Raw genomic sequence first — 43418 nt, 5'->3', positions numbered from 1 at the left:
CTTAAGGTTGGTGGATGTTCCGGGGCGTAGCGGTATCCTCATCCACACGGCAAATGACGCTGCAACGGAGTTGCGGGGCTGCATCGCCCCGGTAACTAGGCATACGGGCGAAGGGAAGGGGAGTTATAGCCGAGTGGCTATGGAGCGGGTGGAGGATGTGGTGTATCCGGTGTTGGCGGAGGGAGAGGAGGTGTGGTTGGAGGTTTTGTCGGCTGACCACGCCGCGTCTGCATACTGCGTACGCTAGGCCGCTTGCGTGGCAGCCTTTCGTGTGGTAGGGGTTTTGGCCGATCGCAATGCGTCTGGGAACTCCGTCCCCTAGGCCGCTTTTGCGATCGACCGAAACGAGTAGGTAAGTGCTTGGTTGGTAGGTGGTAGGACAACGAATGGTATTATTTACTGGAATAGGAAAATTTAAACATAAGAATCATGAAATCAAAAGATAAGGAACAATCAGTTTATGAAAAGATTAAGGAGGCGTTGGGGGTGGTTAGCCAGTTCATCGTGACGGCACCGGTGAAGCTGCCGCCGAAGGTGGTGGCGGTGGCCAGATACGTGGCGCTGGCACTGGGCCTGCTGGAGGCGGTGGAAAATGGTATGGGCAAACAGGAGGATGAAGGCAATGAAAACGAGTAATCTTCAACTCGGCATTGGCACGGGCAGCGGTACGCTGCTCAGTGCCTTTGCATTCGTTAATACGGATGATGTGCTGAAAACGGTGGTGCTGGCCGCTATCGGTGCGGTGGTCAGTTTCGCCGTAAGCTGGGTGCTGCAACGATGGAGGCGGAAGGCGAAATAGGGTTCGCGGTTGTGGGTGATTATATGGGGGGAAATAGTTACCTTAGCTTATTGATAAACGGAACAACATGAAATTCAAGCGATGGGCAGGCACATTATTCGGTATCATCTTGATATCGGTCAATATCAGTTGCGACCAGCTGACGAAGGCCATCGTTCGAAAACAGATATCGCCCAGTGAACAGATTACGGTGATATCGGACTATTTGACCCTCACCAATATCGAAAATTCCGGGGCGTTCTTGAGTATGGGGCAAACCTGGTGGCAACCGCTGAAATCACTCTTGTTTATTGTGCTGCCGACCGTTATGCTCCTGTTGGGGGCATATTACATGATGCGGCTGGGTGGTAAACGGCCCTGGCTCACGCTGGCACTGGGATTTGCCATTGGGGGCGGTGTCGGCAATATGATCGACAGGTGGCTATACGGCTCCGTTACCGATTTCGTACACATCCGGGTGGGCCCGCTCCAAACCGGCATCTTCAACATGGCAGATGTATCCATCATGATCGGTGTGGGGGTTATGTTGCTCTTCACCCTACGGGGCAAGCGGAAAACCCTTATTTCTTAAGGCGCGCGGTCAGCGCGGTTAACATCTCCTGTACCATGTCTTCAAGCGGGTACCGGGGTTGCCATCCCCAGTCGTTGCGTGCACAGCGGTCATCGATTTCCGCCGGCCAGCTGTCGGCTATGCGTTGTCGGAAATCGGGCCGGCTCTGCCAGGTGAATGCCGGCAAATGTTGCTGTATGGCGGTTGCGAGCTGTTCGGGGTGGAAACTGAACGCCGCGAAATTATAGGAAGTACGCACCTTGATGGCCTCGGCAGGTGCCTCCATCAGTTGGATGGTCCCCGCCACCGCATCGGGCATGTACATCATGGGTAATGTGGTGTCGGCAGCCAGGAAACAGGTGTAATCGTCGCCCCGCACAGCATGGTGGAAAATATCCACCGCATAGTCGGTGGTGCCCCCACCGGGGAGCGCCGTGTGGCTGATGAGGCCCGGATATCGGATGCTGCGCACATCAACGCCATAGATATCGTGGTAGTAGTTGCACCAGTTTTCACCCGCTACCTTGCTGATGCCATATACCGTGCCGGGCTGCGTTACCGCATGTTGCGGACACGCGGTTTGGGGTGCATGGACTCCGAAAACGGCGATACTGCTGGGCCAGAACACACGGCATCCGGTCTCTCGGGCAACCTCGAGCACATTTAGCAATCCGCCCATGTTGAGGTCCCACGCCTGCTGCGGATGTTGTTCGCCGCTGGCAGAAAGAAAGGCCGCCAAATGATAGAGGGTCGTAGCCCCGGTATCGGCCACGAGCGAGCGCAACGCGTCGCGGTCCATCACATCGAGTATCCGGAAGTTGGGATCGGTCGTGGCGGGCTGCCGGATATCGGTGGCCACGACGCGTTCGGCGCCATGTCGCAAGCGAAGCGCTGCGGTGAGTTCGGTGCCCAATTGGCCATTTGCGCCGGTAATGATGATCTGTTGTTCCTGCATACGAAATCTGTCAAAAAAATCATGGTGGCCGCACCTGGCCACCATGATTTAACCGAAGTTTAAGTCTTGATCGGGCGACAGCCGGTCATCCATGTGTTGTGCCATTTGCATCACCGGTGTCTCTCGATATCACGCTGCAAAATTCTATTCATTAAAACAAAAACACAAGGGTTCTGTTTTAATTCCGTTAAATTAACGGCAGATGGAATGAAATGCCATGTTTTTTATATCTTTGGATCATCAAGTACAGTGTTCGCCGTTAAAGTAATTGGAAAATTGGTTTGATTCCACTCGATCCCATAGATATCGAATTGTTGCGCATCCTCCAGCGCGACGCGACGCTCTCCAACAAGCAACTTTCATCGCAATTGAACAGGTCTGTCGCGGCCATCCAGGAGCGTCGGCGGAAGCTGCGCGAACAGGGCTACATCAAACGGGTGGTGGCTATTGTGGACCGGAGGAAGATCGACCGCAGTTTGGTCGCCTTTTCGCACGTGCTATTAACCTCCCACAGCCGTGAGGTGCTCCTGGGCTTTGAACAGGAGGTGCTGGCATTTGATGAGGTGATGGAATGTATGCAACTGACCGGTGCATACGACTTTATCCTCCGGGTGGCGGTACGCGACATGGATGCCTACAACCATTTCCTGCGCGAGAAACTGGCCACCCTGTCCAACATCAGTACGGTACAAAGTTTTTTTGTCTTGGAAGAGGCAAAAAACGATACCGCATTCCCCTTGCCATAACGTTGTCACCGCCTAGCCTTTACTTTGTTCCCGGGTTGTTTTTGTAAACCTTTTGTCATAAGATATGTGTTCAGTAGTAGTGGTACGTTTTTTCGCTTGCTATTTGCACTTTTAGTTGTACTTTTGACCAAAATTTAAGAATAGTCAAATGGTAAAAAGATAAAATGAGTGCAGTAGACGATAAACGGAACTTGATCATCGAAGCGGCTTTGAAGCGTTTTTCGCACTTTGGAATCGCCAAAACGTCGATGAGCGAGGTGGCGGATGATCTGAAGCTATCGAAGGCAAATTTGTATTATTATTTTCCCGACAAGTTTTCACTGATTGAAGCCATTGCGTACCGGATTATTGACGAGAGCGACGCGGTCATTGAAAAAGCATTCGATGAAGCCAACGGCACGCTGGAGTTACTGATCCGGATGTTGGAGATGAAGCGGGCATATGTGGAAAAATATTACATGCTCATCCTTAATCTCCACGAGATGAACATCCATGAAGAAAAGTGGAAGGAATTGGCAAAACGGTTGTTCCGCCGCGAAGTGGGAACCATTTCGCGCATTTTCCAACAGGGAATAGACCGTAACGAACTTGTAACATTTGACGTTGCAGATACGTCTGAACTCTATGTTGCGATGATACGCGGGTTAGCGATGTTTTGCGACCATGCCGCGCCGCATGCGCTGGTAGATCGGGATGAACTCGTCCGCGTATTTGAAAAACAGAAACAAGCCGCCGCTATCGTTATTAACGGCCTCCAGAAAAAATAGTGATCAGAAATAACATGAATAAATTAACAATGAGTATGCGATTATTTATAGCCACGCTATTCGCCGGTATCATGGGAATGCAAGTCGTGACGGCCCAAGAGGTGTTGACGCTTAAGGATGCGCTCAATTATGCGCTTGCACATAATGAATCGGTAAAGAAGGCACAATTGGATATTGAGGGTGGTAAACACCAGGTAGCCGAGGTGCGGGCATCGGCATTGCCCCAGATCGAGGCGACCGGCGCACTGAACTATAACCCCGTGATCGGGAAACTGGTTTTCAACGGTAACTCGGTCACCATTGGCCAACCGTGGGATTCTTATGTGGGTGCGCAGTTGAATCAGCAGGTGTTTAACCAGCAGGTGTTCACCGGATTAAAAGCGGCGAAAACGACGGCCGAATTTTACGAATTAAGTGCGGAGCTCACCGAAGAACAGGTCATTGAACTGGTCGCGAAAAATTACTACCAGGTTTTGGTAAACCGCGAGCAATTGAGTGTAATCGATACCAACCTCAAAAACGTGAAGGTTATCCACGGTATCGTGTCTAACCAATACGACAACGGGTTGGCCAAGAAGATCGATGTCGATCGGATCAAGGTGAACATCACCAACCTGGAGAACCAACGCGAGGAATTGGTCAACGGCATCGTGATGCTGGAAAACCAGTTGAAATACACCATGGGTATGCCCATCGAAACAGCGATCGTATTGCCCGAAACCGAATTGAAAGAGGTCCCGTCGGTAGTTGATTTCCCCGACCAGCCCAATCGGATGGATCGCTTGGTGGAACTGAACCTGATGAACAAGCAGTTGGAATTGCTAGACCTGCAGTACAAAGCGTATAAGGCCGAGTATTATCCGTCGCTGGCATTGGTAAGCAATTATACCTACACGGCCATGTCCGATAAGTTCAATTACCTCTATCGGAGCTCCGTGGACCCCATGGCTGCCCGGTTCGGCTCCATGGCCATCGGCCTCACGTTGCGCATCCCGATTTTTAACGGATTCGCTACCCGTGCCCGCATGGGAAAAGCCAAGGCAGACTACCTGAAGGCCGAGCAGGATTTGTGGAACACCAAACAGTCGCTGAACCTGGCGAACGAGAATGCACAGATTCAACTGCGCAATGCGTTGAATACCATCCAGTCGCAACAGGTAAATGTGGCCTTGGCACAGGAGGTATATGCCAGTACCCAGAACAACTACAACAACGGGCTGGCGCCGTTAACCGACCTGCTGGATACCGAGAATGCGTTGACGCAGGCGCAAAACAGTTACACACAGGCGCTGCTGAATTACAAGATCGCAGAAATTCAGCTGAAGAAAGCAAACGGAGAAATCAAATCATTAATAAACGAATAAACATCATCATCACACGTATATGAAACGGATCATCATTACCATCGTCGTCGTTATCGGCTTATTGGCCCTCATCGGATGGGTCTTAACGAATAACAAAAAGGAAAACGAGGCGAAAACGGCCGTCGTTGCCGAAACCGGTGGAGCCATCGTCGTCAAGGCGGCCACGGTAACCCGGCAACCTGTCGTGCTCGACTTCTCGGCCAACGGCAACTTCGCCGCCAACCAGGATTTAACGCTGCTTTCTGAAGTGAGTGGCCGTGTTACCCGCATCTTGGTGGATGAAGGCTCGCACGTACGCAAAGGACAGGTGTTGGCGTCGGTAGACCCCGAAATCCTCACCTTGGACAAGCAGGCCGCCCAGGATGCCCTCCAGAAGTTAAAAACGGATTACGAGCGGTACAAAAGCTCTTTCGAAACGGGCGGCGTTACGCGGGCCCAGTTGGATGAAATCGAGTTGCAACTCAGCAATGCGGAGGTGCGCTTGCAGCAAGCCAACCGGCGGGTAGCAGACGCCACCATCAAGTCGCCCATCAACGGGGTGGTCAACCGCCGCGATATTGAAGTAGGGGCGTACCTCTCACCGGGTACCGAGCTTTTTGAAATCGTGGATTTATCGCAGCTCAAATTGCAGGTAACCGCCAACGAAACCCAGGTGGTTAACCTGAAAGTGGGCAGCAAGGTTACGGTGACCAGTACGGTATTCCCTGCCGAGGAGTTCAGCGGTACGGTACGCTTTATCGCTGCCAAAGCCGATAATACACTCAACTACCCGGTAGAGATCGTTATCGATAACAATTCGTCGGCCGAACTCCGCGCCGGTATGTATGGCACGGCCCACTTCAAATTCCCCCAATCGGATCCAGCCATCCTGGTGCCACGTGGTGCTTTTGTTGGCGGGGTAAACAGCAACCAGGTTTACGTATTGGGCCCAGACAGCACGGCGCTGATACGGAAGGTGATTGCCGGAAGGATCTTTGGCGAACAGGTTGAAATTGTACAAGGTCTGGAAGAAGGTGAAGCCGTGATTACGAGCGGTCAGATTAACCTGGTAGACGGTGCAAAGGTAGCCGCTATGGTCGACTCGACCCAAGGATAACGATGCTCAAGTCTCATATCTCAAGTCTCAAATCTCATCTCTCATATCTTAACTCATGAAGATAGCAGAAATATCGATAAAACGCCCATCCATTGTCATCGTGGTGTTCACCGCCCTGACCCTGTTGGGTATCATGAGCTATTTCTCGTTGAACTACGAGTTGCTCCCCAAATTTACCCCCAGCGTGGTGTCGATCACCACCATCTACCCGGGGGCATCACCCAGTGAGGTGGAAAACACCGTAACCAAGAAAATAGAAGACGCGGTAGCCTCGCTGGAGAATATCAAGAAACTCGATGCGACCTCGTTCGAGAGCCTTTCGTTGGTGATTATCGAGCTGAATAGCGGCACTGACGTCGATTATGCGCTCAACGATGCCCAGCGAAAGGTGAACGCCATCCTGTCCGAACTGCCGGATGACGCCGAAGCGCCCTCGTTGGCCAAGTTTTCGATGGACGATTTGCCCATCCTCTCGCTGGCGGCCACGGGCGACATGGACCCGGCGGCATTTTACGACCTCGTCGATAAGCGGATACAGCCGGTATTGTCGCGCGTGCCGGGCGTTGCCCAGGTGAACCTCATCGGTGGCCAGGAGCGCGAGATCCAGGTCAGCATCGACGCGTCAAAACTGGAAGGCTATGGATTGTCCATCCTCCAGGTGCAACAGGCGATCCTGACCTCAAACCTCGATTTCCCAACGGGAAGCGTGAAAACCGAAAACCAGGATATCCTGGTCCGGTTAGCCGGTAAATACAAATCGGTCGATGAACTGCGTAACCTCGTGGTGGCTACCACACCCACGGGTGGTCAGGTGCGCATCCGCGATGTTGCCGATGTGCAGGACACCCAGAAAGATGTCGAAAAAATCGCCCGGGTAAACCGGGAGAGCGCGTTGCTCTTACAGGTATTAAAGCAATCTGACGCCAATGCGGTGGAAGTGAGCCGCGGTACCCAGGAGTCGATTACCACGTTGATGGAAACGTACAAGGCCGAAGGCCTGAATATAGACATCGCCAACGATAGCTCCACGTACACGCTCGAATCGGCCAATGCGGTTATATTCGACTTGTTTCTGGCGATTATCCTGGTTGCCGTGGTGATGCTCTTCTTCCTGCACAGCATCCGTAATGCGGTGATTGTGATGGTTGCCATCCCGGCGTCATTGATCGCTACGTTTATCGGCATCAACCTGTTTGGCTACACGCTCAACCTGATGTCGCTCCTTGGTCTATCGCTGGTGGTGGGTATCCTTGTCGACGACGCCATCGTGGTGATCGAAAACATATACCGCCACATGGAAATGGGCAAGAACAAGGTAAGGGCTTCTTTTGACGGAGCAAAGGAGATCGGGTTTACCGTTATATCCATTACGATGGTTATCGTGGTGGTGTTCCTTCCCATCGCCATCAGTACCGGCATGGTGTCGGATATTTTACGTGAGTTTTGTGTGGTGGTGGTCATCGCCACGTTGCTTAGTTTGGTGGCATCCTTTACCATCGTGCCGCTACTCACCTCACGGTTCGGTAGATTGGATCGGGTGTCTGATAAGAATATTTTTGGTCGGTTCATCCTCTGGTTCGAAAACCAGCTGCACCGCTTTACCCGCTGGGTAACGGGCGTGCTCAAATGGGCGCTCAACCATAAATTCATTACCCTGGCCACGGTTTCTGTGATGTTATTCGCTTCCTTTGGCTTAGTGGCCGGCGGCTATATCGGCGGTGAGTTTTTCGCGCAGGGCGACCGCGGCGAGTTCCTGGTGCAGATTGAAATGCCCAAAGATGCGTCTATTGAGCAGACCAACCAGATGACGCAGAAAGCGGAAGAGTTTCTGGCGGCCAAGCCGGAGGTGGTTTCCGTAATCGCCACCGTGGGGCAGTCGAACGATGGTTTCGTCGGTACGCAGGCGACGGCCTATAAGTCGGAGCTCACCGTGAAGCTGGTTAGTGGCGAAGAACGTGAAGACCCCAGTAACATCTATGCTGCGAAGTTGAAGCGCGAAATGCAAAAAGTGCTTGTAGGAGCCAAGGTAAAGACCGTGCCCATCAGTATTGTTGGTTTTGCCGAGCAGGCACCGTTCGAAATGGTGGTCATCGGCTCTGACCTGGATAGCGTGCTTACCTACGCAGAAGGGATATTGGATCGGTTGCGTAAAATTCCGGGCACATCCGAGGCCAAGCTCTCGGTAGAGAGCGGTACACCGGAGATTACGGTTGAGGTGAACCGCGACAAGATGGCGGCCCTTGGATTGAACTTACAGACCGTAGGTGCCACCATGCAAACCGCATTCAGCGGGAATACCGACGGTAAATTCCGCGCTGGTGAATACGAGTACGACATCAACATCCGTTTTGACGACTACGACCGTAAAAACGTGGAAGACGTGAGCAACCTGCCGTTTACGAACGACCAGGGGCAGCTGGTTCGGCTGTCGCAATTTGCCAGCATCCATGAAGGGTCCGGCCCGAGCCAGTTGGAGCGGCGCGACAAAAGTACGTCGGTAAAAGTACAATCGCAGGTGGTGGGCCGCCCCGTCAGTACGATCGCCGCCGATCTGGAAGCCCAGCTCGACGAGCTGCGGACACCCAGCGGCGTAAGTTACGTGTGGAGTGGTGAAATGGAACAACAATCCGAAGGCTTCGGTACGCTGGGTATTGCGCTCCTCAGCTCCATCCTGCTGGTTTACTTTATTATGGTAGCATTGTACGATAGCTTCGTGTATCCGTTTGTGGTGATGTTCTCCATTCCGCTATCCATCATTGGTGCGTTGCTGGCGTTGGCACTGACCAACAATACCCTGAACATATTCACCATCCTGGGTTTGATCATGCTGATTGGACTGGTGGCCAAGAACGCCATCATTCTTGTCGACTTTACCAACCACCTCAAGGCGGAGGGTAAATCGACACGCGACGCCCTGATTTTGGCCAACCAGGCGCGGCTGCGGCCGATCCTGATGACCACCATTGCCATGGTATTCGGGATGCTGCCCATCGCGTTGGCCACCGGCCCGAGTGCGGAGTGGAAAAACGGATTGGCCTGGGTCATCATCGGTGGCCTTGTCAGCTCCCTGTTCCTTACGCTCATCGTGGTGCCGGTGATCTACCAGATCATGGACAATATCCTGCACCGCTTCGGGCTGGATAAGAAAGGCCAGCCTATCGAGGAGCTGATGGTGGAGGACTATGTGCATAAAGAGGTAAAAGAATACGAAGAAGAAGGCGTATAGCGGTATCCACCGCAACGTATTGATATCAATGAACGTCCCGGGTGTTTGCATCCGGGACGTTTTTCTGCTACGAATTCTGTATCTTTACCCCCTTGAAAGGAACGAATTACCATGAAGCAATACCTCGATTTAATGCGCCATGTGTACGAAAACGGCGTGGAGAAGCACGATCGCACAGGCACCGGTACCCGTAGCGTTTTTGGCCATCAGATGCGTTTCGACCTGAAGGCCGGGTTTCCGCTGGTAACCACCAAAAAGGTGCACCTGCGCTCCATTATCCACGAGTTGATCTGGTTTTTACGGGGTGAAACCAACATCACATACCTCAAGGAAAATGGCGTGAGCATTTGGGATGAATGGGCAGATGAAGCCGGTAACCTCGGTCCGGTATACGGGTCGCAGTGGCGCTCGTGGCCCACGCCCGGTGGCGGGCACATCGACCAGATCGAAAAGGTGGTGCAGCAGCTCAAAACCAACCCCGATTCGCGCCGCATCATCGTATCGGCATGGAACGTGGCCGAGATCGAAAACATGGCGCTACCGCCTTGCCATGCGTTTTTTCAATTCTATGTAGCGCCGGCCGACCCCGAAAGGGGCTTGCTGAAGCCGCAGCTTTCGTGCCAGCTCTACCAGCGCAGCGCGGATATTTTCCTCGGTGTGCCGTTCAATATTGCGTCTTATGCGCTACTCACCATGATGGTGGCCCAGGTGTGTGATATGGAAGTGGCCGATTTTGTGCATACGTTTGGCGATGCGCACCTCTATAGCAACCATTTTGAGCAGGTGGAACTCCAGCTGAGCCGCACACCGCGGCCCCTGCCTACGATGGTGTTGAACCCGGCAGTGACCGACCTGTTCGCTTTCCGGTATGAAGATTTCGAATTGATCGACTACGATCCCTATCCGCGCATCAAAGCACCGGTAGCGGTGTAACCCCCTGTACTATGGAGCGACCCCTCGTATCGGCCATTGTGGCTGCCGCCGAAAACAACGCCATCGGTAAAGACAACCAACTGCTGTGGCACCTGCCCAACGACCTGCGCTTTTTTAAGCGTACCACCACGGGTCATACCATTATTATGGGCCGCAAAACGTACGAATCGGTCGGCAAACCACTTCCCAACCGGCGCAACATCATCATCACCCGGCAGGCCGGGTATACCGCCGAAGGTGCCGAGGTGGTCCACTCGCTTGCGGCCGCCCTCGAAAGCTGCGCCGGCGAAGACGAAGTATTTATCGTGGGCGGAGCGGAGATCTATCAACAGGCACTGCCTGTGGTGAACCGCATTTACCTTACCCGCGTGCATGTAACACTGCCCGGCGACAGTTTCTTCCCCGAGCTGGATAAGCAACGCTGGCGGCTGGTTTCGGAAGACCACCACGCGGCGGACGACCGGCACGCCTATGGTTATACGTTTGAGATATATGAGGTTAACGCATGACACACGCTCCTGATACCGGAAAAGAACGCCCGCTGGGCGGCTGGTTTTTCTTTGCATTCAAGCTGGTGCTGTGGACGGCCATCGCCTATTCGTTTGCGGCGAATGCGGAAATCTATCTTGAACATCCGCGCTTATCGGGCATCGCGTATGGCGTCAATACATTCCTTACGGGAAGCATCCTCATCGCCATCGGCCGGTTTACACTCATTGCCATTTATCGGCGGCGCAATAAGAAAAACAACCGGGTTCGTGGTAATTATATACTGGGCATTAATCAAATCGCTACCTTGTTGAATATCGTATTTGCCATCCTCGGGCTCATGATTGCTTTCGGCATCAACCCCAAGGAGTTCTTAACGAGCATTACGATTGTTGCCATGGCCATTGCCCTGCTGTTCCGCGATTACATCACCAACATGATCAGTGGGCTGCTCATTATGTTTTCCGACCAGTTTACCATTGGCGATACCGTGCGCATAGACGATCACCACGGGAAAATCACGGACATCACGCTGGCGAATATCGTGGTAACGAACGACGATGACGATGTGGTACTCATTCCCAATAATACGGCGTTTACGACCAACATCATTAACCAGTCGCTGCAGAATTCGCGCAAGCTAACGATTGCGTTCGAACTGCCACTGGCAAGCTCCCGCCAGCACAGCATCCTGGAAGAAGAGATGCGTAACGCACTGAAGTCGTATGGTACGGCCATCGTGCCCGATAGTTTCCAACTCCGGGTAGTAGGGATAGGCAAGGATGCCGTTCAATATAAACTGCAGTTTTCGACCACCAAGAAAGACACCGCGTTGCGTAGGAAGCTGCGTAATGACCTTTACCAGCACATCATCGCGTTTGAAGCCGCCGCGCGTTAAACCTTCCTTACTTTTACGCTTTTCACAAAGTGATGGCTGCCTTTCTCGAGGATCAGGTCGGCACGGAACCGCGTAGGGAGGATGTTTTTCAGCAGGTTGGGCTTGTTGATTTCATTCCATATCCCCGCGGCGGTTTCGGCACTTTGTTTCTCGTCGAGGTCGGCATAGCGGTGGAAGTATGAATCGCTATCCTGGAAAGCGGTTTTCCGGAGCCATTCGAATCGCTGGGTATACCATTCCTGCAGGTTTTCCGGGGAGGCGTCTACATAAATCGAATAGTCGAAGAAGTCCGATACGAATACCCGCGGACCACGGTGCTTGCCCTTTACGTTGACCTGGAGCACATTGATGCCTTCCACGATGAGGATATCGGGTTGCGACACCCATTGCAATTGATCCGGTACAATATCATACACCAAGTGGGAGTATACCGGCGCCGACACCCGTTCTTTGCCCGATTTGATATCCGAGAGGAACCCCAGCAGCAGCCGGGCGTCATAGCTCTCGGGAAAGCCCTTGCGGTTCAATATCCCTTTATGCTCCAGGTAGCGGTTCGGGTACAGGAAACCATCGGTGGTAATGAGTTCTACCTTGGGGTTGCCCGGGGCGAGCGACAATACCTTTTGCAACACCCGTGCGGTGGTGCTTTTGCCGGCGGCCACGCTTCCGGCAATACCGATAACGAAAGGCAGGTGCTTGGTGTGGTTATCGAAAAACGAATTGGTGTGGCCATGCAGCTGCCGGAAGCTATCGATATGGAGCCGCAGCAGGTGGCTCAGCGGGAAATAGACCTCTTCGATTTCCTGCATCGTGAGGGGCTCATTCAGTGCGTTGAGCTTGCGGATGTCTTCGTCGGCCAACACGTAGTTGGGGTGCCCGTTGAGCGTCTTCCACGTCTCGCGGGTTACATGGCGAAAGGGAGAGTACGCGATACCGTTATCCATCTTGGTCATTCCGGTGGGGTTGGTGAAGCCGCAAAATTAATCAAAAAGTGTATTAGTCGGATACATCATCGCTAATTATGGTGTTGGCGACCGCCTTAACCGAGGCCTTTCAGTATCAATTCGCCGGTGGCGGGATTGGTGGCCAATGGCACGTCATACACATCGCAAACGCGCATCAGCATCTGGATATCGGGTTCGTGGGGGTGTTTACCCAGTGGGTCGCGGAAGAAGATAATGGCATCGATTTTCCCTTCGGCTGCCATGGCCGCGATTTGGGCATCGCCCCCTTTCGGGCCGCTCAACTTCAACTCCACCTCCAGGCCTGTCTGCCGGATATACCCTCCCGTGGTGCCCGTGGCGACGAGTTTCGCCTCCTTCAATACGGCGAAGTGATCCTTTACAAATGCCACCATCTCCGGTTTTTTGCCATCGTGCGCGATAAGCGCAATTGTTTGTTGTTGCATCAGTTGATTTTTTTTTATGTTTCTTATAACGAAGGTGTTGCCGTTTAAGCCCTCATTTAGTGGATAAAAACCGCCATGGGCTCTTGGGCTGCGAATCGTCTTTTTCGTTCACTAACTGGGTGACGATCTGGTTGATCAATTCATCATTTTCGCTTACCATGCGGTCGCCCAGAGCAATGAGCTTCTGGATATTGCTGGGGCTGGCCGCGTCGAGCTCTTCCTGGATACTGTGCAGGTTTTTCGGTTCGATGCGGATGTACTGTTTTTCTTTGCCTACCGAACGGTACAGTTGCTCGAGGAAAAAATCGCTGCTCTCGGCGGCGCCGCTCATCATGATGTCTATCAATGCCGGGCCGATGGATATGGCGCGGCTTTTCTTGAAGTGTTCATAGTCGTACGCCTTGCGCGAGCGCCCGGTTCCCAGCGAGAGAATCCATATGTCGTTGATTTTGGTCTGGTTAAACGCTCTTGTTACCTCCACCAGTGCGCTCATGGACGGGTTGGGGGCGAAAACGCCGCCGTCTAACAAGGGATAGCGCGTGCCGCTCATGGACCGTATTTCGGCCACGCTGAAATAGGTGGGGGCCGCAGAAGTGGCCCGGCATACATCGCGCAGGTAGAAGTCGCGGGGGTCGCCCCGGGTTATGGCCGTCTGTTGCCTGAAGAAATGGGTTTTCCGCAGTTCAATGTTGTATGCGGTTACGATACAGGGTTTCAATAGCTCGCTCAATTTGCGTTCGCCGAAGTACGATTCGAGCACATGCTCCAACGTGGTGCTGGGATAGCGTTCGCTCAACAGGCCGAATTTGGCGACCAATCGGCGGAAAAAGCCCGCTTTGAAGATGGCACTGCCGTGCTTTACATAGATATCCAAGGCTTCTTGTGCCGAATATTTCGGGCGTAGTGGGTTTTCGTCGTCGGGGCATAACAGCAGGCAGGTCAATATGCCTCCGGTACTCGTTCCGGCGAAGAAATCAAAATGGTCTACGATGGCAGCGGTAGGGTCGTTGCTTACGCGCTGCAACCGCCGTTCCAACGCCACCAATAGCATACCGGGTATGATACCACGGATACCGCCGCCGTCAATCGAAAGGATTTTCTTCATCGTTTATGCTTTGCCGGTAAACTTAGATAAAGTTGTTTCGAAATACAACATATAATTTAATCGTTTGGGATCACCTTGTTTGTTTTCATGTTAGGGAATAGTTTGATGAATTTGGGTGTATAACTCAAAAATAATTGGCAAAAAGATTAATGTTTAGGTATTAATCTCATTTTAGCCTGAAATTTATCACATAATATCATGTTTTTGGCAGATATATTCGATTTGTATTGGTTTATTTATCAATAAATGAGTTTAACATGAAAATATTTTAATATTTATGTTGTTTTTATGAAATATTTGTACACTTTTGCATTAAATATTGATATAGTTATATATTTCTAACGAATTTTACGACAAAAAAACAAAAGTATGGAAACAAAAAAATCTATTTTACCCTTTCTGGTGTTGGTGGTTGTGACGCTGCTGGCATTTTTCTTTCCGGCGTTGCCGGCCGATAACGCGGGCGAGTACGACGGTGCCGACGTCGCCTGGATGCTCACCTCCACCGCCCTGGTACTGATCATGACGCCGGGTCTCGCCTTTTTCTATGGCGGCATGGTCAAGAAGAAGAACGTGATCTCTACCATGTTTCAAAGCTTTATCTGTATGGCTGTGGTTGCGGTGATATGGGTGGTATTCGGTTTCAGCCTGGTATTCGGTGAGTCGATTGGCGGCATTATCGGCAATCCGGCTACCTATTTCATGTTTGAAGGCGTGGTTGGCGGTCCCAATTGGCCCGGCGCACCCACCATCCCCTTTGCGCTGTTCGCCATGTACCAGTTGAAATTTGCCATCATCACCCCGGCGTTGATTACCGGCGCTTTTGCCGAGCGCATCCGGTTTAAATCGTACGTGTTGTTCCTCGTGTTGTTTTTCGTATTCATTTATGCCCCGTTGGCACACGCCACATGGCATCCCGATGGCTTACTGGCCGGTATGGGGGTACTCGACTTCGCGGGAGGCACGGTGGTGCACATGTCGGCAGGCGTAACGGCCCTGGCATCTGCCCTATACCTTAAACAAGGCAATGGCTCAAGCGGCTCGAACCCTGCACGGGTCACCTATGTGATGCTCGGCACCGGATTGCTTTGGTTCGGTTGGTTTGGGTTCAATGCCGGGTCTGCATTCGGAGCAAATGGATTGGCTGCATCGGCTTTGGCCACTACAAGCACAGCGTCCGCCGCGGCGGCACTCGCATGGATCTTCTTCGACGCCGCACGGGGTAAGAAACCAACCGCGATAGGTGTCTGCATCGGCGTGGTCGTGGGCTTGGTAGCCATCACACCAGCAGCAGGATTTGTTACGGTAAGCCATTCACTGATTATCGGCGTTGTGGCTTCGGTTATCAGTCGGCTCGTGGTCGAGTGGCGCACACATTCGCGGGTAGACGACACCCTCGATGTTTTTCCGAGCCACGGCGTGGGCGGTATGGTAGGCATGATCCTTACCGGTGTTTTTGCTACCCATACCATCAATGAGGTGGTCACAACCGATGGGCTATTCTTTGGCCAAACAGGACTATTCGTAGCCCACTTAATCGGGTTGATCGGTGCAGTAGCCTTTACCTTCATCATGGCGTTCGTGCTATTGAAGGTGACCGATTCGGTCAGCAAGCTGCGCGTCTCCGTAGAAGAAGAGGAGCAGGGGCTCGACATCACGCAACACGGCGAAAGCCTTTAAGTACTCAACAAAAACGGTTGAATGGGATAGCGGGGCATGAGCCATGCGCTATCCCGGATCCAACCGATGGTTTAACTGCTTTACTTAAGATGGCCTGGAAACTATGCTTAAGACAAAGCGAGCTATGTATACAAATATGAAAAAAATTTTTATTGCAGGAAGCCTTTTACTCGCTGGATTCGCAGCATCGGCTCAAGACGAATCATTAACCATCTCCGGTTCGGTTGATGCCTATTATAAATACGACTTTTCGGGTTACAAAGATGGCGATGGCCTGGGCAACATCCCGACGTCATTTGCCAATGAGCAGAATTCCGTTTCGCTGGGCATGGTCAACCTCATCGTCGGTAAAACCGTGGGCAAGGCATCGTTCGTCGGCGATGTGTCTTTCGGGCCCCGCGGCGGGTACCAGTCGCTGCTCAACGGTGGCGATGGCAATTCCTTCCACATCCAGAACCTGTATATGAGCTATGCCTTTACGGATAAGTTCTCCATGACCGCGGGCTTTATGGGCACCTTTGTGGGCTACGAAGTCATTTCACCCACCGGAAACTTCAACTATTCCACATCCTACCTGTTTTCTGCGGGCCCGTTCCAGAATGCGGGTATCAAAGCGGAGTATGCATTTTCGGACCGGGTAGGGTTGATGGTGGGGTTGTTCAACGATTGGAACGCCTACCAGGATTTCGACGGGGTGTCTGATTTCGGCGCACAGCTGTCGCTCACCCCGGTGGATGGGTGGGATGCCTATATTAACTTCCTGACCGGCAGTACCGGCACCATCGTTGACCTCACCACGGCATACCAGGTGACGGATGCATTCAAAGTAGGGCTCAATGCGGCCGACTTTTCCGATGCCGGCGATACCGACGGCGGATATTCCGGTGGTGCATTGTACCTCCAGTACGGGTTCTCGGAGGCGTTTGCCCTCGGTGCAAGGGGCGAATATTATACGGAAAAAGAAGACGGTTGGGCATTTGTTCCCGGCGGTGAGTCGGTCGTGGGCTTAACCCTATCGGCCAATGTGAAAGCCGGTCCGCTGACGATGATTCCCGAATTCCGGCTAGACAATGGATCGACCGAACTCTTCTATAAAAACGCGGACATGGATCCGACGAAAAGCGCGTCGCAATTTTCATTGGCGTTGGTTTACGCATTCTAGTAGCTCCGGCTACCAGGTTGCTGACACATGAATGGACGACCCAACGGGCCTAAAAACCTGTTGGGTTTTTTTGCGCCAGAATGTCCTGCCATCCTGACGTTCGGGCGCTGTTGGAACGTATATTGTATGGTGCCGTATAGCTAATAATTTACAGTTTATTCTATAGTTAGTGATATATGAAAAAGGAAAAAGGCAACATATCCATCCACACCGAGAACATCTTTCCGGTCATCAAAAAATTCCTGTATTCCGATAATGAGATTTTCCTGCGCGAGCTGGTGTCTAATGCCGTTGACGCTACGCAGAAAATCAAAAGGCTGGCTTCATTGGGCCAGTACAAAGGGGAGCTGGGCGACGTGACCATCGATGTGGCGTATGACGAAAAGGCCAAAACCATCACCATTTCAGACCGTGGTATCGGGATGACGGGCGAGGAAGTGAAGAAGTACATCAACCAGATTGCGTTTTCGGGCGCAACGGAGTTTGTTGAGAAGTTCAAGGAGGCGAAAGACGCCAATGAGATCATCGGCCGCTTTGGCCTTGGTTTCTATTCGGCATTCATGGTGGCCGACGAGGTGGAAATCCAAACGCTTTCCCATCAGGAAGGCGCCGAGCCGGTCCGTTGGGTGTGCGATGGCAGCACATCGTACGAGCTGTCTAAGGGAACCCGCACGGAGCGGGGCACCGACATCATCCTGCACATCAACGAAGACTCCGGCGAGTTCCTCGAAAAGAGCAAGCTACAGGATATCCTCGAAAAGTATGGCAAATTCCTGCCTGTGTCCATCCGTTTCGGAACCCGCACCACCAGCGAGCCCGATGGCGAAGATGAGGAAGGCAAGCCCAAGTATAAATCGGTAGAGGTAGACAACATCATCAACAACACCAATCCCGCCTGGACGAAATCGCCTTCGGAACTGAAAGATGAAGATTACCTGGCCTTCTACCGCGAGCTGTATCCGTATTCGATGGATGAACCCCTGTTTTGGATACACCTCAATGTAGACTACCCCTTCAACCTTACAGGCATCCTGTATTTTCCCAAACTGAAGGAAAACTTCGAGGTACAAAAAAATAAAATCAAGCTTTATTCGCGCCAGGTGTTCATCACCGACGAGGTGAAAGACATCGTGCCCGAGTTTCTGATGCTGTTGCACGGGGTGATCGACTCGCCGGATATTCCGCTCAACGTATCGCGCAGCTTCTTGCAGGCCGACAGCAACGTGAAGAAGATCAATGCCCACATTACGAAGAAGGTGGCCGACAAATTGGCTGAACTGTATAAAGGCGACCGCAAAGGGTTTGAGGAAAAATGGAAAGACATCAGCCTGTTCGTGAAGTACGGGATGCTGAGCGATGACAAGTTCGCCGAGAAAGCGAACGATTTCTGCCTGGTGAAAAATACCGACGACGAGGTGTATACCCTTAAGGAGTACGCCGAGAAGGTAAAGGATATCCAACAAGACAAAGACGGCAATGTGATTTACCTCTATACCAACGATGCGGCCCAGCAGGATAGCTATATTGCATCGGCCAAAGATAGGGGGTATGACGTGCTGGTGATGGATTCGCCCATCGATAGCCATTTCGTGGCCTATTTGGAACAAAAGGCCGAAAAGACACAGCTTAAGCGGGTCGACGCCGATGTCATCGATAAACTGATCCAGAAAGACGAAGCCAAGGAATTGCAGCTGAGCGAAGAGGAAAGCAAAACCGTGGTGTCGCTCTTTGAAAAGGCGATTAGCCGCGATAACATGAAGGTGGAGGTAGAAGCGCTCGGTGAGCAGGAGCTACCCGTTACCGTGACCATCGACGAGTTTATGCGGCGCATGAAAGACATGGCCCAGACCGGCGGCGGCATGAATTTCTACGGTGCCATGCCCGATAATTATAAGGTGACCGTGAATGGGAACCACCCCTTGATCAAACGCGTCCTTTCTTCCGAAAATGAGGAAGAGCAGCACCAGCTGGCGAAGCAAGCCTTTGATTTAGCGCTACTTTCGCGCGGGCTGCTGACCGGAAATGAGCTGACGAATTTCGTGAAGCGGAGCGTGGGTTTAATCGGTTAATTGTTTTTTATAAAACTGTTGTTGGATTGTGGTTTAATTCCTATTTTTGCAATCCAATAACACGGTAGGTATAGCTCAGTTGGTTAGAGCGCCTGATTGTGGTTCAGGAGGCCGTGGGTTCGAGTCCCATTACTTACCCGGTTAATAGTTAAAGCACTTACAAATGTAAGTGCTTTTTTTGTGCCAATCGGTTACCTCCGATAAGTGAGTACCATGCCGCCATTGACCAGTTGCTGGGTGCGGATAAGGGTTAAGTTTTCATGGGCGGTCCGTTGCTTGAAAAGCGGCTGGCCGCTCCCCAATATCACTGGAGCGATTCCAATCCTGTATTCATCGAACAAGTGGTTGTTGATGAACGTCTCAGAAAGGTCCGCACTGCCGAACACATACAGGTCTCCGCTGCCTTCCGTTTTCCGCTTAGCGATTTCCGCGGCGGCGTCCGTCGTGATCAGGGTCGTATTGTTCCAGTCTGCCGACGTCAATGTGCGAGAGAAAACAAGCTTGGGTATTTCGTTCATCAGATCCGCGATTTCGCCCGTTGCATTTTTCCAATGCGCTGCCATGCCTTCGTAGGTTACCCGGCCGAAAACCAGGCAGTCGGCGGCGTGTAGTTGTTCGATGCTCAATTTCTCGAGCTCTTCGCCCCATACTTCATGGAATGGCAAGTCCCAATGGCTTTCGCCCTCGAAGTACCCGTCGAGGGTAATGATGTTCCACATGATTAATTTTCTCATATCATTCATTTAATAATTTCAACCCAGCTAAGCTCGGTAGTAATCCTCAGAAAGCGCGTGGCAAAAACAGACAAATACGGGGTGAAAATAGACAAGATTTGCTAGGTTTGCCAGTAAACAGCATTTATTATCGATGAAATCAAATTTGCCCCGTCCCATATCAGCCACCACGAGTCCTTTCGCGGCATTCACGTTCAACGAACGCTTTCCGTTTATCATCAACCAACTCAGGGCTAACAATCCGCTTTCGCCAAGCCAGCAAACCGATCTCGGCAATCTGCTGGACGAAATAGCGACCGGGGTGGTGCCGCCTGCCGACGATGTATTTTACCCCGAAGACCGGATATATTGGAAAACTTTCCTCGCCGACCATGCGGGAAAAGGGGTTGCGGAGGTCCCCTTTTTTGAAGCGGAGGCCTATATCTATTACCGCATCATCCGCCTGGTAGACCACAAGCATACCGGCCTGGACCCGTTCCATGATTTGAAAGCGGATAGCCTGAAGCATCACCGCGACTTTGCCGAAGCCATGGCCAGTAAGCACATGCAGCAACCGCCTGTTTTCAATGCGGAATATTTCACCGCACTGGTGCATGCTGCGTTATGGGGAAACAGTGCCGATTTGAGTCAGCTGGAAACCAATGATGCACTGATCGATCCAGCCCTTCGGAACAACCTGGTGATTGACGACTCCGCGTTGCTATGCGACTTGATAGCCGCTCCGGCTTCCCGCGAAGTGGATGTCATCGCCGACAACGCCGGGCTCGAACTGCTTTCGGATCTTTTTCTGATCGACTATCTGTTAACGACGGGGCAGGTGTCGCGAGTTAACCTACACCTGAAAGCATACCCCACATTTGTGTCCGATGCCACCATCCGCGACTTCGTCGGCCATTTGGATATTTTACGAGGTTTCCATTCCGAGCCGGTAACACAGTTCGTCGACCGACTGGAAGGCCATCGCGCCGGCGGAAGGCTCCAGCTGCTCGACCATCCATTTTGGAACAGTCCGTGCCACTTTACGAAGCTGCCCCCGGCGATTACACAAGGCTTTAGTGACAATACGGTGCTGGTTTTTAAAGGCGACGCGAATTACCGGAGGCTGTTTGAAGACCGCGAATGGCCTTATACGACGCCGCTTGAGGGTATGTTGGACTACCTGGACCGTCCTTGCTTTTCGATCCGGACGCTCAAGTCGGAAATTGTGCTGGGGCTAACCGAGTACGAGGTACAGCGACTTTTCGAAGCCGATAAAAACTGGATCACCAACGGTAAGTATGGACTTATTATGGGCACTCAGGCATGAACGGTTTTATGCTACGCAATTATCGTTTGTATTTCGAAGTAACTTTAGCTAAGTTTGGTTGTATAATGGCTCGGGAGTGTAATGGCAAATTAAAGTACCGTATATGAACATAAAAGTGATGATCGGCGTTGTTGTTCTATTGGTTTTGTCTTTAGCATTTATGGCAAGCAGAATGATAAAACGGCCGCAAAACAACGACCAGTCAACGAAAGAAAGTGAATTAAATAAACAGGTAGACAATAAGGATATGGCAAACGGCAAAAAAGTATATATCGCAGGCGGGTGTTTCTGGGGGATGGAAGATCTGTTCAGAAAACAAAAAGGAATTTTAGACACCGAAGTAGGTTACATCGGTGGAGAAAATGAACATCCTACTTATGATAACCATCCCGGTCACGCCGAAGGCATCGAGATTACGTACGATACCACCGAAACCAATTTCAAGCAGATTTTGGATTATTTTTTCCGCATCCACAATCCGACCACCGTTAATCAACAAGGTAACGACATAGGATCGAGCTACCGATCAGCGATTTTTTACCAGAATGAAGAAGAAAGGCAAACCGCTGAAGAAGTGATAGCCATCGTAAACCAATCGAATCGATGGGACGGGAAAGTCGTTACTACACTAGAACCTTACACCAAATTTTGGCCCGCAGAGGATTACCATCAGGATTACCTGGTTAAAAAACCCAACGGTTATACCTGTCACTTTGAGCGGTTCGGAACATTTTTGGATGAAAAATAGAAAGACGCTCATCGTTTCTTTTTTCCAAAGATAAAGCAACAGAAGAGTAGTATGGAGTTGACAAGCGCAGAAAAAGCGTTTGAAATGATAATCGGGATCTCCTTTTGGAGAAATCCGTAATAGACCCATAGACTAACACCGGTGATCAGCACACAGATCGTGGCGACAGACAGATCAGCAGTTTCTCTTGTTTTTAAAACCTTAACTAGCTGCGGCAACATGGCAACGGAAGTGAAAGTTCCCGCGGCGATTCCGATTATATTTTCGTAAGTCATTTATCGCCCGCATTAATTTTTCATGTCGACAATTCGAATGTTTGCATAACAGGAGGGGAGTCAAATTGTTTTAAGGCCGTTGTTGACCAATCAGACATTCAGGTTATTCGTATACGAAACCGCTAAAATTGATATTTTTCGGTGCTCTTCCAGGGAATCGGTTTTTTTTGATACTTTTGGTTGCATGAAAAGAAACCTTTCGTTGCTCGTAACCGCCTTTTTATGGTTTATCCAATCTGCCTCGGGGCAGTCGCCCGATTCGATAGCCGTCGCGACCAAAACGTGGAATGCGACCGTCATCGATAAAGGTGTCGTGTGGAAACACGGGCATTTTGAGGAGCTATTCGGCAGCCGTCAGGACATCAATTTTATCGAAATAGACCTTCGGAAACACCGTCGGAAAATCCGTATTGCGGCCGATTCGGTGCGGCTGGACAGTACGTCGCGAATCGCTGGGGCACACGATGCCATCGTGGCCATCAATGGCGGCTTTTTCGATGTGAAAAATGGTGGTTCCGTCGATTTCGTGAAGGTAGGCGGCGAGGTTGTCAACCCCACACGGAAGCCAACCGACCGGGCCAGCGCCGTGTTGCTGATCACGAAAAGGAAAACCGAAATCCGGCCGGCGTCGGCTATCGACTATGCGCATAGTCAAATACCCAATGTGCTGCTCTCTGGTCCGCTGTTGCTCCAGGATGGTGCTGCCGCCGCGCTAAGTTCAAATCCGTTCAATAATAACCGGCACCCACGTAGCGCCATTGCCATAACGGCCAACCGTAAACTGATCTTTCTTGTGGTTGATGGCCGAAACCGGCAATCGGCTGGCATGAACCTTATCGAACTGACAAACGTGCTGCGGTGGTTGGGGGCAGACGATGCGATGAACCTTGATGGCGGCGGAAGCAGTACCCTCTATGCCAAGGGAGCTACGGAAAACGGCGTGGTGAATCATCCGTCGGACAACAAGCAGTTCGACCATTTCGGCCAACGTAAGGTGGCGAATATCATTTACGTGGCCGATTGAACTAATTAACGTCGGGACACCTGCTATCCTATTGTTTTCCGTCCAATGAATGGCCCTTTGCCTAAGAGGAAATCGATGGCTTTCGCCACATTGCGTTCGATGGTGGCTTCGGTTTTGAGGGATGAGATGTATCGGACGATTTCTTTTTGCATATAGGGGGCGAGTGCATCAAACCGCTCCTTCGCCTGCTTGTTTTGCGCCAGCGCTTCAGCCAACTTCGGATGGGGATGGAAGGAGCGGTCGGCAGGGTCAAATGCAATCTCCATCGTTACGGTTTCACCGATACGTTTTGGTGAGTTTTTGAGCATTTCGGTATTGACATACAGCCGCCAGGATCCGCTGTATTTCACCAGCGTTTGCCGGAAGGGCTTGCCGTTTATAGTGCCTTTAATCGGTATTGGGCTTTTATCTTTTCCGGCTTGGGCTTGGAGGGCGCTCAATATCTTTTCGGGAACGAATACGTAGGGATTGATGCCTATGATTTTCAGATTTGCAGTGAATTTCCACATGGTTGGCCCAATTTCGTCAAGTTAACGGGAAAAAGCAAAAATAGCATAAATTCATACCTTTGATCGGCATTCCGGATAACCGGCTTTGCTCTTTTGATAAAAAAAATAATAAACCGGGTGATCTCTTCCCTAAAAAAGACACATGATAAGAAAGAACACGATCATCATGGCCGAGACACGTAAAGCGGTTTTTACCGCGCTGTATGAAGCAAGTTTTCCGGCGGTTGCGCGGTACATCGCCCAACGGGGCGGTACGCTGGAGGAGGCGGAAGATGTTTTCCAGGATACACTGCTGGTGTACTATGAAAAAGCGCGCGGCGGATTATTGCACCTGGAACGGGGCGAAAAGGAATATATCTTTGGCGTTTCCCGCTACCTATGGGCTAAACGGTATCGCGAAAATATGCGGTATACATCGCTGGATGAAATGGTAGCCGCTTACGATCGACGGGACAGCGAACCCGGGTGGGCGGAACTGCCGGAACCGCAGATTGCCCACAGCCGTATGATCCGTGTATTGCAAACCGCGGGACAGAAATGCATGCAGCTGCTCTCCGCTTTTTATTATGAAAAACTCGATATGGACGACTTGGCTACGCGATTCGGGTTTTCGGGCAAACGCTCGGCAACGGTGCAGAAATTTAAATGCCTGCAAAAGGTAAAACAGTTGGTGAAAGAAAAATCCCTGCAGTATGAAGACTTCGTGGAGTGAATGGCAATGGCGGGAAGATTGCCTGCTGGGTGGTGCTTCCGGTGAACAACGGGCCCTTTTTAATGCGAAGCTGCTCCTCGATACGGAATTCCGCGATGCGGTATACTGGCAGCGGGCAACGTATCACGTTATTCGCGATTACAATCGCGTACAGCTACGTGAGGAGCTGAGGCAGGTGCATCAACGGTTGTTTGCCGACCCTGCGCACCGCACATTTGCGCAGAAGATAAAAGCGCTGTTTACATAATCCCTGATTTTCTAGAAAGTGAAGACATACCCCGGGCGGTGTGAAGCGCAAGCTATGTCCTTTAATTAACATAAATAGTTATATCATGAATCATTACAATGACTTCCGTAAGTATGCGGTGCACCATCGTGGCATCAATGGTTTGGTCGTCGATCAGTATATGTCGGCGATGCACCAGGCACCGATGCCCGTCGCCATGACGCCCTATATCACCGAAGAGCGACAGCTTAACGTGGCGCAAATGGATGTGTTTTCGCGGTTGATGGTAGACCGCGTTATTTTCCTCGGCGAACCGGTAGACGACCGTGTGGCCAACATCATTCAGGCACAGCTGCTTTTCTTGCAGTCGGCAGACGCAAAAAAGGACATCCAGTTGTACATCAATTCGCCTGGGGGATCGGTATATGCGGGACTTGGCATCTATGATACCATGCATTATATTGGTCCGGATGTGGCCACCATCTGCACGGGCGTTGCGCTGTCGATGAGCGCCGTATTGCTCTGCGCCGGCACGAAGGGCAAGCGCGCGGCCTTGAAACATGCACGGGTGATGATCCATCAGACGTCGGGCGGGATGCAGGGTACGGCTGCTGATATGGACATCAGTACCCGGCAGATTCTCAAAGTACAACAGGAGCTGTATGGCATCATTGCCGAACACAGCGGACAACCGTATGAGCGGGTGGACGAGGCTTCCAACCGCGACTATTGGATGACGGCTGCTGAAGCCCGGGATTTCGGGATGGTAGATGAGGTGCTGGGGCGGCGATGACGTCGTTACCCGCGTCAGAATCCATTCGGCTTTTTCCCTTGCGCCGCCGCGGCCGCGATTTCGGCGATACGTTTTTGACGTGTCTCTGGCCGCTTGGCCAATACGACCCATTGCAGAAGCGCTTTCCGGGAAGTTTTGCTCAGACTGTCGAAATAGGTTTTGGAACCATTATGGTCGTCGAGCGCCGCGGCTAAGTCGTCTGGGATGAGCAGTGCTTCAACGGTGTCGAGGATCGTCCACGAGCCGTTTCGCTTGGCCGTTTCGACGCAGTCCAACCCCGCTTGCTCCATTAGTCCATCGGCAATGAGCCGTTCCACTTTTTCTTTGTTGATCTTTGACCAGGTACCGGTGGGTTTCCGCTTACTGAAAAACTGTATGCTCCGATCATCATCGAGTTTCTTTTTGATGCTGTCTATCCAACCGAAGCACAGGGCTTCGTCGACCGCATCCGTCCAGCTAATCGTGGGTTTGCCGGTGTGCTTTTTGTACTGGATGAGCCATATGCCTTGATGCGTGCCGTGGTTTTCAAGGAGCCATTGGCGCCATTCGGTGTTGGAAGCTGCGTATATCGTTTCGTAGTCCATAGGATTTTTAGTTTGTGAATCATGGATAGGACAAAGGTATAATTATGTGGTGACAACGTTATGTCCTTAGCTTTTTCTTAGGATGTCGGCTGGTATGGAAGATATGTAGAATGTATACCAGTTGCTTTTCTGGCATATATTCATAAACGATAACAAAAGGGAAGGATGATACAACGTATTGACGATAGGAGCCAACTTTTACAGGAAATAGATGGCTATTTGGAGAACAGTCGTTGCTTTATTTCGGTAAAGGCTACGCCTTTGTCCCTCCCAGATTTTAAGTCAGCCGAACGCTTATCCAACGCTTGCACCTTTAATTCATCCTCCCACCAATTTGATGGGTTGTCTGCATGGATGGAATAATTTAATCCCAAATTGTCCAATAGGGCTCTGACTTTTTGTTCAGCACCTTGGTCATCAATATTTACGGTCAGTGTCGTCATCGCTTTTCTGTTGCCTAACAAAGGTAGCAGTTATTGTTTTGGTTTGCAAATGAAGGCATTTGAGTTGATAACGGTAATTGTGTGTCTTTATCGCGAAGTGTGTTGAAATTCTAGCTTCTTACCGTCCGTGAAATATTTGTTTTGAGTTATCGGTTACTTAAAACCGCCAAACACCGGCATCTTTGTCGGGTACGCTTCCCTGCGGGTGCTGAAATCCTTGTACTTATCACGGATATACATGAGCAGGTCATAGTCGGAAAATCCGTGCAACTGTTCATAGGTAGGCCTGAAAAACCAGTGGAAAACATCCAGCTCCGCGTCGGAAATATCCGTTTGCGCTTGGATGAGCTCCTTCGTATAGCGGCGGTCTACATAATCGTCGTGCTCATCGCGGATGAGTGCAGCCTTTAATACCTTGCTCCGTTTCTGCTCGCGCGAAAAGGAGGCAAAAAGCATGTTGAGGTTAATGCCAATACCCATTGGGGCGAGGGTCAGCGCCTGCCACGGCTTCACCGGCTTGAAGTTGAATTGATCGGCGTATGCATCCCGCATCCATAGAGAGTCTTTCACCGAGTTGCGCCGGCCCAATACCCGTACCTCCGCGAGGCCGATGGTTTTGCTTAGCAACGAAATGTAAAGCAGTGTATCGGGGGGAGCGTAGAGGGTGAGTGATGCCGGCTCGTAGCCCATATGCGAAACGGAAATGGTGATAGGGAAGTTGGTGAAGCCCGTGATGCCGAAACGCCCGGAAGCATCGGTCGCTGTACGGCGATTGCCTACCGTGATGTTGGCGGCCCGGACCGCCTGGCCAGTCTCCCCGTCGCGAACCACACCGCCTAGATACTGCGCCTGTGCCCGCATGGGCAGGGCGCTGCAAGCCATAAGCAAATAAAATAATATGGAACGATGGCTATCACGCATTCGGGGGGTAAAGGTAATGGTGGTATCGCTTATATCCAGCGGTTTTAACATTTGTTAACTAACGTATTGCTTTTTATCTTTGTTGTGCTTTACCTCATCAGGGAAAAATTGATAGTTACCGATTTCCAAAAATTTTGCCTACTTTCGGGGCCTTAAACAAACGATAACTAAGAGAATACCATGAGTTTAAAAGATTTTAAAGGAGTTGTCACCGGCGATGCCGTACAGGAATTATTTGAGATCGCGAAGACACATAAATTTGCCTTGCCCGCTGTGAACATTATCGGTACGGATTCGATAAATGCCGTAATGGAAACCGCCAAGGCGGTAAATTCCCCTGTGATTATCCAGCTGTCTAACGGCGGTGCACAATTTTACGCCGGGAAGTCGATGAACAACGACGGGCTGAAAGCGTGCGTACTCGGTGCCGTGTCTGCGGCGCATCATGTGCATCTGTTGGCCGAGCACTACGGTGTAGCGGTGATCCTCCATACCGACCATGCGGCAAAAAAGCTGCTGCCTTGGATTGATGGCATGCTTGACCATGGCGAACAATTCTTTAAGCAACACGGCAAACCGCTGTTTTCTTCGCATATGCTCGATTTGTCTGAAGAGCCGATTGAAGAGAATATCGAGATATCGAAGCAATACCTCCAGCGGATGAAGCCGCTGGGCATGACCGTGGAAATCGAACTCGGCGTAACCGGTGGGGAAGAGGATGGCGTGGATAACACCGATGTAGACAGCTCCAAATTGTATACCCAACCCGAAGAGGTGGCCTATGCCTACGAGGAACTGGGCAAGGTAAGCGATAAGTTCACCGTGGCCGCAGCCTTTGGAAACGTGCACGGGGTATATAAACCCGGCAACGTCAAATTGCAACCTGTTATCCTCCACAATTCGCAGGAATATATCCGTGAGAAATTCGGCCTATCCGCTGAGAAGCCGGTAAACTTCGTTTTCCATGGTGGATCGGGTTCGGCTCCGGAAGAGATTGCTGAAGCCATCTCCTATGGTGCCATCAAAATGAACATCGATACCGATATGCAATGGGCATTTTGGGACGGTGTACGCGGATACTACCAAGCGAATGAGAGGTACCTGCAAAGCCAGATCGGCAATCCCGACGGAGCGGACTCACCAAACAAGAAATATTATGACCCCCGCGTATGGTTGCGCAAAGGCGAAGATGCTTTCGTGAAACGCCTGACGCAAGCATTTGAAGAGTTGAATGCAGTGGATGCGAATAGCAAACTGTAGGCGAGCAACACCTCTTTCTATATCGAATACGTTAAAAATACCCAGCACTGGGTATTTTTTTTGGACCGAAGTGGGGTAGCTTTGACGTCAATTAGAAACAAAAAACCGTATTACGTCTTTCGAATATAGGCGGACTACAAAAAAATGTCAACCATGACGCGTCTTACCCCAATTTCATTCATCTTTTTTATCGCGGTGTTTTTACTTATCGCCATCAAGGGCTGTAAAAAGGATACCCCGCCGCCTGCACCTACCGAAGAGGAGTTGCAGGAGGAGCAGCTGACGGCGAATGCGGAATACAACGGTAGCATCCTCCCCGGTGCGGGCAATTTTTTTGTGAACGCCGACCTGCGACCCAGTCAGGCCGTGCAGCAGGTGGGCGCACTGTCGCTGGGGGGCGATTCACTGGTGTTACTGGGTTCAACGGATGACAGCGGCAACGTGGAGCTGGTGCACTCGGCGGGACTTGTTCGCGGCGGTAGCACTTCGGGGGCGCTTGTACAGGTCTCGGCCGGTGGGGCCGTCTCGGTATCGGCCATGGATGAAACAGCGCCCGTTGGCCCTGTGTTATCCTTGCGGCGGGTGAGTGAATCGGGTACCAAGATTTCCCTGCGGGAGTACAGTGATGACGGTGCTTACAAGACCTTGGCCAGTGGCTATTACGAAAACGGTGAGTTGCAGGCAGGGGTATTGCTGATGGATGCGAACGCCACACGGTCCGCCAGTAGCGGTTGCCCGCTGCCGGAAGGTGCGGGTGGAACCTATGGCCACCTGACGGATTTGGGCTATATACAGTGCATGCTGGAATACGCCATGGGGGAATCGGCATCGTTTCTGGCGGACTATATGTCTGCCAGTGGCGCGCATGGGGAAGCTGTTGGTGACTTGCTGGAAGCCGCAGACCGATTGCTGGCGACGTTGGACGGACTGGATCGACTGGATGAACTGCGGACATACGAGCAATCGCAAGGAAGTCGCTATGCGGGGCTGGTGGATGCGTACAATGCCGCATCGCAGTCCGCAGGCGAAACGGCGACCGTGCTGAAGCTGTCGCCGGAAGCACCTTCCTACAGCGAACGTGACGGTGGGGTGCTATCGTTCCGTGTCGTTGTGGTCGATACGGAGGAGGGAGATACTTCGACCGGTGAGCCGGTATACGCAAAGGTACGGCTGGCTAGCGCTGACGGTGCGACGGTTTACTTCGAGGAAGTGCGGGCGGTTGACACCGGGGCCACAGAGATTCGATTTGACCCGCGACAGATGGAAGGTTATGGTGAGGTAGAGTCGCTGACGTTCAGCTACGGACTGGTGTCAGACGGCGCGCCAGCTACGGTAAACATACCGATAACGTATACCGTGCCGGATAAAATCACCATAAAATCAGGGAATAATCAGGAGGTGAAGATGTTGCAAGAGGTCCCGGAATTATTGGAAGTGACCGTTACAGCAACCGATGGACTCCCTATAGAAGGCGTGCAGGTGATTTGGAAGATAACCAAGGGTGGAGGACATTTTGGCGGCAATGCTTCGGCTTCAGTGGAAGCAGCTACCGGTGAAAGCGGCATTGCCCGGGCACCGGTTAAATGGCAACTGGGCAGGAAAGGGGATCAGGAGGTCAGCGCAACTGCATACGACAAAGACGGATCCGTTATTGATGAAACCACATTTGTCGCTTTTGTATACCAACCAAAACGGGAGTTGGTTTACTTTACCGGCCTTGACGATCACAATGGTGTTCCGCTTGATGAACGTACACCCGTAAAAATAATTGGAGCGGGTGAGCGCTTCGAAGCGTATCATAATGTAGCATACGCATTTCGTGTGAAAGAAGACGGTGAGTTTGTGCATGGTGGTCGGGAAATATTGACGGCATTCACGGACGGAAAAGGGCCTTGGCAACAGCGGTCGGGTGATTCCTTTTTTTTGGAAGACTATGCGATAGGCTATATTAATGGACAGGGATTATTAGATACCCTTCGTTTTGATGTGGTTGTTAAAAACACGTTATATGACATGGTGGTAGGCCGAATATTACGGCAACGTTTCCTGAATGGTGATATCACATACTATCAATTTAATAAAGGTGGAAGCGTATCCATCTATCATAATAACAATATGCAGACCGAGACCAAAACATATGTGCTGACCATCGATGAACCTGTGGGACAGCGCGGGAACCTATTCGCGAATTCGCATACGTTGTGGTTTTGCGAAGACTACACCTACCACGAACCCAATATCGGTGTGGTCTATATTGGGGCAGAACGGGGCAAAGGAATCAGTGACTATGACCTAAGCATGGGTATACAGCGGCTCTATGTGAATGAAAACGGTAAATTGACTTTTAACGATGGGCTAAGTCGGGGCTGTGTAGACTACTTGCTAGAATGGGCGGACTGATGGCTTTCGACGGTTGTACGCACCCGGTTGATTGCCAGGACCAATGATCGGTTTACGGCTCGGTGCGGGTAATTTTTTGTTGCACGCTAACGGTTAACGATTCACAATAAAAAAATAGCAGAATGCCGCAGAATTCCCTAATTTGCGGGCCTTGAAAAAATTGCTAACCGTTAAAACAGTAAATAAAAACAGTCGTTCCGACTGCAAAACCTTATGGAACAGCTTATTAAGGCCGTTAACGACGTGGTGTGGAGTGACGCGCTCGTTGTGCTATGTATCGGGGTAGGGGTATATTTCTCGTTCGCTACTGGATTTCTACAGGTCAGGTACCTGAAGGATATGGTAAAGCTGCTGTTTAGCGGTGGCTCATCTACTAAAGGTGTTTCATCCTTCCAAGCTTTCGCCCTGGCGCTGTCGGGTAGGATTGGTACCGGTAACATCGCGGGTGTGGCCACGGCCATTGCCATGGGTGGGCCCGGTGCCGTATTCTGGATGTGGCTCATCGCGTTCCTGGGGGCATCGTCGGCCTACGTGGAGGCGACACTGGGCCAGATATACAAGGAAGTGAAAGATGGACAATACCGTGGTGGTCCGGCGTTCTATATCGAAAAGGGACTCGGCGTAAAATGGTACGCGGTGGCTTTTGCCATCGTCACCATACTGAGCACGGCGTTGTTTTTGCCGGGCGTACAAAGTAACAGCATTGCGCTGGGCGTAGAGAATGCATTTAATATCCCGGTGGAGTATACGGGTATTGGCCTCGTTATTTTGCTCGGCCTCATCATCATCGGCGGCGTGAAACGCATCGCGAAGGTAGCCGAGGTGGTGGTGCCCTTTATGGCGGGTGCCTATATTCTTACTGCGCTAATTATCATAGGAATGAACTTCCAGGATATTCCAGCCGTTTTCGGACTGATCTTCCGTTCAGCTTTCGATTTCGAACCGGCTTTTGGCGGGATGCTGGGCATGGCGATATCGTGGGGGGTGAAGCGGGGTATCTACTCCAACGAGGCGGGGCAGGGTACCGCACCCCATGCGGCGGCGGCGGCCGAGGTGAGCCATCCCGCCAAACAGGGACTGGTGCAGGCATTTTCGGTGTATGTGGATACGCTTTTTGTATGTACGGCGACCGCACTCATGATTTTATTTACGGGGGCATATAATGTGCAAAAGCCGGACGGGGGGTATGTCGTTGAAAACATACCTGGGGTCCAGATTGGCTCGGAATTTACGCAACATGCCGTAGCACATCATTTCCCCAGCATCGGCGCCGGGTTTGTGGCCCTGGCATTGTTCTTTTTCGTGTTTACCACCATCATGGCTTACTACTATATGGCAGAGACCAACCTTAGCTACCTTGATAAACGGGGCAAGCAGCGTTGGGCGGTGTGGGCACTTCGGGTCCTCATCCTGTTTGCCACCTACTATGGTACCGTCAAAACAGCTGAAATGGCATGGACCATGGGCGATATCGGGGTGGGAATGATGGCATGGCTCAACCTGATAGCCATTATCCTGCTACGTAAGCCGGCATTGAAGGCGCTCAAAGATTACCGCCAACAGCGGGCCGAAGGGAAAGACCCGGTGTTCAACGCCGACGAGTGGGATATTAAGCATGCCGACGAGTGGTCGAAACGAAAAAATGGGTAGATTTCGTATCTTATACGTACCTTTGGCCCATGCCAGAAAAAATTATTATTCTTGATTTCGGCTCCCAATATACCCAGTTGATTGCGCGGCGGGTGCGGGAGTTGAATGTATATTGCGAGATCTACCCATATACCCATATTCCCGAGTTTGATACCTCGGTGAAAGGGGTTATCTTCTCGGGGAGTCCGTATTCCGTGCGGCAAGATGACGCGCCGCAGATTGATTTCCAGTCCATCCAGGATCGGTTTCCGCTGCTGGGGGTATGCTACGGCGCGCAATACGTGGCACAGCATTCGGGTGGCGCGGTGGTAGCGTCTACCATCCGCGAATATGGCCGGGCGAACCTTCATTTCGTAGACCACAACAGCCCCTTGTTGGCTGATATCCCGGCAGACTCACAGGTGTGGATGTCACACGGCGATACCATCTCGTCCATTCCCCAGGCTTTTGACGTCATTGCCAGCACCAGTAAGGTAAATGTAGCTGCATACCACGTTAGGGGTACACAGACCTATGGTATACAGTTCCACCCGGAGGTAACCCATAGTACCGACGGCACAACGTTATTGAAGAATTTCGTCATCGATATTTGTGGGTGTACGCCGTCATGGACAGCGGATGCATTTGCAGAGACGACGGTGGCAACGCTGAAGGAAAAGCTAGGTAACGACCACGTGATCATGGCCTTATCCGGTGGGGTCGACTCGACGGTAGCGGCAGTATTGTTACACCAGGCCATCGGAAAAAACCTGCATTGCATATTTGTAGACCACGGACTATTGCGGAAGAATGAGTTTGAGCAGGTGCTCGAATCTTATCAGCACATGGGACTCAATATCAAAGGTGTAAACGCCAAAGAACGGTTTTACAAGAAACTGGCAGGCGTGAGTGAGCCCGAACAGAAACGTAAAATCATTGGTGCTGCCTTCATCGACGAATTCGATGACGCCGCACACGCGGTACAGGCGGAGCTGCCAACAGGCGTTGAAGTGAGGTGGCTCGGACAGGGCACCATCTATCCCGACGTCATCGAGTCGATTTCGGTAAACGGACCCTCCGCTACCATCAAATCACACCATAATGTAGGCGGGCTGCCCGATTTCATGAAGCTGAAAGTGGTAGAGCCGCTCAACACCCTTTTCAAAGACGAGGTGCGCCGGGTGGGCAAAGCACTGGGCGTGGCACCGACTATCCTCGGTAGGCACCCGTTTCCGGGCCCCGGTCTCGCCATCCGTATACTGGGAGAAATCACCGCCGAAAAGGTACGGATTTTGCAGGAAGCTGATGATATCTATATCCGGAACCTACGGGAATCCGGCTGGTACGATCAAGTATGGCAGGCGGGCACGATTTTCTTGCCGGTGCAGTCCGTAGGGGTGATGGGCGATGAGCGTACCTACGAGCATGTGGTGGCACTACGCGCCGTTGGATCGCTCGACGGGATGACGGCAGATTGGGTACACCTGCCCTATGAGTTGTTGGCCAAGATATCAAACGAGATAATCAATCACGTAAAGGGGATAAATAGGGTTGTATATGATATTAGTTCGAAACCTCCGGCTACCATTGAATGGGAGTAAGTGCCTGTTAGGCTTATCGGTATTGGTGTTGTTGGCGGCATGTACGCCGAAGGTGAGGGTGCTTCGGGCTCCGGGTAGCAAGGAACCCACCGAAAAAACGGAGACGCCCACAAAGAAAGAAGATACGGTGGCAAAGCCGGAAGAAGAGGAAGTGGTAGATTTTAACCAGATTGCTCTGCTTTTACCATTTGAGCTCGATAAGGCCAACCCACACGCACCAAGTGCCGCGGATATCAAGCGGTCGGCACTGGCGTTGGATTTCTACCAAGGGTTTAAGGTCGGCCTGGATGCGCTTTCCGCCGAGGGTGCGAATTTCAAACTGAACGTATTGGATACCCGCGATGAAGCGAGCGAGAATGTTCGTGTCGCCAAGTTGGCCGAGGTACAGGATGCTGCGCTGGTAGTAGGACCTGTATATCCGAAGGAAATCCAGGTGTTTGGCTTTAATGCGAAGCTCGACCAGGCTTTACAGATTTCACCTTTGGCTGCGAGTATGCCATCGGAGTTTAATTTTCCCAACTTGGTCACCATGACCGCACCCCTTCCGGTCCATGTCCGTGCTTTAGCAGTCCACATTGCCGACCAGTACCAACAGGGCGACGTGGTGATTTTCTACAGAACACCCGATGAAGCGAGCAAGCAACTGCTGGTACCGCTTAAATCGGAGATCCGTAAACTGAAAAATGGTAATATCCAAGTAGTGGAAGTGGAAGATGAGCCGAGCCTCGAAAGTCGGGTGCATTTGGAGGGTAGGAACTTAATTGTATTGGCAACCACCAATAGGTATGAGATATCTCCGATTTTAGCGCAGCTAAGGCGACTCCAGGAGGAACTGTCATACGATATCCAATTGTTCGGTCACCCCAGCTGGTCCAAGTTGGGCTTCGATGCAGAAGACGGGCTGGCAGCGCTCGATACCCGCATCACCACATCCTATTATATCGACAAAGATGCCCCCGGGGTGCGCCGGTTCAATCAGCAATACCGTAGTGAGTTTGGTATATCGCCCACCGAATTTGCCTATAAGGGCTACGATGCCGCCTATTATTTCGGTAGCCTGCTCGTGAAGTATGGTCCCGATTACCGGCTGCATTTGGAAGATACCGCTTATGAAGGGTTGCATAATACGTTTAATTGGGAATACAACGCTGCTTGGGGCTATGTGAATAATGCCATTTCCATTTTGCAGTACGGCAGCGGAGGTTTCCGGCCGATCAAGTAAGCCGATCAAGTAAACTACCTCCTATGGTTTCGGAAAAGCGGGTGCGGCAGCAAATCCAGACGGTTGAACGCCTGCTCCATGAATATGCAGAAGAAAGTGGCGTGCCGCTGGCCCGCTTCCTTAGCGGGTTTTACAAGCGTAACCGGCAAATGGGGAGCAAAGACCGACGAATGGCGTCGCGGCTGGTTTACCATTATTTCCGTTTAGGAGACGCCGCCCGAGGGGAAACGCTGACCACTCGGTTGGCGATGGCTGATTTCCTGTGCAGCGATGACAGCGCGGTGGCTTCCATTTTCCTGCCCGAATTTGATGCACACCGCCAAGCCGACCTTTCGGAAAAAATTTCATTGTTGGAGGCCGATACCACATTTCGTCTGGAAGACGTTTTTCCGTTCCGACAGTTCCTTTCGGCAGGCATAGACCGCAAACGGTTTATAGAAAGTCTTTTTGTACAACCCGACTTATATATTCGGTTGCGGCCACCTTATCGTGATGAGGTGATAGCAGCGCTGGATACCGCCGGAGTTGATTACCGGACGGTGGGACCTTATACCGTGGCGTTACCCAATGGTACGGCGTTAGATCGCTTGGAGGGTATCGCGGGCCAATACGAGGTACAGGATTACTCATCGCAACAGACGGGGGCGTATTTCGGGGCCGCCGCCGGCGAACGCTGGTGGGACGCCTGTGCCGGGGCGGGGGGGAAGTCGCTGTTGCTGATCGACCAATCGCCCGAAGTGAACCTGTTGGTGTCTGATACGCGACGTAGCATTTTACGTAACCTCGACGAGCGTTTCGAGCGGGCTGGCATCACGTCGTATCGGCAACGGATTGTTGACCTCACCAAAGATGTAGCAGCGGTGCTGGGCGACGAACAGTTTGACGGCATCATCCTTGACGCCCCCTGTACGGGTTCGGGAACATGGGGGCGCACGCCGGAAATGCTCGCTGCCTTCGATAGCCAATCGATAGCGCGCTTTGCCGCCCTGCAGCGACAGCTGGCAGCGCAGGTGATCACGTACTTGAAGCCGGGCAAGGCCCTCGTTTACATCACCTGCTCCGTATTTGCCGAGGAAAATGAAAGGGTAGTGGAATATTTGCAAGGTGCCTTCGGACTGCGTGCGGAACAAACCGATGTGTTGCATGGTTACCGGCATAAAGCGGATAGTATGTTCGTAGCGCGATTGATTAAGGGTTGATTTGCCATTGAGCGCGCAATATGCTACTTTTGAAAAAAGGATAGCACATGAAGATCGCTGTATTTCCCGGGTCGTTCGACCCCATCACCAATGCCCACGTGGATATCGTGGAGCGTGCCACCGTGCTTTTCGATAAAATTTATGTGGCCATAGGCGTCAACAGTACCAAGAAAGGGTTCTTCAGCCCCGATGAACGGTTGGCTATTGTGCAGGCGGTATTTGAACCCTGTAAAGATGCGGTCGAGGCCGTACAGTTTAACGGCCTAACGGTTGATTTCTGCAAGGAGGTCGACGCCCAGTTTGTCCTCCGTGGAATGCGGAATGCGGGCGACTTTGAGTTTGAAAAGGCTATTGCCTTGAATAATGCGGCACTGGCGCCGTCGGTCGAATCCGTTTTTTTGGTGAGCAGTAGTGGGCTATCGCATATTTCGTCCACTATTGTCCGTGAAATCATCGTAAATAAGGGAGATATAAGCCAACTGGTGCCGAAGGCGGTGATTGAGGCCATAAGCCGTAAGACCGCCGTCTAGTATCTATTGTCTATTGTCTATTGTCTATTGTCTGTTGTCTATCGTATCCAAAACCTCCGCAATAGAGGGATAAGTGTTTTTTCGCACTTTTCCGAATTTTGTTTTCGGCAACCATACCGCTTCCGTGATATCCTCTTCGAGTTGCGGTTTGAGTTTGGGGACTTTATTCACGCCCATTTCATACCAGTTGGTTTTTTTGAGCACCACCTCGCCCTTCAGGTGGTATGTGTGGTAGGAAGTGACGATTTTCTGTCCCAGGTAGCCTACGGTTACACCGCATTCTTCCTCCACCTCACGTACCGCAGCTTTTTTCATCGACTCTCCGGGGTCTAATTTACCCTTGGGCAAGTCCCATTTACCGAGCCGATAAATGAAAAGATAGTCGCCCGCGCCGTTTTTTACGAGTCCGCCCGCAGCTTTAATCACCTTGAATTGGTTCGTGATGAGGCGGAAATAGTCGCGTGGATCGCTTGTTTGGACGAAATACGTGACCGCTGATTTATTTGCCTTGCACTGCTTGAAAAGTTTTTCTAAGTCAAGGTGTTGATGGTCAATTGATTGAATGTTGTCGATGTTTTTTGGGGGGTGCTCTGCCAAAACTAGGGCAGATTGGTTCATATAAATTTTATAGATTTGCGCCATGAATGATATGAATGAGGTTGCACAAAAAGTTGCCGAGTCATTGTTGCAAATTAAAGCAATTAAATTACAACCCAAAAATCCATTTACATGGGCCTCGGGTTGGAAGTCGCCGATTTACTGCGACAACCGTGTAGCTTTATCTCATCCGCCCATCCGTACGTATATTCGCCAGAAGTTATCCGAGCTGATACAGGAAGAATTTGGTGCAGTTGAGATGATTTCGGGTGTTGCTACGGCAGGGATTCCACAGGGAGTGCTGGTGGCGCAAGATCTTGGTCTGCCATTTACATACGTGCGGGGTAGCTCCAAAGATCATGGGCGGCAGAACCAGATTGAAGGGGAGGTCGTGAGCGGCCAGCGGGCAGTGGTGATTGAAGACCTGATTTCAACGGGTAAAAGCAGCTTGAATGCGGTGAAGGCGTTGCGTGATGCCGATTGCAACGTGGTGGGACTGGTGTCGATATTCACCTACGGACTTGCTGAGGCAGAAGCGAATTTCACCGAAGCCAAGTGCAGGACCCTCAGCCTTTGTAATTACGATGCGCTGCTTCAGGTTGCGGCGAGGCATAATTATATCCTCAACACCGACATCGAATTGTTAGAAGCGTGGCGCGTAGATCCGGCGAACTGGTCGCCCGACGGTGCATAACAACGACAATATGAACTGATGACGGTTATAAAGAATCAAATTTCCATCGATAAGCCGGTTGCCGATGTATATGCGTTTCTGGCCGATTGCAATAACCACGAGCAATTGATGCCCGAGAGTATATATAATTGGTCGTCAACCCGGGATGAGGCCCGCTTTACCATCCAGAACATGGCCAAGTTGGCGTTGAAGGTAGACCATCGCAACGAAAACCGCGAAGTGGCATTTGTAGCTGCCGAAAAGGCACCGTTTGACGTGACGCTCCGGTGGCACGTGATCGCCGAAGGGGACGCTGCCACTACGGCCGAGTTGATCATTGAGGCCGACCTGAACATGATGATGAAGATGCTGGCACAAAAACCGCTGCAATCGCTCGTAGACTTCCAGTTGGAAGCGCTGAAGAAAACATTGGAAACATAGCTCGGCTCCACTGCAGCCGTAAAAGACAAAAGGTCCGATGTGCTTACCTAGCAATCGGACCTTTTTACTGTCGTTATCGTTGGAACGATTATCCGTTCAGTTGTTCTGCCACAAAATCCCAATTGACGACATTCCACCAATTGTTGATGTAGTCGCCGCGTTTGTTCTGGTAGTGGAGATAATATGCATGCTCCCATACATCAATACCCAATAGTGGCTTCCCTTTTAATTCGGCATCGTCCATCAGTGGATTATCTTGATTAGGGGTAGAGCCGATCTTGAGTGTACCGTTGTCGCTCACCAGCCACGCCCAGCCGGAGCCGAAGCGGGTAGAACCAGCCGATGCAAATTGTTCTTTAAACTCGTCGAAAGAACCGAATGCACCATTGATCGCTTCCATTAGTTCACCCGTAGGGGCATTGCCTTCTGCCGGAGCCCGCATGGATTTCCAGAAAAACGTGTGGTTCCATGCGCCGCCGCCATTGTTGCGTATACCATCGGAAAGCTTCGAGATGTTGGCAAAAAGCTCTTCTGCCGTCGTGTAACTTACCTCTTCTGCTTTTAGTGCATCGTTAACTTTACTGATATAGCCGGTGTGATGCTTGGTGTAGTGGATTTCCATGGTCCGGGCATCGATATAAGGCTCCAATGCATTATAGTCGTAACCCAGCGGGTCCTGAGAAAACTCGAGTACGCCACCCGATTCCGACGAGTCGCCGGATGAATTGGACGAGGTACACCCCACCAATGCGTTCAACGGGTTGACACCTAACGCAGTGGAGGCAACCGCTGCTGCCGAAAAACCTACGGTCGTCTTTAAAAATTTCCTTCTGTTGGTACTTGCCATAGTGGATAAAAGATTTTGATTTACAGCTTATATACAACCAAAGGTAGAAATTTGTTTTTAAATCCGGCAGGTTTGTGGCTTTTTCTCCCCCGCACCGTTAAAAGAATCAATCGCAACGGCCGTCAGGTCCACAGGTTGGACCTTCAGCTACGGTAAGGGTAACCTTCGGGTTTTCGGCCCGCCACTCGGCAAACGACTTCTCCAATGTCTGCAAAAACACGTCAGTTGGTTGGGCGCCCGACACGGCATACTTACGGTTGAACACGAAGAAAGGGACACCCCGCACGCCGATATCGCGCGCTTCGCGGATGTCGGCTGCTACGGCGTCACTATACAGGTCACTAGCTAATACCGCGCTGATTTCGGTTTCCGTGAGGCCTGCAGCCGTACCCACCGCAATCAATACCTCGTGGCTGTTGACGTCTTTACCCTCGGTGAAATGGGCGTGGAAAAGGTTTTCCTTTACGGTGCTGGCTAAGCCTTTGGTTTGTGCGAGATGCACCAACCGATGGGCATCGAACGAATTGGCCACCACGGCGCGTTCGAAATCCATTGTTAAACCGGCGTTCGCCGCTGCCTGTGTTACTCCGGCGGTCATTTGCTTAGCCTCGTCGTAGCTCATCCCTTTGGTCGCTGCAAGGTACGCGTAGGTGTTTTTATATTCGGGATTCCGCGGGATGTAAGGATCCAGTTGGTAGCTTTTCCATACCACGTCGATCGCATCGGCGTCGCTGAATTGATTCAGCGCCGTTTCCAAGTGCCTTTTGCCAATGTAGCAGAATGGACACATGATGTCTGACCAGATTTCTATCTTCATGCTATACGTGTTCAATATGCGCTTGCTTTATCCAATAGCGCCAGTTGTTCGTTTGTCAATTTGAGGCTACTTGCAGCGACAAGGTCTCCGAGTTGCTGCTCGTTGGTTGCGCTGGCGATGGGGGCGGTGACCGCCGGTTTATGCAGTTGCCATGCGAGGGCCAGCTGTGCAGCCGGGGCACCCGTCTCGGCCGAAACGCGGTCGAGCGCTTTCAGGATGCGGAAACCACGCTCATTGAGGTACGTTTTCATGCCTCCGCCACGCGGGCTTTTACCGAAGTCGGCCTCACCCCGATACTTTCCGCTGAGGAACCCACTGGCCAGTGCATAATACGTGATGACGCCCAAGCCTTCCGCATGAACGGTGGGCAGGTATTCCGTCTCGAATTTTTGCCGATCGTATAGGTTATAGAGCGGCTGTAGACTGATGTAACCTTGTAGACCGTGGTCTGCCGCAAACCGGTTGGACTGCGCGATACGGTCGGCCGATAGGTTGGACGCCCCAAGGTAACGGACTTTCCCGCTCTTGATGAGTGCATTGAATGCTTCCATCGTTTCTTCCACAGGTGTATCGGGGTCATCATAGTGGCTTTGGTACAAGTCGACGTAGTCCGTGCCCAATCGTTTCAAGGAAGCGTCTATCGCGCTCGCGATATAGTCGCCGCCCAGCCCTTTCTTTCCGCCGCCCAGATCACCGCCAAGTTTGGTGGCGATGATGACATCGTCGCGTTTCCCGCGTTGTTTGAGCCACCGGCCAATAATGGTTTCCGACTCGCCCCCTTCGTTGCCCGGAGCCCACATCGAGTAGGTGTCGGCCGTATCGATGAAGTTGAACCCTGCCGCCACGAAAGCGTCTAGGATGCGGAAAGATTCTTGTTGGTCCAATGTCCAGCCGAAAACGTTACCGCCAAAGGCGACGGGTGAAACTTGTAAATCGGATTTTCCTAATGTTCGTTGTGTTGCCATCATGTTTTTATAGTACAGTTATGAGCACGTGTTTGTTTGCGCTGCGCGCAGCGTGTTAAGCAATCTGCGATAAGAATACGGATTTGGGCATGCGCACCTTTTTCTGGTTCACCAGCCAATCGTTTTCGGTATCGCGGAAACCCAACGGCAGAAGCGTTACGCTTTTTAGTCCTTGTTGCGATAATCCCAACAAGTCATCGAGCGCTGCATTGTCGAAGCCTTCCATGGGGGTGGCGTCTACTTGGAGTTCGGCCGCCGCCGCTATGGCCGTCCCGAAGGCAATATATGCCTGACGAGCGGCGTGTTCGAAATTCAGCTCTGCCGGGCGGTTCAGGTAAGTGCCCTTGAGGCGGTTGCAGTAATCGTCGAAGGTACTGGCGGGAACGCTGCGTTCGGCGGCGATATGGGCAAATACATCTTCAATCCGTTTAGCCGTGTAGTTATCCCATGCGGCGAAAACGAGCAGGTGCGACCCGTCGATGATTTGGTTTTGATTGAATGCGATGGGATGGATTTTTGCCTTCAGTTCGGGATTGGTGATAACGATGATTTTAAAAGGCTGTAATCCCGACGATGTCGGTGCCAGTTGTGCCGCTTCCAGTATTTGTTCTACTTTTTCTTGCGGAACAGGCTCACCGTTCATTTTCTTGGTGGCATAGCGCCAGTTTAATGCTTCCAGTAATTGCATATACGTGTAATTGTTTGATGATGAAAAAATGATTGATTATGATGCTGTTGTTAATTAAGCAGTGCTTTGATGAACCCCTGTACGGCATCGTCAAGCGTGCGTCGGGCCATTTCGGGGCCGCCATGCGCTGCGATGATGGTCATGGCGACAAGCCCATGTAAGATGGACCAGAATGTGGTTGCTTTGAGGTGACTGTCTACATCGGGGTTCTTGCCCGATGCGATCGCTTCGTTTATCGCAGCGTGCAACAGCTCGCTTACCTGCCGGATTTCCGGGATATCGCGAACCATTTGGCAGGTAGGAATACCCAGCCCGTACATGATCTGGTAGTGTTTGGGGTGTTCTTGTGCAAATTGCCAATAGGCCTCGGAAATGGCTTCCAATTGCTCCGCCGGGGAGGTTCGAGAGGCTTTGGCAGCAGTAAGGATGGCAGCTAGCCGGGCGTACCCTTCGCGGGAAAACGCCTCCAATATGGCATCTTTGTTTTCGAAATGCTTATAGACTACCGGTGTGCTGTACTCGATGGCATCTGCGATTTTACGGATGGAAAGCGCTTCCCAACCTTCCTCTTCGACAATCTGCCACGATTGTTCGAGGATGGTTGCGCGAACTTCCTCATGCTGGCGCTGCTTACGTTCTGATATTCCCATTTTGTAACAGTGTGATAAAAAACTAACACTGTCAGCAAAAGTAACACATGTAACCGAAACGAGCATACTGCCGGACGAAAAACGACAATTGGATGACGTTACATCCCGTATGGCGTATGCAACAATTATGCGAAAGTATGCTAACTTTGGCACATGTCACGAGTAGAAACAACTCCATTGTCGAGAACAGAACAATTTATAGCTAAGGAACTGCAATACAGCGCCCATAACTACCATCCGTTGCCGGTTGTACTGGAGCGGGGAGAAGGTGTTTACTTATGGGACGTGGACGGCAAACAGTACTACGATTTTCTGTCGGGATACTCGGCCGTAAATCAAGGTCACTGCCACCCCCGGATTGTGGGTGCGCTAGTAGA

The 43418-nt window shown here is 51.5% G+C and carries 47 protein-coding genes and 1 tRNA gene (1 of these 48 only partly in view); 32 read left to right on the top strand and 16 right to left on the bottom strand.

Annotated elements, in window-relative coordinates:
* From U9S71_RS19255 to lspA, 4 genes are all read left to right on the top strand, one after another.
* A partial coding sequence (locus U9S71_RS19255; RefSeq protein ID WP_326329410.1) for a DUF5675 family protein occupies window positions 1-247 on the top strand: 247 nt, incomplete at its 5' end.
* Between the two features lie 182 nt (window positions 248-429).
* Window positions 430-636, top strand: coding sequence for a hypothetical protein (locus U9S71_RS19250; RefSeq protein ID WP_326329409.1), 207 nt, complete (start codon window positions 430-432; stop codon window positions 634-636).
* Window positions 623-799 carry a hypothetical protein gene (locus tag U9S71_RS19245; RefSeq protein WP_326329407.1) on the top strand — a complete coding sequence of 59 codons (177 nt, stop codon included), beginning with the start codon at window positions 623-625 and terminating at the stop codon, window positions 797-799. The genes U9S71_RS19250 and U9S71_RS19245 overlap by 14 nt, the downstream gene beginning before the upstream one ends.
* 67 nt (window positions 800-866) lie before the next feature.
* Window positions 867-1370, top strand: coding sequence for a signal peptidase II (gene lspA / locus U9S71_RS19240; RefSeq protein WP_326329406.1), 504 nt, complete (start codon window positions 867-869; stop codon window positions 1368-1370).
* On the opposite strand, the gene U9S71_RS19235 is transcribed toward lspA, so the two are convergent.
* A complete protein-coding gene (locus U9S71_RS19235; RefSeq protein WP_326329404.1) occupies window positions 1360-2304 on the bottom strand; it encodes an NAD-dependent epimerase/dehydratase family protein in 945 nt (314 codons plus the stop codon). The genes lspA and U9S71_RS19235 overlap by 11 nt on opposite strands.
* Before the next feature lie 281 nt (window positions 2305-2585).
* Between U9S71_RS19235 and U9S71_RS19230 the strand changes: the two genes are divergently transcribed.
* From U9S71_RS19230 to U9S71_RS19195, 8 genes are all read left to right on the top strand, one after another.
* On the top strand, window positions 2586-3050 hold the full coding sequence (locus U9S71_RS19230) for an Lrp/AsnC family transcriptional regulator (protein WP_326329403.1): 465 nt from the start codon (window positions 2586-2588) through the stop codon (window positions 3048-3050).
* 164 nt (window positions 3051-3214) lie between these two features.
* The gene (locus U9S71_RS19225) at window positions 3215-3817 is read left to right on the top strand and encodes a TetR/AcrR family transcriptional regulator (protein ID WP_326329401.1); all 603 of its coding nucleotides are present in this window, start codon (window positions 3215-3217) and stop codon (window positions 3815-3817) included.
* A gap of 14 nt (window positions 3818-3831) precedes the next feature.
* Window positions 3832-5181 (top strand): TolC family protein, encoded by a 1350-nt coding sequence (locus tag U9S71_RS19220; protein WP_326329399.1) that lies wholly within the window; start codon window positions 3832-3834, stop codon window positions 5179-5181.
* A gap of 19 nt (window positions 5182-5200) precedes the next feature.
* Window positions 5201-6277: an efflux RND transporter periplasmic adaptor subunit gene (locus tag U9S71_RS19215; RefSeq protein WP_326329397.1), complete on the top strand. Its 1077-nt coding sequence runs from the start codon at window positions 5201-5203 to the stop codon at window positions 6275-6277.
* Window positions 6278-6332: 55 nt separating this feature from the next.
* Window positions 6333-9503, top strand: coding sequence for an efflux RND transporter permease subunit (locus tag U9S71_RS19210; RefSeq protein WP_326329395.1), 3171 nt, complete (start codon window positions 6333-6335; stop codon window positions 9501-9503).
* 111 nt (window positions 9504-9614) lie between these two features.
* On the top strand, window positions 9615-10436 hold the full coding sequence (locus U9S71_RS19205; RefSeq protein WP_326329393.1) for a thymidylate synthase: 822 nt from the start codon (window positions 9615-9617) through the stop codon (window positions 10434-10436).
* A gap of 11 nt (window positions 10437-10447) precedes the next feature.
* Window positions 10448-10945: a dihydrofolate reductase gene (locus tag U9S71_RS19200; protein ID WP_326329391.1), complete on the top strand. Its 498-nt coding sequence runs from the start codon at window positions 10448-10450 to the stop codon at window positions 10943-10945.
* Window positions 10942-11823, top strand: a complete 882-nt coding sequence (locus U9S71_RS19195) for a mechanosensitive ion channel family protein (protein WP_326329390.1) — start codon at window positions 10942-10944, stop codon at window positions 11821-11823. The genes U9S71_RS19200 and U9S71_RS19195 overlap by 4 nt, the downstream gene beginning before the upstream one ends.
* Here the strand turns inward: U9S71_RS19195 and coaA are convergent.
* The 3 genes from coaA to U9S71_RS19180 form a co-directional block, all read right to left on the bottom strand.
* A complete protein-coding gene (gene coaA / locus U9S71_RS19190; RefSeq protein ID WP_326329388.1) occupies window positions 11820-12776 on the bottom strand; it encodes a type I pantothenate kinase in 957 nt (318 codons plus the stop codon). The two genes, U9S71_RS19195 and coaA, sit on opposite strands and share 4 nt — an antisense overlap.
* A gap of 86 nt (window positions 12777-12862) precedes the next feature.
* Window positions 12863-13231, bottom strand: coding sequence for a methylglyoxal synthase (locus U9S71_RS19185; RefSeq protein WP_326329386.1), 369 nt, complete (start codon window positions 13229-13231; stop codon window positions 12863-12865).
* A 52-nt stretch (window positions 13232-13283) separates the two neighbouring features.
* Entirely contained in the window at window positions 13284-14336 is a 1053-nt protein-coding gene (locus tag U9S71_RS19180) for a patatin-like phospholipase family protein (protein WP_326329384.1), read from the bottom strand.
* A 369-nt stretch (window positions 14337-14705) separates the two neighbouring features.
* On the opposite strand from U9S71_RS19180, the gene U9S71_RS19175 reads away from it, so the two are divergent.
* The 4 genes from U9S71_RS19175 to U9S71_RS19160 all read left to right on the top strand — a co-directional run bounded on the left by U9S71_RS19175 (window position 14706) and on the right by U9S71_RS19160 (window position 19385).
* Window positions 14706-16016 carry an ammonium transporter gene (locus tag U9S71_RS19175; protein WP_326329382.1) on the top strand — a complete coding sequence of 437 codons (1311 nt, stop codon included), beginning with the start codon at window positions 14706-14708 and terminating at the stop codon, window positions 16014-16016.
* A gap of 136 nt (window positions 16017-16152) precedes the next feature.
* A complete protein-coding gene (locus tag U9S71_RS19170) occupies window positions 16153-17178 on the top strand; it encodes an outer membrane beta-barrel protein (protein WP_326329380.1) in 1026 nt (341 codons plus the stop codon).
* Between the two features lie 176 nt (window positions 17179-17354).
* A complete protein-coding gene (gene htpG, locus U9S71_RS19165) occupies window positions 17355-19247 on the top strand; it encodes a molecular chaperone HtpG (RefSeq protein ID WP_326329378.1) in 1893 nt (630 codons plus the stop codon).
* 64 nt (window positions 19248-19311) lie between these two features.
* A tRNA-His gene (locus U9S71_RS19160) sits at window positions 19312-19385 on the top strand.
* Between the two features lie 53 nt (window positions 19386-19438).
* On the opposite strand, the gene U9S71_RS19155 is transcribed toward U9S71_RS19160, so the two are convergent.
* The gene (locus U9S71_RS19155) at window positions 19439-19981 is read right to left on the bottom strand and encodes a dihydrofolate reductase family protein (RefSeq protein ID WP_326329376.1); all 543 of its coding nucleotides are present in this window, start codon (window positions 19979-19981) and stop codon (window positions 19439-19441) included.
* 133 nt (window positions 19982-20114) lie between these two features.
* On the opposite strand from U9S71_RS19155, the gene U9S71_RS19150 reads away from it, so the two are divergent.
* Together U9S71_RS19150 and msrA are read left to right on the top strand one after the other, a co-directional pair.
* Window positions 20115-21287 carry a damage-control phosphatase ARMT1 family protein gene (locus tag U9S71_RS19150; protein ID WP_326329375.1) on the top strand — a complete coding sequence of 391 codons (1173 nt, stop codon included), beginning with the start codon at window positions 20115-20117 and terminating at the stop codon, window positions 21285-21287.
* Window positions 21288-21447: 160 nt separating this feature from the next.
* The gene (gene msrA / locus U9S71_RS19145) at window positions 21448-22035 is read left to right on the top strand and encodes a peptide-methionine (S)-S-oxide reductase MsrA (protein WP_326329374.1); all 588 of its coding nucleotides are present in this window, start codon (window positions 21448-21450) and stop codon (window positions 22033-22035) included.
* 8 nt (window positions 22036-22043) lie between these two features.
* Here msrA and U9S71_RS21120 read toward each other — a convergent pair whose 3' ends face one another.
* A complete protein-coding gene (locus U9S71_RS21120; RefSeq protein WP_436410341.1) occupies window positions 22044-22310 on the bottom strand; it encodes a SemiSWEET transporter in 267 nt (88 codons plus the stop codon).
* 184 nt (window positions 22311-22494) lie between these two features.
* Between U9S71_RS21120 and U9S71_RS19140 the strand changes: the two genes are divergently transcribed.
* Window positions 22495-23334, top strand: coding sequence for a phosphodiester glycosidase family protein (locus U9S71_RS19140; RefSeq protein WP_326329373.1), 840 nt, complete (start codon window positions 22495-22497; stop codon window positions 23332-23334).
* A gap of 23 nt (window positions 23335-23357) precedes the next feature.
* Here U9S71_RS19140 and U9S71_RS19135 read toward each other — a convergent pair whose 3' ends face one another.
* Window positions 23358-23843 (bottom strand): YdeI/OmpD-associated family protein, encoded by a 486-nt coding sequence (locus U9S71_RS19135; protein WP_326329371.1) that lies wholly within the window; start codon window positions 23841-23843, stop codon window positions 23358-23360.
* A gap of 142 nt (window positions 23844-23985) precedes the next feature.
* Between U9S71_RS19135 and U9S71_RS19130 the strand changes: the two genes are divergently transcribed.
* The 3 genes from U9S71_RS19130 (at window position 23986) to U9S71_RS19120 (ending at window position 25574) form a co-directional block, all read left to right on the top strand.
* On the top strand, window positions 23986-24555 hold the full coding sequence (locus U9S71_RS19130) for an RNA polymerase sigma factor (RefSeq protein ID WP_326329369.1): 570 nt from the start codon (window positions 23986-23988) through the stop codon (window positions 24553-24555).
* Window positions 24536-24802: a hypothetical protein gene (locus tag U9S71_RS19125; RefSeq protein WP_326329368.1), complete on the top strand. Its 267-nt coding sequence runs from the start codon at window positions 24536-24538 to the stop codon at window positions 24800-24802. Before U9S71_RS19130 ends, U9S71_RS19125 begins: the two co-directional genes overlap by 20 nt.
* A gap of 85 nt (window positions 24803-24887) precedes the next feature.
* The gene (locus U9S71_RS19120; RefSeq protein ID WP_326329366.1) at window positions 24888-25574 is read left to right on the top strand and encodes an ATP-dependent Clp protease proteolytic subunit; all 687 of its coding nucleotides are present in this window, start codon (window positions 24888-24890) and stop codon (window positions 25572-25574) included.
* 14 nt (window positions 25575-25588) lie between these two features.
* On the opposite strand, the gene U9S71_RS19115 is transcribed toward U9S71_RS19120, so the two are convergent.
* The 3 genes from U9S71_RS19115 to U9S71_RS19105 form a co-directional block, all read right to left on the bottom strand.
* Entirely contained in the window at window positions 25589-26158 is a 570-nt protein-coding gene (locus U9S71_RS19115) for a YdeI/OmpD-associated family protein (RefSeq protein ID WP_326329364.1), read from the bottom strand.
* A gap of 215 nt (window positions 26159-26373) precedes the next feature.
* Window positions 26374-26601, bottom strand: a complete 228-nt coding sequence (locus tag U9S71_RS19110; RefSeq protein WP_326329362.1) for a hypothetical protein — start codon at window positions 26599-26601, stop codon at window positions 26374-26376.
* 153 nt (window positions 26602-26754) lie between these two features.
* Window positions 26755-27573: a carboxypeptidase-like regulatory domain-containing protein gene (locus U9S71_RS19105; RefSeq protein WP_326329360.1), complete on the bottom strand. Its 819-nt coding sequence runs from the start codon at window positions 27571-27573 to the stop codon at window positions 26755-26757.
* Between the two features lie 129 nt (window positions 27574-27702).
* Between U9S71_RS19105 and fbaA the strand changes: the two genes are divergently transcribed.
* The 7 genes from fbaA to coaD all read left to right on the top strand — a co-directional run bounded on the left by fbaA (window position 27703) and on the right by coaD (window position 37363).
* A complete protein-coding gene (gene fbaA, locus U9S71_RS19100; RefSeq protein WP_326329358.1) occupies window positions 27703-28782 on the top strand; it encodes a class II fructose-bisphosphate aldolase in 1080 nt (359 codons plus the stop codon).
* A 153-nt stretch (window positions 28783-28935) separates the two neighbouring features.
* A complete protein-coding gene (locus tag U9S71_RS19095) occupies window positions 28936-31182 on the top strand; it encodes a hypothetical protein (protein WP_326329356.1) in 2247 nt (748 codons plus the stop codon).
* 213 nt (window positions 31183-31395) lie between these two features.
* Window positions 31396-32832: an alanine/glycine:cation symporter family protein gene (locus tag U9S71_RS19090; RefSeq protein WP_326329354.1), complete on the top strand. Its 1437-nt coding sequence runs from the start codon at window positions 31396-31398 to the stop codon at window positions 32830-32832.
* Window positions 32833-32861: 29 nt separating this feature from the next.
* Window positions 32862-34412: a glutamine-hydrolyzing GMP synthase gene (gene guaA, locus U9S71_RS19085; RefSeq protein WP_326329352.1), complete on the top strand. Its 1551-nt coding sequence runs from the start codon at window positions 32862-32864 to the stop codon at window positions 34410-34412.
* Window positions 34369-35634 carry an ABC transporter substrate-binding protein gene (locus U9S71_RS19080; RefSeq protein WP_326329351.1) on the top strand — a complete coding sequence of 422 codons (1266 nt, stop codon included), beginning with the start codon at window positions 34369-34371 and terminating at the stop codon, window positions 35632-35634. The genes guaA and U9S71_RS19080 overlap by 44 nt, the downstream gene beginning before the upstream one ends.
* Window positions 35635-35657: 23 nt before the next feature.
* Window positions 35658-36833 (top strand): RsmB/NOP family class I SAM-dependent RNA methyltransferase, encoded by a 1176-nt coding sequence (locus U9S71_RS19075; protein ID WP_326329350.1) that lies wholly within the window; start codon window positions 35658-35660, stop codon window positions 36831-36833.
* Window positions 36834-36880: 47 nt separating this feature from the next.
* A complete protein-coding gene (gene coaD / locus U9S71_RS19070) occupies window positions 36881-37363 on the top strand; it encodes a pantetheine-phosphate adenylyltransferase (protein WP_326329349.1) in 483 nt (160 codons plus the stop codon).
* A gap of 24 nt (window positions 37364-37387) precedes the next feature.
* Here coaD and U9S71_RS19065 read toward each other — a convergent pair whose 3' ends face one another.
* Window positions 37388-37960 carry an NUDIX hydrolase gene (locus tag U9S71_RS19065; RefSeq protein WP_326329348.1) on the bottom strand — a complete coding sequence of 191 codons (573 nt, stop codon included), beginning with the start codon at window positions 37958-37960 and terminating at the stop codon, window positions 37388-37390.
* Between the two features lie 43 nt (window positions 37961-38003).
* Here U9S71_RS19065 and pyrE point away from each other — a divergent pair, with 43 nt between their 5' ends.
* Window positions 38004-38654, top strand: coding sequence for an orotate phosphoribosyltransferase (gene pyrE / locus U9S71_RS19060; RefSeq protein WP_326329347.1), 651 nt, complete (start codon window positions 38004-38006; stop codon window positions 38652-38654).
* 18 nt (window positions 38655-38672) lie between these two features.
* Window positions 38673-39074: an SRPBCC family protein gene (locus U9S71_RS19055; RefSeq protein WP_326329346.1), complete on the top strand. Its 402-nt coding sequence runs from the start codon at window positions 38673-38675 to the stop codon at window positions 39072-39074.
* An 88-nt stretch (window positions 39075-39162) separates the two neighbouring features.
* On the opposite strand, the gene U9S71_RS19050 is transcribed toward U9S71_RS19055, so the two are convergent.
* The 5 genes from U9S71_RS19050 to U9S71_RS19030 all read right to left on the bottom strand — a co-directional run bounded on the left by U9S71_RS19050 (window position 39163) and on the right by U9S71_RS19030 (window position 43041).
* Window positions 39163-39921, bottom strand: a complete 759-nt coding sequence (locus U9S71_RS19050; RefSeq protein WP_326329345.1) for a superoxide dismutase — start codon at window positions 39919-39921, stop codon at window positions 39163-39165.
* Window positions 39922-40027: 106 nt separating this feature from the next.
* On the bottom strand, window positions 40028-40738 hold the full coding sequence (locus tag U9S71_RS19045; RefSeq protein WP_326329343.1) for a DsbA family oxidoreductase: 711 nt from the start codon (window positions 40736-40738) through the stop codon (window positions 40028-40030).
* A gap of 11 nt (window positions 40739-40749) precedes the next feature.
* Entirely contained in the window at window positions 40750-41706 is a 957-nt protein-coding gene (locus U9S71_RS19040; protein ID WP_326329341.1) for an aldo/keto reductase, read from the bottom strand.
* 52 nt (window positions 41707-41758) lie between these two features.
* Window positions 41759-42391 carry an NAD(P)H-dependent oxidoreductase gene (locus U9S71_RS19035; RefSeq protein WP_326329339.1) on the bottom strand — a complete coding sequence of 211 codons (633 nt, stop codon included), beginning with the start codon at window positions 42389-42391 and terminating at the stop codon, window positions 41759-41761.
* 50 nt (window positions 42392-42441) lie between these two features.
* A complete protein-coding gene (locus tag U9S71_RS19030; RefSeq protein ID WP_326329337.1) occupies window positions 42442-43041 on the bottom strand; it encodes a TetR/AcrR family transcriptional regulator in 600 nt (199 codons plus the stop codon).
* 153 nt (window positions 43042-43194) lie between these two features.
* Between U9S71_RS19030 and rocD the strand changes: the two genes are divergently transcribed.
* Window positions 43195-43418, top strand: partial view of an ornithine--oxo-acid transaminase gene (rocD, locus tag U9S71_RS19025; protein ID WP_326329335.1) — the start only. 1015 nt of this gene lie beyond the right edge of the window; the window shows 224 of its 1239 coding nt (coding positions 1-224); its start codon is at window positions 43195-43197; its stop codon lies off the right edge, out of view.

Source organism: Parapedobacter flavus, assembly GCF_035818675.1.
Lineage (GTDB): Bacteria > Bacteroidota > Bacteroidia > Sphingobacteriales > Sphingobacteriaceae > Parapedobacter > Parapedobacter flavus.
The sequence above is the reverse complement of the archived record's forward strand: the minus strand, read 5'-3'. Positions and strand labels throughout refer to the sequence as shown.

Coding starts and splice junctions, on each gene's coding strand:
- U9S71_RS19250 (WP_326329409.1), top strand. CDS start 430: ATGAAATCAAAAGATAAGGAACAATCAGTTTATGAAAAGATTAAGGAG.
- U9S71_RS19245 (WP_326329407.1), top strand. CDS start 623: ATGAAAACGAGTAATCTTCAACTCGGCATTGGCACGGGCAGCGGTACG.
- lspA (WP_326329406.1), top strand. CDS start 867: ATGAAATTCAAGCGATGGGCAGGCACATTATTCGGTATCATCTTGATA.
- U9S71_RS19235 (WP_326329404.1), bottom strand. CDS start 2,304: ATGCAGGAACAACAGATCATCATTACCGGCGCAAATGGCCAATTGGGC.
- U9S71_RS19225 (WP_326329401.1), top strand. CDS start 3,215: ATGAGTGCAGTAGACGATAAACGGAACTTGATCATCGAAGCGGCTTTG.
- U9S71_RS19220 (WP_326329399.1), top strand. CDS start 3,832: ATGAATAAATTAACAATGAGTATGCGATTATTTATAGCCACGCTATTC.
- U9S71_RS19215 (WP_326329397.1), top strand. CDS start 5,201: ATGAAACGGATCATCATTACCATCGTCGTCGTTATCGGCTTATTGGCC.
- U9S71_RS19210 (WP_326329395.1), top strand. CDS start 6,333: ATGAAGATAGCAGAAATATCGATAAAACGCCCATCCATTGTCATCGTG.
- U9S71_RS19205 (WP_326329393.1), top strand. CDS start 9,615: ATGAAGCAATACCTCGATTTAATGCGCCATGTGTACGAAAACGGCGTG.
- U9S71_RS19200 (WP_326329391.1), top strand. CDS start 10,448: ATGGAGCGACCCCTCGTATCGGCCATTGTGGCTGCCGCCGAAAACAAC.
- U9S71_RS19195 (WP_326329390.1), top strand. CDS start 10,942: ATGACACACGCTCCTGATACCGGAAAAGAACGCCCGCTGGGCGGCTGG.
- coaA (WP_326329388.1), bottom strand. CDS start 12,776: ATGACCAAGATGGATAACGGTATCGCGTACTCTCCCTTTCGCCATGTA.
- U9S71_RS19185 (WP_326329386.1), bottom strand. CDS start 13,231: ATGCAACAACAAACAATTGCGCTTATCGCGCACGATGGCAAAAAACCG.
- U9S71_RS19180 (WP_326329384.1), bottom strand. CDS start 14,336: ATGAAGAAAATCCTTTCGATTGACGGCGGCGGTATCCGTGGTATCATA.
- U9S71_RS19175 (WP_326329382.1), top strand. CDS start 14,706: ATGGAAACAAAAAAATCTATTTTACCCTTTCTGGTGTTGGTGGTTGTG.
- U9S71_RS19170 (WP_326329380.1), top strand. CDS start 16,153: ATGAAAAAAATTTTTATTGCAGGAAGCCTTTTACTCGCTGGATTCGCA.
- htpG (WP_326329378.1), top strand. CDS start 17,355: ATGAAAAAGGAAAAAGGCAACATATCCATCCACACCGAGAACATCTTT.
- U9S71_RS19155 (WP_326329376.1), bottom strand. CDS start 19,981: ATGAGAAAATTAATCATGTGGAACATCATTACCCTCGACGGGTACTTC.
- U9S71_RS19150 (WP_326329375.1), top strand. CDS start 20,115: ATGAAATCAAATTTGCCCCGTCCCATATCAGCCACCACGAGTCCTTTC.
- msrA (WP_326329374.1), top strand. CDS start 21,448: ATGGCAAGCAGAATGATAAAACGGCCGCAAAACAACGACCAGTCAACG.
- U9S71_RS21120 (WP_436410341.1), bottom strand. CDS start 22,310: ATGACTTACGAAAATATAATCGGAATCGCCGCGGGAACTTTCACTTCC.
- U9S71_RS19140 (WP_326329373.1), top strand. CDS start 22,495: ATGAAAAGAAACCTTTCGTTGCTCGTAACCGCCTTTTTATGGTTTATC.
- U9S71_RS19135 (WP_326329371.1), bottom strand. CDS start 23,843: ATGTGGAAATTCACTGCAAATCTGAAAATCATAGGCATCAATCCCTAC.
- U9S71_RS19130 (WP_326329369.1), top strand. CDS start 23,986: ATGATAAGAAAGAACACGATCATCATGGCCGAGACACGTAAAGCGGTT.
- U9S71_RS19125 (WP_326329368.1), top strand. CDS start 24,536: ATGAAGACTTCGTGGAGTGAATGGCAATGGCGGGAAGATTGCCTGCTG.
- U9S71_RS19120 (WP_326329366.1), top strand. CDS start 24,888: ATGAATCATTACAATGACTTCCGTAAGTATGCGGTGCACCATCGTGGC.
- U9S71_RS19115 (WP_326329364.1), bottom strand. CDS start 26,158: ATGGACTACGAAACGATATACGCAGCTTCCAACACCGAATGGCGCCAA.
- U9S71_RS19110 (WP_326329362.1), bottom strand. CDS start 26,601: ATGACGACACTGACCGTAAATATTGATGACCAAGGTGCTGAACAAAAA.
- U9S71_RS19105 (WP_326329360.1), bottom strand. CDS start 27,573: ATGTTAAAACCGCTGGATATAAGCGATACCACCATTACCTTTACCCCC.
- fbaA (WP_326329358.1), top strand. CDS start 27,703: ATGAGTTTAAAAGATTTTAAAGGAGTTGTCACCGGCGATGCCGTACAG.
- U9S71_RS19095 (WP_326329356.1), top strand. CDS start 28,936: ATGACGCGTCTTACCCCAATTTCATTCATCTTTTTTATCGCGGTGTTT.
- U9S71_RS19090 (WP_326329354.1), top strand. CDS start 31,396: ATGGAACAGCTTATTAAGGCCGTTAACGACGTGGTGTGGAGTGACGCG.
- guaA (WP_326329352.1), top strand. CDS start 32,862: ATGCCAGAAAAAATTATTATTCTTGATTTCGGCTCCCAATATACCCAG.
- U9S71_RS19080 (WP_326329351.1), top strand. CDS start 34,369: ATGATATTAGTTCGAAACCTCCGGCTACCATTGAATGGGAGTAAGTGC.
- U9S71_RS19075 (WP_326329350.1), top strand. CDS start 35,658: ATGGTTTCGGAAAAGCGGGTGCGGCAGCAAATCCAGACGGTTGAACGC.
- coaD (WP_326329349.1), top strand. CDS start 36,881: ATGAAGATCGCTGTATTTCCCGGGTCGTTCGACCCCATCACCAATGCC.
- pyrE (WP_326329347.1), top strand. CDS start 38,004: ATGAATGATATGAATGAGGTTGCACAAAAAGTTGCCGAGTCATTGTTG.
- U9S71_RS19055 (WP_326329346.1), top strand. CDS start 38,673: ATGACGGTTATAAAGAATCAAATTTCCATCGATAAGCCGGTTGCCGAT.
- U9S71_RS19050 (WP_326329345.1), bottom strand. CDS start 39,921: ATGGCAAGTACCAACAGAAGGAAATTTTTAAAGACGACCGTAGGTTTT.
- U9S71_RS19045 (WP_326329343.1), bottom strand. CDS start 40,738: ATGAAGATAGAAATCTGGTCAGACATCATGTGTCCATTCTGCTACATT.
- U9S71_RS19040 (WP_326329341.1), bottom strand. CDS start 41,706: ATGATGGCAACACAACGAACATTAGGAAAATCCGATTTACAAGTTTCA.
- U9S71_RS19035 (WP_326329339.1), bottom strand. CDS start 42,391: ATGCAATTACTGGAAGCATTAAACTGGCGCTATGCCACCAAGAAAATG.
- U9S71_RS19030 (WP_326329337.1), bottom strand. CDS start 43,041: ATGGGAATATCAGAACGTAAGCAGCGCCAGCATGAGGAAGTTCGCGCA.